This window comes from Chitinophaga sp. MM2321, from assembly GCF_964033635.1.
Lineage (GTDB): Bacteria > Bacteroidota > Bacteroidia > Chitinophagales > Chitinophagaceae > Chitinophaga.
The window spans coordinates 749,728-807,398 of sequence record NZ_OZ035533.1 but is presented as its reverse complement, the minus strand read 5'-3'; the positions used below and the strand labels follow the sequence as shown (position 1 = coordinate 807,398).

Annotated in this window: 46 protein-coding genes and 2 tRNA genes (1 of these 48 running past the window's edge); 19 read left to right on the top strand and 29 right to left on the bottom strand. The window is 44.8% G+C overall.

What is annotated here, in order from left to right; genetic code table 11:
• Window positions 1-141 precede the first annotated feature (141 nt).
• The 7 genes from ABQ275_RS02945 to ABQ275_RS02915 form a co-directional block, all read right to left on the bottom strand.
• On the bottom strand, window positions 142-1,815 hold the full coding sequence (locus ABQ275_RS02945; RefSeq protein ID WP_349316776.1) for a L,D-transpeptidase family protein: 1,674 nt from the start codon (window positions 1,813-1,815) through the stop codon (window positions 142-144).
• Window positions 1,816-2,056: 241 nt separating this feature from the next.
• The gene (locus ABQ275_RS02940; protein WP_349316775.1) at window positions 2,057-2,629 is read right to left on the bottom strand and encodes an AraC family transcriptional regulator; all 573 of its coding nucleotides are present in this window, start codon (window positions 2,627-2,629) and stop codon (window positions 2,057-2,059) included.
• A 5-nt stretch (window positions 2,630-2,634) separates the two neighbouring features.
• Window positions 2,635-3,504 carry a hypothetical protein gene (locus tag ABQ275_RS02935; protein ID WP_349316774.1) on the bottom strand — a complete coding sequence of 290 codons (870 nt, stop codon included), beginning with the start codon at window positions 3,502-3,504 and terminating at the stop codon, window positions 2,635-2,637.
• Between the two features lie 11 nt (window positions 3,505-3,515).
• A complete protein-coding gene (locus ABQ275_RS02930) occupies window positions 3,516-4,061 on the bottom strand; it encodes a heavy-metal-associated domain-containing protein (RefSeq protein ID WP_349316773.1) in 546 nt (181 codons plus the stop codon).
• Window positions 4,062-4,144: 83 nt separating this feature from the next.
• Window positions 4,145-4,534 (bottom strand): HYC_CC_PP family protein, encoded by a 390-nt coding sequence (locus ABQ275_RS02925; protein WP_349316772.1) that lies wholly within the window; start codon window positions 4,532-4,534, stop codon window positions 4,145-4,147.
• Window positions 4,535-4,558: 24 nt separating this feature from the next.
• Window positions 4,559-6,538, bottom strand: a complete 1,980-nt coding sequence (locus ABQ275_RS02920; protein ID WP_349316771.1) for a putative porin — start codon at window positions 6,536-6,538, stop codon at window positions 4,559-4,561.
• Window positions 6,539-6,557: 19 nt separating this feature from the next.
• Window positions 6,558-7,379 carry a purine-nucleoside phosphorylase gene (locus tag ABQ275_RS02915; protein WP_349316770.1) on the bottom strand — a complete coding sequence of 274 codons (822 nt, stop codon included), beginning with the start codon at window positions 7,377-7,379 and terminating at the stop codon, window positions 6,558-6,560.
• Between the two features lie 128 nt (window positions 7,380-7,507).
• Here ABQ275_RS02915 and sucC point away from each other — a divergent pair, with 128 nt between their 5' ends.
• Window positions 7,508-8,722: an ADP-forming succinate--CoA ligase subunit beta gene (gene sucC / locus ABQ275_RS02910; RefSeq protein ID WP_349316769.1), complete on the top strand. Its 1,215-nt coding sequence runs from the start codon at window positions 7,508-7,510 to the stop codon at window positions 8,720-8,722.
• A 105-nt stretch (window positions 8,723-8,827) separates the two neighbouring features.
• Here the strand turns inward: sucC and ABQ275_RS02905 are convergent, their stop codons facing one another.
• Both ABQ275_RS02905 and ABQ275_RS02900 read right to left on the bottom strand, forming a co-directional pair.
• Entirely contained in the window at window positions 8,828-11,116 is a 2,289-nt protein-coding gene (locus tag ABQ275_RS02905) for a transglycosylase domain-containing protein (RefSeq protein WP_349316768.1), read from the bottom strand.
• Between the two features lie 365 nt (window positions 11,117-11,481).
• Complete coding sequence (locus ABQ275_RS02900) at window positions 11,482-14,478, bottom strand: hypothetical protein (RefSeq protein ID WP_349316767.1); 2,997 nt, start codon at window positions 14,476-14,478, stop codon at window positions 11,482-11,484.
• Between the two features lie 338 nt (window positions 14,479-14,816).
• Here ABQ275_RS02900 and ABQ275_RS02895 point away from each other — a divergent pair, with 338 nt between their 5' ends.
• The 4 genes from ABQ275_RS02895 to ABQ275_RS02880 all read left to right on the top strand — a co-directional run bounded on the left by ABQ275_RS02895 (window position 14,817) and on the right by ABQ275_RS02880 (window position 16,984).
• The gene (locus ABQ275_RS02895; protein ID WP_349316766.1) at window positions 14,817-15,221 is read left to right on the top strand and encodes a hypothetical protein; all 405 of its coding nucleotides are present in this window, start codon (window positions 14,817-14,819) and stop codon (window positions 15,219-15,221) included.
• Window positions 15,222-15,363: 142 nt separating this feature from the next.
• Window positions 15,364-15,792, top strand: a complete 429-nt coding sequence (locus tag ABQ275_RS02890) for a polymer-forming cytoskeletal protein (protein WP_349316765.1) — start codon at window positions 15,364-15,366, stop codon at window positions 15,790-15,792.
• A gap of 242 nt (window positions 15,793-16,034) precedes the next feature.
• Window positions 16,035-16,364: a hypothetical protein gene (locus tag ABQ275_RS02885; RefSeq protein ID WP_349316764.1), complete on the top strand. Its 330-nt coding sequence runs from the start codon at window positions 16,035-16,037 to the stop codon at window positions 16,362-16,364.
• Window positions 16,364-16,984, top strand: a complete 621-nt coding sequence (locus tag ABQ275_RS02880; RefSeq protein ID WP_349316763.1) for a SprT-like domain-containing protein — start codon at window positions 16,364-16,366, stop codon at window positions 16,982-16,984. The genes ABQ275_RS02885 and ABQ275_RS02880 overlap by 1 nt, the downstream gene beginning before the upstream one ends.
• Before the next feature lie 10 nt (window positions 16,985-16,994).
• On the opposite strand, the gene ABQ275_RS02875 is transcribed toward ABQ275_RS02880, so the two are convergent.
• From ABQ275_RS02875 to ABQ275_RS02865, 3 genes are all read right to left on the bottom strand, one after another.
• A complete protein-coding gene (locus ABQ275_RS02875; protein WP_349316762.1) occupies window positions 16,995-17,924 on the bottom strand; it encodes a M20/M25/M40 family metallo-hydrolase in 930 nt (309 codons plus the stop codon).
• A gap of 76 nt (window positions 17,925-18,000) precedes the next feature.
• Window positions 18,001-19,842, bottom strand: coding sequence for a membrane protein insertase YidC (gene yidC / locus ABQ275_RS02870; RefSeq protein WP_349316761.1), 1,842 nt, complete (start codon window positions 19,840-19,842; stop codon window positions 18,001-18,003).
• 279 nt (window positions 19,843-20,121) lie between these two features.
• Entirely contained in the window at window positions 20,122-21,783 is a 1,662-nt protein-coding gene (locus tag ABQ275_RS02865; RefSeq protein ID WP_349316760.1) for a CTP synthase, read from the bottom strand.
• Between the two features lie 333 nt (window positions 21,784-22,116).
• On the opposite strand from ABQ275_RS02865, the gene ABQ275_RS02860 reads away from it, so the two are divergent.
• Window positions 22,117-22,641: an acyl-CoA thioesterase gene (locus ABQ275_RS02860; protein ID WP_349316759.1), complete on the top strand. Its 525-nt coding sequence runs from the start codon at window positions 22,117-22,119 to the stop codon at window positions 22,639-22,641.
• An 11-nt stretch (window positions 22,642-22,652) separates the two neighbouring features.
• On the opposite strand, the gene ABQ275_RS02855 is transcribed toward ABQ275_RS02860, so the two are convergent.
• Window positions 22,653-23,300, bottom strand: a complete 648-nt coding sequence (locus ABQ275_RS02855) for an HD domain-containing protein (protein WP_349316758.1) — start codon at window positions 23,298-23,300, stop codon at window positions 22,653-22,655.
• A gap of 53 nt (window positions 23,301-23,353) precedes the next feature.
• On the opposite strand from ABQ275_RS02855, the gene ABQ275_RS02850 reads away from it, so the two are divergent.
• A complete protein-coding gene (locus ABQ275_RS02850; protein ID WP_349316757.1) occupies window positions 23,354-23,695 on the top strand; it encodes a DUF488 domain-containing protein in 342 nt (113 codons plus the stop codon).
• Window position 23,696: 1 nt separating this feature from the next.
• On the opposite strand, the gene ABQ275_RS02845 is transcribed toward ABQ275_RS02850, so the two are convergent.
• Genes ABQ275_RS02845 through ABQ275_RS02835 form a run of 3 tightly spaced genes read right to left on the bottom strand, consistent with a single transcriptional unit; the run spans window position 23,697 to window position 27,207 of the window.
• Complete coding sequence (locus tag ABQ275_RS02845) at window positions 23,697-24,290, bottom strand: bifunctional precorrin-2 dehydrogenase/sirohydrochlorin ferrochelatase (RefSeq protein WP_349316756.1); 594 nt, start codon at window positions 24,288-24,290, stop codon at window positions 23,697-23,699.
• On the bottom strand, window positions 24,290-25,066 hold the full coding sequence (gene cobA, locus ABQ275_RS02840; RefSeq protein ID WP_349316755.1) for a uroporphyrinogen-III C-methyltransferase: 777 nt from the start codon (window positions 25,064-25,066) through the stop codon (window positions 24,290-24,292). Before cobA ends, ABQ275_RS02845 begins: the two co-directional genes overlap by 1 nt.
• Before the next feature lie 29 nt (window positions 25,067-25,095).
• Entirely contained in the window at window positions 25,096-27,207 is a 2,112-nt protein-coding gene (locus ABQ275_RS02835) for a nitrite reductase (protein WP_349316754.1), read from the bottom strand.
• A 566-nt stretch (window positions 27,208-27,773) separates the two neighbouring features.
• Here ABQ275_RS02835 and hxpB point away from each other — a divergent pair.
• From hxpB to ABQ275_RS02815, 4 genes are all read left to right on the top strand, one after another.
• Window positions 27,774-28,433, top strand: a complete 660-nt coding sequence (hxpB, locus tag ABQ275_RS02830; RefSeq protein WP_349316753.1) for a hexitol phosphatase HxpB — start codon at window positions 27,774-27,776, stop codon at window positions 28,431-28,433.
• Window positions 28,434-28,524: 91 nt separating this feature from the next.
• On the top strand, window positions 28,525-28,824 hold the full coding sequence (locus tag ABQ275_RS02825) for a helix-turn-helix transcriptional regulator (RefSeq protein ID WP_349316752.1): 300 nt from the start codon (window positions 28,525-28,527) through the stop codon (window positions 28,822-28,824).
• A gap of 1 nt (window position 28,825) precedes the next feature.
• Window positions 28,826-29,254: a hypothetical protein gene (locus ABQ275_RS02820; protein WP_349316751.1), complete on the top strand. Its 429-nt coding sequence runs from the start codon at window positions 28,826-28,828 to the stop codon at window positions 29,252-29,254.
• Window positions 29,251-29,904: a HipA domain-containing protein gene (locus ABQ275_RS02815; RefSeq protein WP_349318815.1), complete on the top strand. Its 654-nt coding sequence runs from the start codon at window positions 29,251-29,253 to the stop codon at window positions 29,902-29,904. The genes ABQ275_RS02820 and ABQ275_RS02815 overlap by 4 nt, the downstream gene beginning before the upstream one ends.
• A gap of 56 nt (window positions 29,905-29,960) precedes the next feature.
• Here the strand turns inward: ABQ275_RS02815 and rpsA are convergent, their stop codons facing one another.
• The gene (gene rpsA, locus ABQ275_RS02810; protein ID WP_349316750.1) at window positions 29,961-31,865 is read right to left on the bottom strand and encodes a 30S ribosomal protein S1; all 1,905 of its coding nucleotides are present in this window, start codon (window positions 31,863-31,865) and stop codon (window positions 29,961-29,963) included.
• A gap of 175 nt (window positions 31,866-32,040) precedes the next feature.
• Between rpsA and ABQ275_RS02805 the strand changes: the two genes are divergently transcribed.
• From ABQ275_RS02805 to ABQ275_RS02795, 3 genes are all read left to right on the top strand, one after another.
• Window positions 32,041-35,688 (top strand): TraB/GumN family protein, encoded by a 3,648-nt coding sequence (locus ABQ275_RS02805; RefSeq protein ID WP_349316749.1) that lies wholly within the window; start codon window positions 32,041-32,043, stop codon window positions 35,686-35,688.
• Between the two features lie 121 nt (window positions 35,689-35,809).
• Window positions 35,810-36,691, top strand: a complete 882-nt coding sequence (locus tag ABQ275_RS02800) for a rhomboid family intramembrane serine protease (protein ID WP_349316748.1) — start codon at window positions 35,810-35,812, stop codon at window positions 36,689-36,691.
• A 34-nt stretch (window positions 36,692-36,725) separates the two neighbouring features.
• Entirely contained in the window at window positions 36,726-37,955 is a 1,230-nt protein-coding gene (locus ABQ275_RS02795) for a 4-hydroxy-3-methylbut-2-enyl diphosphate reductase (RefSeq protein ID WP_349316747.1), read from the top strand.
• Between the two features lie 304 nt (window positions 37,956-38,259).
• Here the strand turns inward: ABQ275_RS02795 and ABQ275_RS02790 are convergent, their stop codons facing one another.
• The 7 genes from ABQ275_RS02790 to ABQ275_RS02760 all read right to left on the bottom strand — a co-directional run bounded on the left by ABQ275_RS02790 (window position 38,260) and on the right by ABQ275_RS02760 (window position 50,524).
• Window positions 38,260-39,024: a LytTR family DNA-binding domain-containing protein gene (locus ABQ275_RS02790; RefSeq protein WP_349316746.1), complete on the bottom strand. Its 765-nt coding sequence runs from the start codon at window positions 39,022-39,024 to the stop codon at window positions 38,260-38,262.
• Window positions 39,025-39,102: 78 nt separating this feature from the next.
• Complete coding sequence (locus ABQ275_RS02785) at window positions 39,103-41,025, bottom strand: tetratricopeptide repeat protein (RefSeq protein WP_349316745.1); 1,923 nt, start codon at window positions 41,023-41,025, stop codon at window positions 39,103-39,105.
• A gap of 635 nt (window positions 41,026-41,660) precedes the next feature.
• A complete protein-coding gene (gene cmk / locus ABQ275_RS02780; protein WP_349316744.1) occupies window positions 41,661-42,350 on the bottom strand; it encodes a (d)CMP kinase in 690 nt (229 codons plus the stop codon).
• Window positions 42,351-42,436: 86 nt separating this feature from the next.
• Entirely contained in the window at window positions 42,437-44,023 is a 1,587-nt protein-coding gene (locus ABQ275_RS02775) for a T9SS type A sorting domain-containing protein (protein ID WP_349316743.1), read from the bottom strand.
• A 17-nt stretch (window positions 44,024-44,040) separates the two neighbouring features.
• Window positions 44,041-45,612: a hypothetical protein gene (locus tag ABQ275_RS02770; protein WP_349316742.1), complete on the bottom strand. Its 1,572-nt coding sequence runs from the start codon at window positions 45,610-45,612 to the stop codon at window positions 44,041-44,043.
• A gap of 75 nt (window positions 45,613-45,687) precedes the next feature.
• A complete protein-coding gene (locus ABQ275_RS02765) occupies window positions 45,688-47,508 on the bottom strand; it encodes a hypothetical protein (RefSeq protein WP_349316741.1) in 1,821 nt (606 codons plus the stop codon).
• A 481-nt stretch (window positions 47,509-47,989) separates the two neighbouring features.
• Window positions 47,990-50,524 carry an ATP-dependent Clp protease ATP-binding subunit gene (locus ABQ275_RS02760; RefSeq protein WP_349316740.1) on the bottom strand — a complete coding sequence of 845 codons (2,535 nt, stop codon included), beginning with the start codon at window positions 50,522-50,524 and terminating at the stop codon, window positions 47,990-47,992.
• Window positions 50,525-50,833: 309 nt separating this feature from the next.
• Here ABQ275_RS02760 and ABQ275_RS02755 point away from each other — a divergent pair, with 309 nt between their 5' ends.
• Together ABQ275_RS02755 and ABQ275_RS02750 are read left to right on the top strand one after the other, a co-directional pair.
• The gene (locus ABQ275_RS02755) at window positions 50,834-51,208 is read left to right on the top strand and encodes an STAS domain-containing protein (protein ID WP_349316739.1); all 375 of its coding nucleotides are present in this window, start codon (window positions 50,834-50,836) and stop codon (window positions 51,206-51,208) included.
• 96 nt (window positions 51,209-51,304) lie between these two features.
• Window positions 51,305-52,213 carry a ribonuclease Z gene (locus ABQ275_RS02750; protein WP_349316738.1) on the top strand — a complete coding sequence of 303 codons (909 nt, stop codon included), beginning with the start codon at window positions 51,305-51,307 and terminating at the stop codon, window positions 52,211-52,213.
• Window positions 52,214-52,334: 121 nt separating this feature from the next.
• Here ABQ275_RS02750 and dapA read toward each other — a convergent pair whose 3' ends face one another.
• Window positions 52,335-53,210: a 4-hydroxy-tetrahydrodipicolinate synthase gene (gene dapA / locus ABQ275_RS02745; protein WP_349316737.1), complete on the bottom strand. Its 876-nt coding sequence runs from the start codon at window positions 53,208-53,210 to the stop codon at window positions 52,335-52,337.
• A 78-nt stretch (window positions 53,211-53,288) separates the two neighbouring features.
• The gene (locus tag ABQ275_RS02740) at window positions 53,289-54,242 is read right to left on the bottom strand and encodes an acetyl-CoA carboxylase carboxyltransferase subunit alpha (RefSeq protein ID WP_349316736.1); all 954 of its coding nucleotides are present in this window, start codon (window positions 54,240-54,242) and stop codon (window positions 53,289-53,291) included.
• 168 nt (window positions 54,243-54,410) lie between these two features.
• On the opposite strand from ABQ275_RS02740, the gene ABQ275_RS02735 reads away from it, so the two are divergent.
• Window positions 54,411-54,484 (top strand) — tRNA-Asp (locus ABQ275_RS02735).
• 55 nt (window positions 54,485-54,539) lie between these two features.
• Here ABQ275_RS02735 and ABQ275_RS02730 read toward each other — a convergent pair.
• Together ABQ275_RS02730 and ABQ275_RS02725 are read right to left on the bottom strand one after the other, a co-directional pair.
• Window positions 54,540-54,869, bottom strand: a complete 330-nt coding sequence (locus ABQ275_RS02730; RefSeq protein WP_349316735.1) for a hypothetical protein — start codon at window positions 54,867-54,869, stop codon at window positions 54,540-54,542.
• 94 nt (window positions 54,870-54,963) lie between these two features.
• Window positions 54,964-55,185, bottom strand: a complete 222-nt coding sequence (locus ABQ275_RS02725) for a hypothetical protein (RefSeq protein WP_349316734.1) — start codon at window positions 55,183-55,185, stop codon at window positions 54,964-54,966.
• Window positions 55,186-55,688: 503 nt separating this feature from the next.
• On the opposite strand from ABQ275_RS02725, the gene ABQ275_RS02720 reads away from it, so the two are divergent.
• Window positions 55,689-55,762: transfer RNA gene (locus ABQ275_RS02720), tRNA-Asp, on the top strand.
• 130 nt (window positions 55,763-55,892) lie between these two features.
• On the top strand, window positions 55,893-56,519 hold the full coding sequence (locus tag ABQ275_RS02715; protein WP_349316733.1) for an RNA polymerase sigma-70 factor: 627 nt from the start codon (window positions 55,893-55,895) through the stop codon (window positions 56,517-56,519).
• Between the two features lie 19 nt (window positions 56,520-56,538).
• Here ABQ275_RS02715 and ABQ275_RS02710 read toward each other — a convergent pair whose 3' ends face one another.
• On the bottom strand, window positions 56,539-57,671 hold the 3' portion of the coding sequence (locus ABQ275_RS02710) for an arylsulfatase (protein WP_349316732.1). The gene runs 409 nt beyond the window's last position; the window shows 1,133 of its 1,542 coding nt (coding positions 410-1,542); the start codon falls outside the window, past its right edge — the gene reads right to left on this strand; its stop codon occupies window positions 56,539-56,541.

The following is a 57,671-nucleotide window of genomic DNA, read 5'->3' as shown; positions in this document are numbered from 1 at the left end:
AATATTTTGGGATTTTTTGATTTTCGTATTTAGGAATTTATAAATGCAGCGTAAATATCATTTTTTGATTTTATTTCAACTGTTGATCTCCGCTGCATTTATAAATTCCTAAATACGAAAATCAAAAAATCCCAAAATATTTTACAGTTTCATATGGCTCCTCACCACTTTATCTTCTCCATAAATATCATCATAAAAAACAAGCGTACCGTCTTTCCCTTCTGCGGTGAAATACCTCAGATAAATAGGAATATGTTTCGGTAAGTCTACCTGCCGCTTCTCTTCCCGGCCAATCCAGGCGCGGATACTATCACCACGGTGGTTGCTGGTATCATTGGTACGTACCAGGTATTGCGCCAAACTATCCCACTGCTGCACCCGCACACAACCATGACTCATAGCACGCATGGAATTCTTAAACAGCCCGCGGTTATTGGTGTCATGCAGGTATACACTGTATTTATTGCGGAAATTGAATTTCATAATGCCCAATGAATTGTCGATACCATCCATCTGCCGCAATACGTAGGGGAAGTGTGATTTTGACAATTTATTCCAGTCTATAGCATAGGGATCTACTGCGTTACCGCCGGCATCTATCACTTCCAGATTTTTGGATGCCAGGTAGTCCACATTTTTTCTGATGGCCGGTAGCATCTCTTTAAATACGATGCTGTAAGGTACGCGCCAGTATGGGAACAACATGAAGTTGGTCATATAGGAGTTCAGAAGCGGTGTACGTGTACGCGGTGTGCCCACAATTACGCGCGATTCCAGTTTTACTTCGCCGCTATCCATCACCCGCAGTGTGTAAGATGGTATGTTGACCATGATATACCGGGCTGGCAGACTATCCGGTAGTTTCCGCCACCTGTCCAGGTTTACAGCAGCCTGCATAATCCAGTCGTGGGCCGACCGGTTGAGTGCCATCACGGTCCTTTTGCCGGCAACGCCATCCTGGTAGATATTAAATTCTTTCTGAAATGCTTTGATTGCGGGTTTTAGTATAGTCGTATCCGTAGCACGGCCGGTGGTATCCAGGTGTCCGCTCTGTACCAGGCGGTTGAGCAGCTGTTGTTTGAATACTACAGTGTCCGTATAATTCAGCGGTAAAGTATCCCAATGAGCGCCGGCGTATTTTGCTTTGAAGGTTTGTATACCTTCTTTCAGTGCCAGGTAACCGGCATGATCGGGCTCCAGCGCATGAAGAACGGTGGTGATATCCTTTCCTTCCAAAGCCTGCTGTAATTTTACCGTCAGTATCGTATCTGTAAAAAGAGAATCTGTTTTGAGGGTGATGCTATCTCTTGGAGCGGCGCCGAAGTGCAGATCAGAAGCCATTTTCATAAAGGCATCGGTCATCATTACATCTACCCTCGCCCATAAGGCGGCATCTTTTTTTGCGGTAACGTCGCTGTCAAGTTGTTGCCAGGCGGCGGTTAAAGCTGTTTCGTGGTAGTGTGCCGGAAGCAGTCCCACATCTTCCGCATGCTGGATCAGCTCCAGCATGGAATCGGCGGCGGGTTTTGCCACACCATCGTGCGACCACTGGCCTGCACCATTACGCTGTTGGTAAAAGTCACGGATGGCTTGGGGCCTGAAGGCTGGAAGACTATCTTCCATTAATCCCTCATTGTCCTTAATGGCATTCAGGCGTTCTGAAATACTCTCTTTCACCACTTCGTCCAATTGCCTGATGTTTGCTACAATTTCTTTTTGTTTGGGGGTTGTGTGCTTTTTTTTATTCCCACAGGCTAACAACATACACACTACGGATCCGCATAACAAACTGGTAATAAAAATCTTATTCTTCATCTGTAGTAAATCACTAGCGGTAAAGATATATAATTTTCACACAACGGAATATTTCCTGCAAAGCGGGGCAAAACCTACCTGCAACAATCCTTTTTTGTAAATAAAGATTGCAGAAAGCTCAAAATACTTAACATTACTTTTTTCATCTTCCGGTATTTTAAAGAAGAGGCTACACGTAATGGCAGCCTCTCTTCAAACTAAAACTAAAACAACTATCTTTTATCTCCTGCGGAGGCAATTGTTATAACTTATCCAGGGGAATACGCTTGGGCGTCTTCAATTGTTTGAACTGACTGGGAGTAAGACCGGTCACTTTTTTGAATTGTCCCGACAAATGTGCTACACTGCTGTATCCCATTTTATAACCAATTTCGCTCAAACTAAGTTCATTATAATCCAGTAATTCTTTTACCCTTTCAATTTTCTGCTGAATAATATACTGCTCAATGGTAGATCCTTCCAGCTCTGAAAAAAGGTTGCTGAGATAATGATAATCCTTTTGCAGCTTACCGGCGAGTAATGTAGAGAAGTTTTCCTTCAGTTCATCCAGCTCGGAATAATGCACGGTTTCCACAACAATATTCTTGATCGCGGCTACCAGTTGTTGCTTTTTATCATCTATCATCAGAAATCCTTCTGCTTCCAAAGCTATAGCGACGGTCTGCAGTTGTTCATCAGTAAGCTTTCCCGCTACGGTTACATTTCCCAGCTGAATATCTTTCACTGTCAGTTGTGCCGCTTCCAGCACTGATCTGACTACCTTAATGCAGCGCGGACAAACCATATTTTTAATAAACAGTCCTGTTGTTTGCATCCGGTTTACTTTTTAATATTGAAAATATTATGTTCAAATCTTATTAAAAAAGAGTTGAACGTATTCCGGGGCATCTCTCCCGCCACTTGTGTGCGGTAGGAAAGGTCCAGTCTGGTAGTACTGTTAAATATAAACTGTACTGCTGGTGCAATGTCCAGGTATGAACCACGCCCCATGGCATCTGTATTGGTTTTACCCAATAATTCCAGGTACAGGTTTAAATTGGTCTGGTTATAGTTTTTATACTTCACCGGTAGCACCAGGTAACCGGCGGACAAACTATAATTTACGGAATTTTTCGAGAACCCGTCGGGGATATTATCTTTCAGGTTATTCATATAACGGTTATATCCCAACGTAGTAGACAATGCCAGTTTATGCAACAACTGTGTAGCAATAACTCCTCCAGACACCCCGGAGGTAGCCCCTTCCAGCTCCAGTTCCCTGTTATTATACGGCTTTCTCGTGGGATGGGCGCCTGCTTCCATTACCGGGTAATAAGGGTTATCTATTACCGAGCCTTTTACATAGGCCGCCATCCTGAAATGTGCGTGCTGCTTATCCTGTGAGAGAAAGCGGTACTTGGCGTACACGCTTCCTCCTTCCGTACGGATAGAAGGCTGCATCATATTGGAAGCATAGCCGATAGCATGCAGCATCAGGTTTTTGTTGACACCCCACATGATTTCCGGCTCAAAACGCATCCCCATATCGCCGGTATGCTCCATTTTTAAGAACTTGTTCGTCAGTCTTATTCCCAGCGAATTAGCCGGCATATTGCTGGCCGGTTCCGTATTTACGTATAACTCCTGTGCAGTGGCAAAACGGCCCATAGCCAGCCATGCCACTGCTATCATTAAAATTTGTTTCATCATCCTGACAAGTATTAAATGGTAACGTGATAAACCCTTTTAGAAGCTGGCGTTGTGCCGGGTTTGCAGCAATCTTCCATTACGCCTGTTTTGTAGCAGGACATACTTGTTTCGGTAGTGAATTTTTTGAACTGTTTGGATGAAACAAAATTCTTGTCAATAACGGTGATGTCTTTATCACCATTTAACACCTGGTTTTTTACATCCATAAAATGTAAAGTGCTGCCACCAAAAGCAACATGGGCATCATTCTGCACTTTTACATCATGGAAGTTAGCCGTCATTACCAGTTTTCCTACAGAGAAGCCGGCATCTTCCACTTTCCCTTTGATGGCGTCGATACTGATGGCTGCATCCGGTTTAAAGAAGAGAACAAAAGTGGTGTTATCGAGATCGGTATCTATCTTATCAACAAAAGGTAAAGTTTGCAATGCTTCAAAAGTAGCTTTTGAACACATGGCGCAGGTAAGACCTGTAGCTTGTAAAGCCGCTTTTTTATATTGCGCCTGGGCGCCGAAAGTTAAGCTCAATGCGAGGAGCATAATGGATACTATCTTCATGATCTGATGAATTATTAAATAAAAAAATACAGCAATACTATTTTCTGTTCCGCGCATGCGGAATCAATAACAGGAAAGCTGCATCAGATCAGGAAAGTGCAATTTTTGAGGAAAATGGGGGTAGTTGTGGATTCCGGCGGGTCATGTGGATAACCCCCCACCAGTATTTTTTGGGCAGATAATGCGGGCACCGGTAATATTCTTACCGGCAGTTGCAGATCTGCCGAAACTGTAAGGTCTTTTTGCAGGGCTTTGGCAGCCTGGTGCGACTCCGTTACTTTACAAAACTTAACTTCGTTCTTACAACAATCCATGCTTTTTGCCGGCTTACCGCACTTATTGCACTTGTCAACATTTGCTGACTGCAACTTTACGGACGCCATTTTGCCCATGCAATAATGCACGTTGATAGTAAACCCGCTGGTCAGCGCAGTGTACAACAAAGCAAAAAATATGGCAAAAAAACGTTTCATGATAAATGCAAAAATACGGAATATTTAATTAATGAACCACCATCTGATCCCTAACCTGAATTGAAAGTCGTTATACGGATATAAAGGCCCCGCATAGTTGTTGGTAGCAAAGAAAGTATTCAGGTTTTCCACTCTTACATAAGCAGAGAAGGATTTGATCCGAAAATGGGCAAATGCTGCGATATCAGGCGCATTATACTTCACTTTGGTAGTATTCTGATAGATAAATTGTCCGATCAGCGGTGAATAGTCATCCGCATAATAGCTGGTATTATAGCGCAGTTCGACCCCTGTCATCAGGTTCAGATTTTTATACAGTGTTTTTTCAAAAGCAAAGCGGTTACGTGTCCAGAATGCCGGTACATTGAGCGGTGCATTGCCGTGTATCTGCTGGAAAGCCACGTCCACATACCATGCAAACGGTGCAATGGTAATCTTTTTGCTGAATACTACCTGCAACAGGTTGAACAGGGAGGTGGCCTGATCGCTGTGGTAGTAGTCCCTGAAATAAGTGTAATTGGTGAACAGGTAATAGTTCACTGCCAGGTTGTATTGCAGCTTTTTGTTTTCGGCGGCAAACTGTAACTGGGTGATATTTTCCTTTGCCAGGCTGCTGTTGTACCAGGTATCCCGGCTACTATTGAAATATTTATATACGTAAGAAGGCTCCCGGTTTACATTCGTGACGGATAATTTCACATCTCCCAGCAAATCGTTGAGGTGACGTCGCAGCATCCCGGCCACACTGTAGTCGCCGATGTTTTGCCCTATCACATAAAACTCTCCTTTGGCGGAGAAATCCCATAATTTGTTACGGGTTTTATTGCGGTATTCCCCGTGCAGGGCCAGGTTTGAAAAGTTGATGTCTGCATCCAGGAAAGTACCGGTAATACTTTCAAAACGGGCGCCCAGGTTAATAAAGTGCCCCAGGTTGCCGCGCACCGGGAACTGGATCAGGGAGAGGTCATTCGACATCTTTTTCCAGATATGTTTGGCAGTAATGGTGTCGCCCGGAATAAATGCCAGGTTGTAATGCTTTGTATAAAAAGTGGTATCCGGGCCCGTATCAATAAACTGGTAGTTGTTGTTTTCGTAGTTAAATGTGTATTGTACCCGGAATAGCGGATCAAATTTGTAATATATCGTTGTATCGTTTACTTGTATGGAATCTCCTCTTCCCCAATCATACTGCTGCTGCACCAGGAAGCCGGTTTCCTGGTATTGTGATTTCACCGGAATGGATGATCCGAAGAAACCATAAGCCGGTACATCATAGTTGCCCAGGTTTACATCTATGGTCCGGCGTTGTTTGTAAGTGGGGTCTGTGAGATAGGAATCGTTTTTGATCCCACCGTTTTCGCCACCATTGAGCTTATTGTAATAGAAGCTCATGTAGGTATTGGCACGCTTGTTTTTACTCTGATAGCGGGCTGTGAGACGGTAGGTATCGTGATTGGTATTTTGTGTACGGTAATAGCCGGGTGCATTTACTTTACGATAATCGAAGGCAAAGTTGAAACGGTCGGTGCGGTTTTGTGTATGCGTTACCCCGATCACCTGTTCCTGTTTACTACCCACCAGGTAGCTCATTTCCGTGTAAGGGCGGTTGGTGCTATAGAAACGTGCGCCGGCGTGTGTATTGGCATAAATATCATAGGCATGAAAGCCCGCATCAAAGCCGGGGCGCATCAATGGTGTAAAGATGATATTGCGGGCCGCGGAGCCGCTGTTGCCGAGCGTAACATAGTTGGCCGGCACCTGCATGAAATTGAGCTGGAAATCCGCCACAGATGAATCTATGGAGAAGTCTGTCGGCTCACCCAGATAACGATAGGTGAGCGTGAGTGTGTCCGGCTCTTCCGCATGATTGGCGGTGTCGTGCTGCATTTTACTGCTGCCGCCACCACCGCCGCCCATATTGTTCAGGCGCCCGGTATTGAACTGGGCTGCTAATCGATTCCCGCAAAAGAACAGCAGGGCTATGATAATAATAATATGCCTCATCCGAAAATGACAAAAACGTTTATAGTTGCCGGATTAATTCACTAAAAATAAGTGTCAGCTTTGGTTCGGCCGCTTTGGCCGCTTCCAGCACTTCTTCATGCGTAATCACATTCTCTTCTTCCCTGATGCCGATATCGGTGATCACACTCATGGCAAACACTTTCAATCCTGCATGTGCAGCTACAATTACTTCAGGAACGGTACTCATACCTACTGCATCGCCGCCAATGAGGTGCATGTATTTATATTCTGCCCTGGTTTCAAAGGTAGGTCCCTGTACGCCTACATATACGCCCGTGTGTAAAGATATATTGTTGGTTGCGGCAATTTTAAAGGCTGCATCCAGGAGTGTTTTGGAATAGGGTTCGCTCATATCCGGAAAACGGGGCCCCAGTGAATCTTCATTCCGGCCGCGCAACGGATGTTCCGGTTGCAGATTGATATGATCCTTTATAACCATAAGATCACCTACCTGGAAGGAAGCGTTCATACCACCGGCTGCATTGGAAATAAATAAAGTATGGATACCCAGTTCTTTCATCACCCGCACCGGAAAAGTTACCTGTTGCATGGAAAAGCCTTCATAAAAGTGAAAACGCCCTGCCATGGCTACTACCGGCTTACCCTGCATATTACCCAGGATCAGTTTACCGGAATGTCCTTCCACGGTAGATTCCGGGAAATGTGGTATATCACTGTAAGAAATTTCTATCTTTTCTGTTATTTCCGCTGCCAGGTTACCTAGTCCGCTTCCCAGTATAATGCCTGCTACCGGGCTCCCCTGCCAATGTTTGCGGATGTAGTCCCCTGCTACCCTGATCTGATCCGTTAATTCACTCATCTGTTTATGCATTAATTAAAAGTCGGATTTAAAAAACAAACCCGCGCAAAGTTATTTTTTAATTCACAAATGATTGCAGTTTTATATTTAAAACATAATGACCTAATTTAGCGGCAAATTTTATTGCGATGAACTTACACGAGTACCAGGCTAAAGAACTGTTGAAAAAATATAATGTACCGGTACAGGAAGGCATTCCCGTAGATACGCCAGAAGCGGCGGCCGAGGCTTACAAACAACTGAAGGTGCAATATGGTAATGAGTTTGCCGTTGTAAAGGCGCAAATTCATGCCGGAGGACGCGGCAAAGGTAAAATCCGTGGTACAGAGCAGAAAGGTGTGGCAGTAGGCAAAAATGCGGAAGATGTTAAAACCATAGCAGGCAATATCCTGGGGGGCACCCTGATTACCATTCAAACCGGCCCCGCTGGTAAACTGGTAAATAAAGTATTGGTAGCACAGGACGTTTACTATCCCGGCGCTAACCCGGTAAAAGAATTCTACCTGTCTATTCTGCTGGACCGTACCGAAGGTGAGAACGTAATTATGTACTCTACCGAAGGTGGTATGGACATCGAAGAAGTAGCACACAGCACACCGGAAAAAATATTCAAAGAGTGGGTAAAACCAAATATGACCCTGCAACCGTTCCAGGCGCGTAACATCGCCTTCAACTTCGGTTTGCGCGGTGAAGCGTTTAAAAACATGGTAAAATTTGTTACCAGTCTTTATAACGCATACGTAGGACTGGATTGCAGCATGCTGGAAATTAATCCGCTGTTCAAAACCAGTGATGAAAAAATCATCGCCGTAGATGCTAAAGTAAACCTGGATGACAACGCCCTGATGCGCCATCCCGACCTGGAAGCACTGCGTGATATTTCAGAAGAAGATCCTACAGAAGTAGAAGCCAGCAAATACAACCTGAACTTCGTAAAACTGGATGGTAACGTAGGCTGTATGGTAAACGGCGCCGGTCTGGCCATGGCTACTATGGACATGATCAAACTGAGCGGCGGTGAGCCTGCCAACTTCCTGGACGTAGGCGGTACTGCCAACGCACAAACTGTGGAAGCAGGTTTCCGTATCATCCTGAAAGACCCTAAAGTACAGGCTATCCTGATCAATATCTTCGGTGGTATCGTTCGTTGCGACAGGGTTGCACAAGGTGTAATCGATGCATACAAATCTATCGGTAACATCACTGTTCCGATCATTGTACGCTTACAGGGTACCAATGCTGCAGAAGCAAAAGAACTGATCGAAGCAAGCGGCCTGAAAGTACAGTCTGCCACCCTTCTCAGCGAAGCTGCTGACCTGGTAAACAAAGCCATAAAAGCTTAATAATTACACAAACATATTCGTCCAAAAAGAAAGGTCCCGGTATAATACCGGGACCTTTCTTTTTATATCATTATCCCTGGGTTTTAACCCAGGGCTACTATCAAGCTATTCATCCCTTTTAGGAGGATACACCGCCTTAGGTGCAGGCTTATTATCATCTTTAGGCTTGTTGGTAGCCGGTTTATTTTCTTCCTTTGGCTTTTGAGCAGGTTCTGCTGCCGGTTTATCTGCTCCCGGTGTGGCATAATCACTTTCTGAACCAGTACCAAAATCTTCTGCCGAACCATTACCGATATCTTCTGCTTCAGCACCTGGTTTTACATTGGTATCGAAGTTGGAATACGTTTCATCGCTCATATTGGCAGGTACTTCAAACTTATCAGTGCTGTTAATTTTAAGGGTTTTATCAGCATACACTTTCTGCATGAAATAAGCCCATATAGGCAAGCCTGTATTAGCACCCTGACCAATACCGGTAGTAGCAAAGTGAATAAAGTTATTTTCGCAACCTACCCAGGCGCCTGCCAGCAATTTAGGCGTATAACCCATAAACCAGCCATCGGTGTTATCGTTGGTGGTACCTGTTTTACCTGCCATTTCGCCCTGCAGGTTATAACGGGAACGCATACGCGCACCTGTACCGCCGGGTAACAATACGCCTTCCATCATCTTCACCATGGTATAGGATTCTTTTTCACTGATCACTTCACGTTTTACCGGTGCAAATGTTTCCAGGATATTACCGTTACGGTCTTCTATACGGGTAATATAAATAGGTTTGGTATTGATGCCCCTGGCTGGGAACATCGTATAGGCCCGCAACATTTCATACAAAGAAATTTCCGGCGTACCCAAAGCAATAGAAGGATAAGGTGGAATCTCACTTTCAAAGCCGATCTTGTTTTGTGCAAAGTCGGCGAATGCTTTAGCCCCGATCTGTTTGATCAGGTAGGCAGACACCAGGTTGAGTGATCTTGCCAGCGCACCGGCCATCGTGATGTTACCGCCTACGCTACCTTCCGAGTTACGGGAAAGGGTCCATTTACCAATGGTTACCGGTTCATTCGGCAGCATGGTATTGGGCGACATCCCATTCATGATAGCAAAACAATACAGGAAAGGTTTGAAGGTAGAACCTACCTGACGGCGGGTTTTAGCTACGTGGTCATTTTTAAAATAACGGAAATCAGGACCACCTACCCATGCTTTTACTTCACCGCTTTCAGGGTCCATCGCCATAAAACCAGCCTGCAATACTGCACGCATATATTTAATGGAATCCAGTGGGGTCATGGTGGTATCTATCTCATTCAAATCCGGTTCTGTAGAACTCCTCCAGGCAAACACCTTCATTTTCACCGGTGTATTGAATGCCTTTGCAATCACTGAGTCAGAAGCTTCATCTTCCTTCATGGCCTTGTAGCGTTCAGATTCTTTTGTGTATTTATCCAGGTATTGCGGCCATTTCTTCCATACGCTGCCGGTCTTCACATCTGATTGTGCAGACAGGAATTTCTGCAATACCTGCAGGTGTTTGGCTACCGCTTCTTCTGCATACACCTGCATACGCGGGTTAATGGTAGTATATATTTTCAGACCATCACGGTAAAGGTTATACGGCGTGCCATCTGCTTTATTATGATTTTTACACCATGATTTCAGCTCATCCCGCAATACTTCCCGGAAATAAGGCGCCAGTCCTTTGTTGTGGTCTATTTTATTATAGTGTAATACAATTGGTTTGCTTTTGGCAGCAGTGGCTTCCGCCGGTTTAATAAACCCGGATTCCACCATATTATCTATTACGGTATTCCGGCGGCTGAGCGCCAGCTGCGGATTACGACGGGGATTATACATGGTATTACCTTTCAGCATTCCCACCAGTATAGCCGCTTCTTCTATTGACAGATGTCCGGCATCCTTACTAAAAAAAGTACGGGCGCCATTTTCAATACCATATACGTTATCTCCGAAAGCAACCGTATTCAGATACAGGGTCAGGATTTCTTCTTTGGTAAAATTTCTTTCCAGTTTTATGGCAATGATCCATTCCTGTAATTTCTGAAACCCCCTGCCGATAGGGTTGGTAGAACGTTGTTTCCCCAGGTTATCTGTTTGCAGGTTGAGGGCCAGCTGTTGTGTAATAGTACTTGAACCACGTTTTTTACCAATCAGCAGGTAAAAAGGAATCGCCATCGTGCCTTTCGCATCGATACCGGAGTTATCATAGAACCGGGTTTCTTCTGTAGCTATCAGGGCATTGATTACATTTTTGGAGATCTCATTATAATCACTGCTCGAACGATCTACCTGGTAATATTTACCTAAAATAGTCCCGTCATCAGCAATTACCTCGGAAGCCAGTGCTGCACGTGGGTTCTCGAGTTCCTCCATAGAAGGCATGTTACCAATTATCCGGAAATTAATAAGTAAAACAAAAAGTATTAATAGAGATAAAATACCAAAAGCCGCACCCCACAATATTTTCACCGATTTTTTCATGCGCTATATGATTTGTTTATGGCCTGACCGCCTGAGTTTTAAGTTATGGACAGTTGCTTACTATCGTTGGCTAAACGAATTTTTTTTTCAATAAAGTGTCAAATAGCAATAAACAGGCCTGTTTACTAACAATTTGACCCACAAATCTATTAAATATTTAGAGATTTCCTGATTTTGAGATGTAGCCGTTTAGTTTCAGGGAGTTATCTCCAGTGACGACTAAATGGCTACATCTCAAAATCGGGAATCGCTAAATACTATTGGGTAACATAATTATCTGTAAAGAACTTCCGGTAACCGGTCAGGTCTTTGGTACTGTTCAACAAAATAAAATTATCTCTCGAAATAATAAAAAAGGAATATTCTGTAGGACGGATCCGGGGGATAATGTTCACCGCAGCTTCGTCCCTGATCTCGTCAAAATAATCCAGCGCCTTGTCTTCATTCGGGAACATCCGGAAAATAAGCATCACATCACCGGGTGTCAGCACAAAACTTCCCACCTCTATTTTATCCGTAGCATGTTTGGCAGCATTATACCGGGTAAATTCTTTCAGCCCTTCGTCCATCAGTTCTTTGGATACCCGCTGAAATGACAGCACCACAAAATGCGGGTTATCGGCTTTCAGCTGATACGGTGTAACAGGCTTCTGCGGTACCAGGGGCGCAGGGGGCGCACCAGCCAGCTTAGCCAGGATCTGTGCGGAATCTGCCGGGGATTTAGCCCCATTCAGTTTATCAGTCAGTACAGGCTGCGGATTTTGCCATGGATACCGCATGGACACATTTTCGTCCAGCAGTACGCCTTTATCATCCACTTTCCGTACTTCCAGTTTACCGAGGTAATCTACCAGCTCCGCGCGGTGATCCAGTGCATCCAGCAGCGCCTTGGCCTGGGAGCGGATGGCGTCATCCGCCGCATATTTATTCATCACCGCCATCACTGCTTTGCGGGAAAGCTGCGCTGTATCGCCGGCGTACAGGGTGTCCGTTTTTACGATGATCATTGCTTCCAGCAAGTCGAACTTAGGTTGCAGGAAGTTGAAGCCGTAGGTGGTATCCGCCATACGTTTGCGGGCAAGCGCACCGGCATAGTCGCCATTGCGGAAAGCGGTGTAAGCCGAATCATAGGCGGCACTCACCGCTTTTTTCTTGGGCCCTTCCAGGTCTTTCAGACCGCCGGAACGGATAATGTCTGCAAAATTCGTATTGCCGTACTGGTTAAGGACCATGTTTTTATACCGGCCTGCTGCTGCAGTATGATTCAGTTTACCATGCCATACATACAGTGAATAAAGAACTTCCGGTTTACGGGGATGATCCGGGTAGATGATCAGCAGCGAGTCATAAGTTTCTATAGCCAGCGGGAAGTTTTCCAGTTTATCGTGATACAGTTTGCCAAGATCAAACCAGGCATCCTGGGTCATTTTTACAGAAGCAGCCAGTTTTTCCGGTGTCAGGGGTAGCCCCAACGCCAGGCTTTCACCGGTAATACTATCCGGAGGAAGATTTTCGGGAGATGAAGCACCGGGTGCATCCGTCAGCTGGATCGGGGCATTGCTGTTGGCAGCGTTTACCACCCCATTCTGGCTACGCCGCCAGTTATCAGCAGGTTGCCTGTTGCCCCATCTGCGTTTAAATTCAGAGTAGCCGGCAGATTTGCTGCCCTGGTTATAAAAGTACCAGTCGCCTTTCTCTTCTTTAGGGCTGTATGCGCCGCCATTATTGGATTCAAAGGTTGGACTGTCAAATGAGTTGGCCGCCTGCATGGCATCGGCTGTTTTCTTTTCAGCAGCTGCGGTTTTTATCACAGCGGCTGTTTTGGCCAGAAAAATGTTTCGCTCGGATTCGGGCATGGCAGCAATGCGTTGCAGACTGTCCTCTTTCCGGATGATTGCCAGCTTTCCCGCTACCTCCGCCAATACATCTTTGCGGATAGTTACGGTGGCGGCATCCACAAATTCAGGAGTCATTATACCCGCTGTGCTGTCATAATATTTTTTGGCATCCAGGTATTGACGCTGGTCATAATAAATATCGGCGATGCCTTTATAGGTAAGTGTACGCTGGATCAGGTTATTGCTGGGTACCTGCAATGATTTCTGCATGTAACCAAGCGCCGCTTCCGGGTCTTTAGGATATTCCAGGGTGCCCATGGTATACAGGATGGCATCGCGGAAATTGATAAACCTTTCCTTTTTCAGCATATGGTGCAGTCCTGCCTGGCTTTGTGCCAGTCCCCCTTCTGTTTCCGCATTCATTTTGGCTATCTGCAACCTGGCCTGGAAGTCCATCATCGGATCGGGCTTCAGGCTGATCACTCCCCGGAACTGTTCCATTGCAGAATCTTTCTGGTGCTGCTGTACATACAGCTGCCCCAGGATGTAGGACATCCTGGCCTTGGATACCTTATCACGGCTCTTTTTGATGGCCTCTTTCAGGGGTTCAATCGTTTCAGGGTAGCGTCCCTGTATATAGCTGCTGTAGGCGCGTACTTCTGCCAGTCCGCCATCCAGTCGGTGCGGAAAATTAGGATCTGTGTTCAGTACATTCAGCAGCGCCCTTACTTCATCGTATTCTTTTTGTTCCAGCAATGTTTTTGCCCGCCACAGGAAGGCGTCATTGCGTGCGTAGGTATGTTTGAAGCGTCCGAAGATGCCTTTTGTTTTTTCTGCGGAGGCAATAGAGATCTGATCCTTTTCACTGGAACCTACAACGGTTTTATACTCCGATTTCTTTTTCGGGGCAAAAGTGATATTGATGTATTGAAATGTTTTATTGGCGTTATCCAGGTCACCTTCATATAAATAGGCGCGGCCCATGAGCAGGAAACAGTCGTCTATCCACTTACCCCGCGGATCGTGCAACTGAATGGCCATGTTGGTTTTTTCTATCACGGAATCCAGCTCTCCTTTGTTGAAGCCCTCCCCATGCATACTTACCGGGTAAAAAGGCAGCAGTATGTTATAATTATCTTGTCCGTCGCGGCCGGCAGTTCTCACTACATTGTTCATTTTAGCGCGGGCGTGAAAATAGTAATTATAGTGCGTGGCCATATTCTGGAAAAACTTCCGTTTAAAATTCCAGCGTTTCTTTTCCAGCATTACTTCAGAAGGGGGACGACGATCCTGTACCCTTGGCTCTTTGGGCTTAAAGAGGGGTTTGCTCTGAGGATTGCTCTGAGATTTACGTGTGGTATTGTTCTGTGATTGCCGTTGTTGCGATGAATCGTTCCGGGGCCTATTTTGCGCCATAACCGCCGGAAATCCCATGCAAAACAATAAAAAAAATAAAACCGGATATTTCTGTAGCGATGTATAGCAATTCATGGATGCCAGGGTGTATAGGCTAAATATATATAACTTATTGTTTGAAAAAATATTTTAAAGATAGGATAAAATAGTTGATTGCTTTCTGCCATTATTAACGGCAAACCGACTTTTTTATGTCCGCAGCAGCGATTAAAGTACTGGTTTTCAAATAAAAATCCACCTGCTGGCAGGCAAACGGCAAAACACTATTCCTGATTATACAATAATGATTAACTTTAGCCGCCTGAAAACGAATAAATCTCTATAAGTATTACCACATAATGGCAAATAAGGGGAAGAAAAACAATAGAAGAAACCTGGAAAAACTGAGTCATAAATACCGCCTGGTAATTATGAATGACGACACATACGAAGAAGTTACGTCCTTTAAACTTTCCAGGATGAGTGTGTATATAGCGTTGAGTACCTTGTTTGTACTGCTGGTAGCTATTACCGTGGCTACAGTGGTATTTACACCATTGCGCTATTATATTCCAGGATATGGTGATCTGAAACAACGTAAAGAATTTATCCAGCTTAAAATGCGCGCAGACTCACTGGAAACAGCCATCATTGCCCGGGATCAGTACCTGGATAACATGAAGAAGGTGATCAACGGTGATTTTACCGGTAAACTGGATACTACGATGTTAAAAGTGCCTAAAGTAGATAACAGTACTTATTAAAAATTTAAGATTTACGGTTTGATAATTTGAGAATTTACGGGTAGTTTACGCTCAGACCATAAAATTCCTACATTCCTAAATTGAAAAATATTTATATATTTTATTTATCTTACATTGCTAAACTTGAAAAACCTGAAAACCTATGTTTAACAATCAGAAATCAAAAGGTGACAATAAGACCTTGTTACCTACGTCTACAATTAATATTATAGGCAGCGGAACTTCTATCCAGGGTGATATTGTATGTGAAGGCGATATCAGGATCGATGGACAGGTAAATGGGCTGGTATCAACAAAAGCCAAGATAGTAGTGGGTCCTGAAGGAGATATCATTGGCGACCTGGTTTGTCAGAGTGCAGATATTCTGGGTAAGGTAACCGGTATCATTAAGGTAGAAGAATTATTATTCCTGAAATCCAATGCGCTGGTACAGGGAGATGTGTATACCACACAATTTGAAATGGAGCCAACCGCTAAATTCAACGGCCGTTGCTTCATGGATAACCAACCGGCGCCAGACAACAAGAAAAATGGAAAATCCGTCCTCCAGGAAGCCCAGCAGGAAGCATAATCCCGTATTACGTTATGCCGGGTTGGCGTTTCAAATGATGGCCACATTGGGATTGGCAGTGTTTGCAGGGTATAAATTAGACCAGCGGATCGGCTGGCGGTTCCCTGTATTCCTGATCATTTTTTCTTTACTGGCATTAGCCCTACTTTTGTGGCAAATTATAAAAGATACCCGACGGCATGAGTGATAGATTTTTAATCAGATTATTTTCAGTTTTTGGAATTTTAAATGGCCTTATAGTAGTGTTCAAGCCCAGGTTACTGGATATCGGCGTACATATTTATGTGCTGATGGCCGGCAACCTGGTACTGGCATTAATAACACTGGTCTCCTACATGATGAGCCGCAAAGGGCTCGCCTCTTCCAACCAACACGCATTTGTACGCGCCGTATATGGCTCTACACTCAGCAAACTGGTACTCTGTGTACTCGGTATTGTTACCTATGTGCTGATTTACAAGCCCCATGTGAGCAAGCTCACGATTTTCATGCTATTGTTCCTGTACCTGGTATATACCGTATTTGAAACACTGAGCCTATACCGGCTCACAAGGCTAAAAAATAAATCGTAGTGAAGAAACAGGCGCCATTAAATGCTTTAGCGTCATATTTACCCACAGGTACCTTTGAGCAGGTAATGGATTTTATAACCACACATAAAGTTCACCTCACCGTTGCCAGAGAACGGAAAAGCATCCTGGGTGACTACCGCCCCCCTGATGGGCGCGGTAAAGGCCATCGTATCAGCGTAAATGGCTCCCTGAATAAATACGCCTTCCTCCTCACCCTCCTTCATGAAATTGCACACCTGATCACCTTTAACAAGTACGCCGACCGTGTGCTTTCTCATGGTAAAGAATGGAAATACGAATATGGCCTCATCCTCCGCGACTTTGTAGGCAAAAACCTGCTGCCACCGGATGTGGAACTCGCCGTACGGCAAAGTATGACGAATCCCGGCGCCAGCTCCTGCGCAGATGATCAGCTGATGCGGGTACTCCGGAACTATGATAATACCCCCGATACCCATTTTTTTATAGAACAGTTACCGCCAGACCAGTTGTTTAAAACAAAAGACGGCCGCGTATTCCGGAAAGGTGAAAAAATAAGAAAACGCTACCGTTGTGAAGAGGTAGCGTCCCGCCGTATTTATCTTTTCAGTCCCATTTATGAAGTGGAACTGGCCAGTTAAGGTTACTGATCTATTGTTCTCCTACATAATGCAATTGCTCAAAGCTCATCGCTTTATTAATCAGCTGAATACCCAATAACAAAATGCTGGCTTCTGATGCAGCCTGTAATTTAGGCGCATCGTCTGTTGGCTTATGATAGTCGTCATGCCCACCGGTATGAAAAAACATCACAGGCACCCGGTGCATATAAAAATTGTGGTGATCAGACGCGCCTTTGCCGGAAGCATCTGTAAAATACCGGATCCCCGGCTGTTGCACATCTTTGAAGATGGCCGGCCACTCTGCTGCACTGCCAAAACCACCGATACCAATACCCCTTTCAGGATTATAGCGGCCTATCATGTCCATATTCAGCATAAAATGCACTTTATCCAATGGCTGCAACGGGTGAGCCGTGTAATATTTCGATCCCTGTAGCCCCAGCTCCTCACCGCCGAAAGCGATAAAGAGAAAATTAAAGGGTTCTTTCTGCTTATTCTTCACATAATGACGGGCCAGCTCCAGCAAACCGGCTACACCAGACGCATTATCATCTGCACCGTTATGAATCTCCCCGATGGGATATTTGCCATCGAATAAACCGGCCGTACCCAAGTGATCATAGTGGGCGCCAATAACAATCGTATGTGCGGCCCCGTTATCCAGGAATCCAAGTACATTCCTGCTGGGAACATTTTTATGCGCGTTCTTATCAAAAGTAAAATCCTGGAAGTAACTGCTGCCATTAACCGGCTGTAGTCCCAGTTTTTTAAATTGCTTAGCCACAAAGCGGCTGGCTTTCATACCGCCCTTTTCTGCTGTACCCCTGCCTTTCAGCTTCTCCGAGGCGAGATAGTTTACAATTTGCTGTATCCTGCCGGCATTGGGCAGGGTGTCCTGTGCATGGGCAGTGGACAACCCTCCTGCCAGCATCAACAATAACAAGCTTCTCTTCATCATATAACAACCGGGTTATGCAAAAGCCCCCAGCATTACTGCTGAGGGCTCCCACTATTTAATCTTTCTTATCTGTTCATTACTTTTTCTTTTGCTGCACTTGCCGCTTCTGCACTTCTTCCAGCTTCTCCTGCCATTTGGATTTGCTGACAGGTTTCTTCTTATTCTCCTGGATCTGTGCGTGAATCTTATCATGATTGATGATAAATGTCTGAATCACCCACTGCAGCGCGATACTGATCACGTTGGACAGGAAGTAGTAGAACGTGAGGGCAGCTGCCAGCCTGTTAAAGATTCCCAGTAACATCACGGGCATCATGTAAGGCATATACTTCATAACCGGGTTGCTCTGATCGGTCATTCCACGGTTGTAGAACGCCAGGATCAAGCTGGTAACAGTCATCAGGATGGTGAACAAGCTGATGTGACTACCATAGAACGGTATCGTAAATGGCAGGTTCAGGATAGAATCATAGGTTGATAAATCCTTTGCCCACAGGAAGCTTTCCTGACGCAGTTCAATAGAGGATGGGAAGAAGCTGTACATCGCTACCAGGATCGGTAACTGCAATAAAGCAGGTAAACAGCCTCCCAGCGGGTTCACGCCGGCACTTTTGAACAGTTTCATCTGCTCCACGCCAAAAGCCTGCTGGTCGTCGCCATGTTTGGCTTTCAGTGCATCTATTTCAGGCTTCAGTACCTTCATCTTGGCCTGAGACACATAGCTCTGGTAAGTGAAAGGTGCTATCAGCAAGCGGATGAAGAGGGTCAGCAAAATGATGATCACGCCATAGCTGCCGATAAATCCACTCAGGAAGTTAAACACGGGGATAATGATCCAGGTGTTTACATACTTCACAAAAGCGAAAATGCCTGTACCCAGTGGAATAATCTTTTCCAGGCCCAGGTCAAATGACTTCAGCGTTTTATAGTGGTTAGGACCATAATAAATTTCTATGGGGAAGGTAAAATCATTGGCCCGGTTGTAAGGTATTTGCAGCGTGGCGAAGGTTTGTCCTACGATATTACCGCTTTCAGGAACTTTCGCATTTACTTCAGCACTGTTGAAATTATCCTTTTTAGCGATCAGCGTAGTATTGAAGAACTGCTGTTTTACGCTCACCCATTTCAGCTTGTTTTCCAGTTTTTCGTGGGCAGTACGCTGTAAGGTGAAGTAATCATGCTTTTCATTGCTATACATGTAGTGCACCTGGTTGTTGAGGCGCTCATTTTCCATGTCGTGCTCCTGTTTATCTTCCTGGCTGTTCCATTGTAGGTTCAGGTAGTTCTGATTACCCGGCATCAGACCCTGGAGGCCCACGGCATGAATGGTGTAATCAACGATATAAGTACCTGGTTTTACATTATATACAAACTCAAGATAAGCAGCAGGATCGCTTGTATTCAGGCGGTAGCTGACAGACTGTGTGCCATCAGCCAGCTTCTGTACAGGGCTGGGGGTAAAGAACAGGTCAGCACTGTTCAGCACTTTGCTGGAACTGGCAGGAACTTCCAGCGACAGGCGGTTGAAAGAACCTTGCAGCAACATCAACGGGGCGCCATCGGAAGTTTTGAATTTTTTCAACTGCACACTGGCCGGTTGTCCACCTTTATTGGAGAAAGTGATTTTCACATCATCATTTTCCACGATAGTAGTCTGCACGCTGCCAACGGCGGCTGCGGCAAAAGCACCGAATTCGCCTGTAAGCTGTGCATGTTGAGCGGAATCAGTTTGTACAGCATTACCTGTAGCCAGTTTCGCCGTATCTGTGAATACCGTTTTAGGCTTATTAAGATTAGCGATGGAATCTTGCCGGGCTTTCTCCTTAGTGATATTTACCTGTTGTTTCTGGTTAAAGAAAATATATCCTACCAGTAATACGCCTAACAGTAAAAACCCAATAACCGAATTTCTATCCATGAAATGCAATTAAAATTTAGGCAGCAAAGGTAAGCATGATTTATGATTTGATCCGTCTTTTTACGTGAGACCAAGATTAAAGGAGTTTAAAAGGATTGATAGGATGGGCATAGGAGATAAAAAGATATATTTCAGGGAGATAAAAAAAGCCGCCCGGAAATCTCCGGACGGCTTTTGAATGAGTTTTATATTTAATTTAACGAAGAGCAGGTACCCGCAAGAAGATCGTATTACTTATTTATCTATCTATCTTATCTCCTACACCCATCCTATCAATCCTTAAATCTTATAATCCTGGTCCACTTTTTCCTCTGCAATCTTCGCTTTACTATTCTTGTTTTCAGCATATAGCTTGGCTGCCTGCACAAACGATACAAAGATCGGGGCCGGGCTTTCCACGGTGCTTTTCAGTTCAGGGTGGAATTGTGAGCCTACAAAGAAAGGATGGTCAGCCAGTTCAACGATTTCTACCAGGCCACTTTCCGGGTTTTTACCGGAAGGTATCAATCCGGCTTGTTCAAACTGTTCCAGGAAGGCGTTATTGAACTCATAACGGTGACGGTGTCTTTCGCTGATGGTGGTAGTACCATATATTTCCGCAGCTTTGGAGCCGGGTAGCAATTCGCAGGAGTAAGCGCCCAAACGCATCGTACCGCCTTTTGCAGTCACCTTTTTCTGCTCTTCCATCAGGTTGATAACCGGATGAGCTGTATCAGGGTTCATTTCCACGGAGTGTGCATCTTTCCAGCCCAGTACATTACGGGCGAATTCCACCACACTCATCTGCATACCCAAACAAATACCAAAGAAAGGCAGCTTATTTTCACGTGCATACTGAATAGCCGTGATCTTTCCTTCAATACCGCGGTGACCGAACCCTGGCGCTACGAGTAGCCCATCGAGGTTTTTCAGTTTTTCACAGGCATTTTCAGGTGTAAGATGCTCGGAATGAATATTTTGTACAATTACTTTGCATTCATTCAGCGAACCCGCATGAATAAATGATTCGAGGATGGATTTGTAAGCATCCTGCAATTCCACGTATTTACCGATCAAACCGATCGTTACTTTGGATTTGGGATATTTCAGTTTATCCAGGAATTCGCGCCATTTAATCAGTTCAGGTTCTTTCTCTACCGGAAGGTTCAGTCTTTTTAAAACAGAAATATCCAGTTTTTCCCGCATCATTTCCAGCGGTACTTCATAGATGGTAGGAACGTCATTGGCCTCGATAACCGCATCTACCTGTACATTACAGAAGAGGGCGATTTTCTTTTTGAGATCACGGTACAACGGTTCTTCTGTGCGGCATACAATGATGTCCGGATGAACACCATATTCGCTCAGTAAACGTACAGAGTGTTGTGTAGGCTTGGTTTTCAGCTCTTTTGCCGCACGCAGGTACGGAATGAGCGTAAGATGCACTACAAGACAATCTTCTTCACCAAGTTCCCACTGTAACTGACGAACCGCTTCAATGTAAGGGAGTGATTCAATATCGCCCACCGTACCACCTAATTCAGTAATGACGATATCATATTTACCATCTTTGCCCAACAAAAGGATCCGGCGTTTGATTTCATCCGTAATGTGCGGAATCACCTGTACGGTTTTACCCAGGTAGGCGCCTTCTCTTTCTTTGTTGATAACAGTCTGATAAATACGGCCGGTAGTAACGTTATTGGCCTGGGAAGTGGGCGTATTCAAAAAACGCTCATAATGTCCCAGATCAAGATCGGTTTCGGCACCATCTTCTGTTACGTAACATTCCCCGTGCTCATAAGGGTTTAACGTTCCCGGATCCACATTTATGTATGGATCGAACTTCTGAATAGTCACTCTAAAGCCGCGCGCCTGCAATAGCTTAGCAAGCGAGGCAGCTATAATTCCTTTACCCAAAGAGGAAGTAACACCTCCCGTAACGAAGATATATTTTGCCATAAAAACTAAAATTCTGCTTAAAATACTTGACCTATAATGGGGGAAGTGCCAGATTGCAAATGGTGTAATACCTGTCAAGTAAACTACTTCCGGAGGTCATGCAAAGTTACACAAATTTGCTTCGCACCCAAGTTTTTTACTTTGGGGCCTTATTTGTTTGCTAATTTTTGGAGGATTCTATTCAGCTCTCATCATTGATCTACAGGGCGTTTTAAAGAATTTTCAAGCGTTGGAAATTATTTATTAAAAACATTTATCCTGATTTCAAACCCCACAGATGCTTTAGATCAATAGAGATATAAACAGTAAATTTGCGTCCGAAATACATAAATAATGACTTTAACGCCTAAGAGAGCACAGGATTCGATCATACAGATGACAGAACTGGTTTTGCCAAATGATACCAATACCTTCGGAAACCTCATGGGTGGCCGTTTGATGTATTGGATGGACATTGCAGCCGCCCTCGCCTGTATGAAACATTGCAGTGCCCCCGTGGTGACTGCCTCCGTTGACAACATCTCTTTTGAAAACCCAATCAAACTGGGTAATGTCGTTCATATAGAATCCAAGATAAGCCGCGCTTTCAATACTTCCATGGAAGTGCATTTACGGGTATGGGGAGAAGATCCCGTTCAACAATACCGCTACAAATCCAATGAAGCTTTCATGACCTTTGTAGCCCTCGACCCCAATGGGAACTCACGGCCGGTTCCCGGTGTTATCACTGATACAGAAGAAGAAAAAAGATTATATGAAGGAGCCCTCCGCCGCCGCCAGCTCCGCCTCATCCTGAGCGGTAAAATGAAACCCCAGGACGCCGATGAGTTGAAGGCGCTGTTCTTTGAAAAGATCTGATGAATATTTATTCATCCCCATTCTTTAAAGAACTTCTCCAGGAAAGTCTCCATAAACCCATGTCGTTCTATTGCCAATTCCTTACCGGTGGTGGTATTCATACGATCTTTCAGCAGCAATAGCTTTTCATAAAAATGATTAATGGTGGGAGCTGTACTTTTCTTGTAGGTTTCCCGGCTCATATTCAGGTCTGGTGTAATACCCGGATCATACAATGCCCTGTTTTTAAAGCCGCCGTAATTAAAAGCACGGGCAATACCAATGGCGCCGAGTGCATCCAGGCGATCGGCATCCTGTACTACGCCCAGTTCTGTTGAGTAGAACGTTTGTTCATTATTGCCTCCTTTGAAAGAAATATGACGGATTATGTTGACCACATGCGTTATGGTAGCTTCCGGCAATCCCAAAGACAGCATAAAAGCCGTGGCTTTGGCCGGACCTATATTTTCATCTCCATCGTGGAATTTTGAATCCGCAATATCATGCAGCAATGCACCCAGTTCTACCACTAACGGATCTACGGTTTCTTTTGCCGCAATATGCCGGGCCTGCTGCCATACCCGGTAGATGTGCCACCAGTCGTGGCCTCCTTCTGCTTCGGTCAGCTCCTCTTTTACAAAAGCAACGGCTGCATCAATAATTTTCTGTTGTTCCTGCATAGCTATAAAGATAAGATGGAAACTTTTTTATACCCGCAACCGTTATATATAATATGATACAGATTAAACGCATATACGAAGATTATGCGGCAAATGACGGCTACCGGATACTGGTAGACCGGCTATGGCCAAGAGGTGTGAAGAAAGAAGATGCCCATATAGACGAATGGATCAAAGATATTGCCCCCAGCGATGCACTGCGGAAATGGTTCAATCATGAACCCGAAAAATATCCGGCATTCAAAACAAAATATAAAGCAGAATTACGTGATAGAGAAGAATTGCTGGCTGCCATCAGGGAAAGAGGACAACATCATCGGGTAACATTATTATACGGGGCTAAAGATCAGGAGCATAACCAGGCACAGGTACTGCTGGAGATTTTAAAGCAATAGCTCAGATTTTTTCACTGTCTGTTTTTACCAACACGTCTGTGATACTATTGAGTTGTTTTACTTTGTTACTGAAATCACCTTTCAGTTTATCGCGGATGATATATAGTTTGTTTAATACTTCATCCAGGGTATCGGGGATAGCTTCCTGTAATACCTGTTTCAAACGTTTGGCAACAGTAGGCGATTTACCATTTGTAGAGATGGCAATTTTCAGGTTTCCTTTCTGTACAATAGAGCCGAGATAAAAATCACAAAGATCAGGCGTATCAGCCACATTGATCAATACCTTGCTCACTTTGGCCTTTTCCCAGATACGATAGTTCAGTTCCTTGTCGTTGGTAGCAGCTATCACCAGGTCTTTTCCCAGCAGGTCGCCACAGGAAAACGGCTTTTGAATCAGTGTCACGTTTGGATATTGATGCGCAATTTCCTCCAGTGCAGGTAAAAAGTCCAGGGATACGATGGTTACATTTCCATCCGGACAATTCTGCAATAAGGCGTTTGCTTTCTCCAATCCAATATTACCGCCGCCCACAACAAGTACCTGTAGGCGGTGTAACTTGAAAAATACGGGAAACAACTGATTCTCTTCCATTATACAGCTATTTGAAGTTCTTCTGAAACTTTTACCTGTAGAGCATTGAATTCTTCATGAAAGCGTACCACCTCGCCAATAACAATAATAGCAGGATTGTGCAGTTGTTTGGTGGCTGCTATTTCCACCAGGTCACCTACATTTCCCAGTCCCATTTGTTGGGATGGAAGTGAACCGTTTTGAATAATGGCGGCAGGTATTTTTCCTTTGCCCTGTGCTTCATAAATACCGGCTATTTCTGCCAGTTTGCTCATGCCCATCAGTATTACCACCGTTGTATTGGCCTGGATGGCATGATCCAGGTCGCGGGATAAGTTGCCGTGTTGTGTGTTGCCGGTGATCACCCAGAAACCTTCGCTCACATTACGGGCGGTAACAGGGATCTTATTTACACCGGGTATGGAAATAGCACTGGAGATACCGGGGATTACTTCTGCTGTGATACCGAACTGTTGTGCGAAAGCTATTTCTTCCTGACCACGTCCGAATACAAAAGGATCCCCACCTTTCAATCTTACCACACTACCATAAGTTAAGGCATACTTCACGATCATCCTGTTTATCTCATCTTGTGAGTAAACGTGCATACCTGCACGTTTACCTACAAAACGACGAAGACAGTTAGCCGGTGCATGTTCCAGCAATTCATTGTTGGAAAGCGCATCGTAAAGAATAACCCGTGCGTGCTGAATAGCTTTCAGCCCTTTTACGGTGATCAGTTCCGGATCACCAGGGCCTGCGCCGACAAGGGTAAGTTTAGGTTGTATATTTTGCATTTGATATTAGTCTTTAGATAGATAAAAAATTACGCCTGTACCAGTTCGCTGGTTTTCTGACGATAAGCCTGTGCTACTTTATAGAAGTTGGTAGCCTCTTCAAAATACCGGCGTGCAAAATCTTCCGTAGGCTCGTTCTCGTTAATCGTCAGTACCAGTGCTTTGAAACTTTCAGGGAAACTGAATTTGCCGGTATCCACAAAGTGTTTGTCAAAATCATTCAGCATACCTATTTGTGTATTACAGTTGATACTTTCGCCGAGCAATAATGCCTTAGCACCCTGCACAAACGAGGAGTAAATGTTGTAGATACTGTCGGCATACGCACCCGCTTCGATACCATTTTTCGCCAATTGCAGTTTTTCATCTGCTTCCAGCAGTAATACCGCTACCAGGTCAATCACTACGCCGGCGCATTCGCCCACGCCGATAGCAGTAGCATATTGTTCAGCCTGGCCCCAGTCTATAAACTCGTCATCCCGTAAGGTGGTGAGATCTGTCAGGGGTTTCAGCAATGTGTAAAAATATTTTTCACCCTGACGGTCAAAGTAGTCGTTAAACAGCTCGCTCTGCACACCGTTGGATTCGTAATCGCTCAACAGCAGGCGTAATACGTCCGGACCACGGCGGCTCGGTACTTTTATCACCTTACCGGCTATACGTCCTTCGCCGTTACCGAGGATGCCACCACCCAGCAATACTTGCAGGGCAGGTAATACGCGGCCACCGCTTTTCATGGAAGAACCATGGAAGCCGATGCTGGCGATACCATGCTGTCCGCAGGAGTTCATACAACCGCTGATCTTGATTTTGATGTCGCGGTTATAAATCAGATCAGGAAATTCTTCCCTGATAACATCTTCCATTACAGCAGCCACACCGGTGCTGTTGGAAATACCGAGGTTACAGGTATCTGTACCGGGGCAGGAAGTGATGTCAGCCACACTGTCAAAACCAGGATCAGCAAAACCCAATTCATCCAGTACGCTGAATACATAAGGCAGGTTTTCCGGCAGAATATATTTCAGGAGCAGGCCCTGGTTGGCAGTTACTCTCACATCATCTGCTATTACCGGCCGCAGGGCGTCAATCATCTTGCGGGCGATACCTGTAGGCAGGTTGCCCAGCAGTACTTTAACGTATGCAGCAATGTAGCCGGTTTGTTTTTGTTCAAAAGTATTGGTCTTCTTCCAGGCCTCATACTTTTGCTGATCTTTGAGGGTATAGGCAGGTACTTCACCAACAACAGGCGGTACGGTTTGCGGCCAGGCGGCAGCATCTATTTCCACCTGTTTTACTTTGATGGCTGGATATTCTTCCTGCATCAGGCGTTCAAATTCTTCCAGACCAATTTTCTGAAGAAGATATTTCAACCGCGCTTTATTTCTGTTGGTTCTTTCGCCATAGCGATCAAACACACGTATTACATTTTCAATATAAGGCAGGAGCTTGTCTGCTTCCAGGAAGTCGAGGGTAGGTTTCGCCAGCATGGGTTGTGCGCCCAAACCGCCGCCTATTACCACTTTGAAGCCACGTACTTCTTTACCGTCTACTATCTTCACTTTTGGCACCAGTCCAACGTCGTGAATGAAAGCCCAGGCGGTATCATAATCGCTGGAAGAGAAAGCTATTTTAAATTTGCGGCCCATTTCCTGGGAAATAGGGTTGCGGAGAAAATAGCGGAAAGCTGCATCCGCGTAGGGTGTTACATCAAATGGTTCGTGCGGGTCAATACCGGCGCGGTCAGATGCAGTAACGTTACGAACGGTGTTACCGCAGGCTTCGCGGATGGTCACCTGATCTTCTTCCAGTTTGTGCCACAGTTCAGGTGTTCTGTCCAGGCTCACAAAGTGGATCTGTATATCCTGACGGGTAGTAAAATGCAGGTTGCTGGTAGCGTATTCATCGGAAACATCGCAGATACGACCCCACTGTTGCAGGGTCATTTTACCATAAGGTAATTTTATGCGGATCATCTGCACACCTGGCTGGCGCTGGCCATAAATGCCTCTGGCCAAACGAAGGCTGCGGAATTTCTCATCCGGAATTTTTCCTTCGCGGAACAGGTGAATCTTCTTCTCCAGGTCTATGATATCACGTTCTACTATTGGATTTTCAAGTTCTGTTCTGAAGCTTTGCATAAAAAATATTTTCTGTTGGTGGTAAAAAACTTTTTAAAATTCTGGTTGGGTGTATAAAAATCAAACGCCCCCGGCTATTTGCGGAGGCATCGTATAACTATTATGATGATAATAAGCAATCATCGGTATTTCATACTTACACGCGTTCCGCAGCTGCTATAAAACAACAACTACCCATTCTGCCACAATTTCTGCCCTGATTATTACCCATATTTCCTATAATTTTAGTAGAGTAATACAAAGATAGAAATGCAGGGCGTCTTTCCAAAACTTTTTTTGATAAAAATGCAGGAATATTTTGAGAGATAAACAAAGGGAAAATGGACACTGATAAATAGTATTTATATACAACACATTATTTATCATTTATTTATAACAGACAAGTCCGTTAAAGACGAGAGATCCGCCATAACCAGAACTTATGCGGTATAACTATTTATTATGGCTTCCACTCCTTATTAAGAATGTCTTTTCTCCGCATTATGGAAAACCCGGCTGACGGGCATTATCACCACAGGATAGTTTACCCAACGCATTCCTTATCTTTGCGGCGCTAAAGACAAATCATGATTAACACGGTAATATTTGATATGGATGGCCTCCTGATAGACTCCGAACCACTTTGGGGTATTGCTTTGCGGGAGGTATTTACAACGGTAGGCGTTACATTATCTCCTGAGTTGACACACCTTACAACAGGGTTGCGCACCAAAGAAGTGGTGAGCTACTGGCACAACTATTTTAAATGGAACAGCAAAAGCCCGGAAGTGGTAACAGAAGAGATCATTGATAATGTTACCCATAAAATAATAGCGGAAGGCAAGGCCATGGAAGGTTTGCAGTATATCCTGCAATTTTTTAAAGCACAGGGGTTTAAGATGGGACTAGCTTCCTCTTCTTCCCTGCGGCTCATAGAAGCTGTGCTGGCTCACCTGGAAATCAGGGATTATTTTGAAGCCGTATATTCTGCCGAATTTGAGGACTATGGTAAGCCGCATCCCGCCGTATACCTGGCCTGTGCCAAAGCACTGCACAGCGATCCGCTGGACTGTTTAGCCTTTGAAGACTCTGTTACCGGTATGATAGCCGCCAAGGCTGCCAGGATGAAAACGGTGGTGGTGCCTGAGCTGCATAACCGCCACGATGCCCGCTACGCACTGGCAGACATGAAGCTGGATTCCCTCCTGGAATTCAACGCAGCCAAACTTTCCCTGCTGTGTAAATAGTTAAATTGTCCATTTTACGAAGAAGCTCTTTTTACAAAAAAGGATGATATTCCGGTCATTTTTACGTATATTTGACTGAAATATCGGTCAATTGAAAAGTAAAAAGAGCATACTATTACCCTCTGCAGAAAAAACACTCCTGGAATTGGGGGAAAATATAAAACTGGCGCGCAAACGCCGGAAGCTATCTGAAAACCAGGTAGCGGAAAGGGCTGGTATTGCCCGTTCCACCCTGCAATTGATCGAAAAGGGGGCTGCAGGTGTAGCCCTAAGTTCTTATCTACAGGTACTTTTTGTGTTGGGATTGGATAAAGACCTGCTAAAGGTAGCCGCAGACGATCCGTTGGGAAGAAAATTACAGGATGCCGGACTGTTAAATAAAAAGAAATAAGATGGCAAAAACAGGCGCGTATACAAAGCAAATACTGGTTTATGCTGACTGGATGGAGCTGGAAGGCGCTGCCTTGATGGGGACCCTTCGTATTGAACAGGTGCGGGGAAAAGAGATCTTTTCTTTTTCTTATGATAAAGCATGGCTGGAAACAGGCCGGGCTTTGTTACTTGATCCTGACCTGGGATTTTATGCGGGACCACAATACAATAAAGAAGAGAAGCCCAATTTCGGTCTGTTTACAGATTCTGCACCTGACCGGTGGGAACGTGTATTAATGGAACGCCGGGAAGCAATGCTCGCGCGGCAGGAAGGCCGAAAGCCCCGGTCGCTGATGGAAAGTGATTACCTGCTGGGCGTTTTTGACCGCTATCGGATGGGGGCTATCAGGTTTAAGTTAGACGGGAACGGCTCGTTCCTCTCTGGATAGCCAAATTCCCAAGCCGCAAAGATGAATGGGACATCGGTGGATGGGAAGCTGTTGTCAATACACTGGCAACCCAGTCCGGACTGAATGTGGCAACAGGAGTAGCTCGTCGCTTTACCCAGGACTACCACAGTTACCTGACGAAACGTTTTGATCGTAGTGGAGACAAACGCATTCATTTTGCATCAGCCCTGACGCTACTCGGTCAGGTTGATGGTGCGGATGCTGCGGCTAATGTATCTTATCTGCACCTCGCAGAATTCATCATGCAATACGGTGCCCAGCCTGATAAGGATATGGAAGAACTATGGCGTAGGAACGTTTTTAACATTTGCGTAAGTAATAGTGACGACCACCTGAGAAATCACGGCTTTCTGCTCACACCAAAAGGATGGAGCTTATCACCAGCCTATGATATTAATCCCATTCCGGATTCCACGGGACTGCACCTGAATATTTCCGAATACAGCAATGCACTCGATCTTGATCTGGCCCGGGAAGTAGCAGAACAATTCCGGGTGCAGGAAAAGAAAAGAGAGTTAATTATCGATAAGATCACGAGAACAGTAAGTCATTGGCATGAAATAGCCGGAAAAACCGGCATCCCTCGCAGTGAACAGCAACGGATGGAAAATGCTTTCTCTATCAAATAAAAAAATCCCGTTCTGTTTTTACACAGAACGGGATTATTATTTAATGAAACCGGATCTTATTGCGCGCTTTTTTCTTCGCCGCCTTCAGACTGTTTCAGTTTTTCTCTCAGTTCAGCTAAAGCACCCAGGTCACCTAAAGTAGCTTTTTCTACTTTACCCTGAATGTTTTTCACTGCTTTACGGGTTTTGTCCGCTTCGTCTCTCTTCTCTTTAACAACAGCCTGTTTTTCTTCAGCCTGTGCTTTTTCCCAAACTCTTGTATGAGAAACCAGGATACGTTTTTCGCTGCGATCGAATTCGATGATCATGAATTCTTTCACGTCTTCAACGTTGATTGGTTTTTCATCTTCAGTTCTCAGGTGACGTGCAGGTGAGTAAGCTTCCAGACCGTACTGCAGTTGAACAGTAGCACCTTTTTCATCTTTCTTCACTACAGTTCCTTCATGAACGGAGTTAATCGGGAAGATAGTTTCGAAAGTGTTCCAAGGATCTTCTTCAATCTGTTTGTGGCCGAGGCTCAGTTTGCGGTTTTCCTTATCAATACCCAGGATAACTACATCTATTTCGTTACCTACTTTAGTGTATTCGCTAGGGTGATTGAAACGTTTGATCCAGCTCAGGTCAGAGATATGGATCATACCACCGATGCCAGTTTCCAGTTCAACGAAAACGCCGTAAGGAGTGATGTTTTTCACGATACCTTTATGACGGCTTTCAACCGGGAATTTAGTTTCGATAGTAGACCATGGATCTTCTGTCAGTTGCTTGATAGACAGGCTCATTTTACGCTCGTCTTTGCTCAGGGTAACTACTACGGCTTCGTATTCTTCGCCTAATTTGAAGAATTCTTTAGCGTTGATAGGAGTTGAAGCCCAGGAGATTTCAGATACGTGAACCAGTCCTTCTACACCTGGCATGATTTCCAGGAATGCACCGTAATCTTCAATGTTCACTACTTTACCTTTTACTTTAGCACCTTCAGTGATGGTAGCTGGTAAAGTATCCCAAGGATGAGGAGTCAGTTGTTTGTAGCCCAGGCTTATGCGACGTTTTTCGTCATCAAAGTCAAGCACAACAACGTTGATTTTCTGATCCATCTGCAGTACTTCGCTCGGATGGGAGATACGGCCCCAGCTGATATCGGTGATATACAGCAAGCCGTCCAGACCACCCAGGTCGATGAACGCACCGAAGTCGGTGATATTCTTGATAGTACCTTCCAATACCTGGCCTTTTTCCAGTTTGGAGATAATATCTACTCTTTGTTGTTCGATATCGCTTTCGATCAGTGCCTTGTGAGAAACAACGGCGTTGCGGATGGTTTCGTTTACTTTCACCACCTTGAACTCCATCGTTTTGCCTACAAACTGGTCGTAGTCGGTAACCGGTTTCACGTCGATCTGAGAACCTGGCAGGAATGTTTCCATACCATACACATCTACGATCAAGCCGCCTTTGGTTTTGCTGGTAACAGTACCAGTAACCACTTCGCCTGTTTTGTAAACTTCCACGATCTTTTCCCATGCACGTTTCTGGCGAGCTTGTTTACGGCTCAGGTGCAGGTTACCATCCCGGTCTTCTTTTTCTACTACCAGTACTTCAACTTCATCACCGATTTTCAGACCCTGTAAATCGCGGAATTCGTTGAGAGAAATCAAACCATCAGATTTGAAACCGATGTTGATTACTACGTCAGTGTTGGTAACACCCACCACTGTACCGGTCAGTAAGCCATTCTCTTCAATTACCTTGAAAGTGCTGTCGTACGTGATATCGTACTTCTCTTTCTCTTCCTTGGTATAAGAAGATACATTACGTTTGTCTACGCTCCAGTCGAAATCGTCATGAGCAGTAGCCACTTCAACAGGTACATTTTTTGTCGCTGTTTCTACCACGGCAGCTGCTGCCTGTGGAGCCTGTTGTTCAGCGTTTTGTTCGTTAGGAATGTTGTTTTCACTCATAAAAAATTGTATTTAATCCGGAATACCCGGACTCCCTGTTTTATGGGACGGCAAAGATACGAAATAAATACGCTTTTGCCATCCCTTTTTTTGAAGAAAAACAGCCTTCACTGTGGTATTTAACGTACTTTTTAGATAATTTCGCATCATATTATTTTTTTTCATTTACCCAGGTATGCTTTATCCCTATATTCATCCCCTATGCAGCCGCAAAAGTATTTGCTTCAGCCTGCTATACGTTTTGTTGCTTTGCCTGCTCTTCAACCCTGCTGCCCATGCCCAGGACTCCGCTTCCAACAGAAGCAAGTACCAGCTATTGTGGCGCATCGACGGTCCCGGCATTCCACATTCCTCTTACCTCTACGGTACCATGCATCTCCGCGACCCACGCGTATTTGATTTCAGTGATTCCGTACTCACAGCATTTCATCAGTCGAAGACCTTCGCCACCGAACTGGACCTCGACTCCCTCATGAGCTATCTTTTTAATCCACAGGGCCCTGTGCTAGACACGACCAACTATATGCGCAAAATGCTGGACTATGGCCAGTATGCTTATACGGACAGTCTCGTAAAAGCCAAATCGGGCCTGCATATCAGCCAGTTACAAACAAAAAGGCTCTGGTATATTGAAAAATTACTGATAGACCAGGAAGAAGAACTGGCCAAAGCCGGCAACAATAAAGACGCCCGGGAACACATCTTCCTGGATGCCTGGTTCCACCAGAAAGCGGCCAGTCTTAATAAAAAACTCGCCGGACTGGAAGGGCTGGAAAATCAGACCGGCCTCTTTGCCGGTATCGTACCCGACCTGGAAAAAGAGATGTTCCTGGAAGAAATCGGCTACTATGAGCAATTAAATGGCTCTCTGACGGAATGGAACAAATCCCGCTCGGCATTACGGGGCTATTACCTGGACTCCCTTGTGAACATTTATTACAGCGGCAACCTGGAAACCATGAACAAATGGATTGCGAGCCAGGAACAGGAAAAGAAAGCCCTGCAACTGATGAACAAGCGTAACCGCGACATGACCGGCAATCTCATCAAACTTAACAAACAAGGCGCCGTATTTGCCGCAGTGGGAGCAGCACATCTCCCCGGAACAAACGGCATACTGGCCCTTCTCAGGAATAAAGGCTATACCGTAACCATGGTACCCGCTACTTTTACCGGCGTAGCCAACACCTATAAACAACAATATGCCAACCTGAAAGGATATGCCCTGAACCGCGTTGGGGAGGGATATAGTGTAACCCTGCCCGGTATGCCCATCGCCTACCCGCTTCCTGGTTCCAATACCTTCATGTACCTGAGCGCAGACGAGGCTACCAACGAAATGGCATTCGCCTATGCCATCAGTGTTGCCCAAATGGCAACCGATCCGGGCAAATTAAAAGAGATGGTGATCAATGGTATGGCGCAGAAATTCGGCACCCAACCCCGCGATGTGCATACCATCAACTACCGCGACAATGAAGGTGTTGAAGGCAGCATTACCGCACAACAGGTAGACTACCGCGTACGTGTTTTCCTCCGCAACAATAAAGTATACCTGTTCATGCATAACATAGGATCCGATCAGGATACAACCGCCATGCAGGAATACTTTAATTCTGTACGGATGATGGACGTATCCACCACCACAATGGTGTATGATACCCTCAGCAATCAGTTGGCCGGCTTCCGGGTGTTGTTCCCATCTCCCTACCAGCTGTTTAATGTGGATAATAAATCTACTCAATCTACTTCCGGCCGTTTTGCGGAAAGCTATTCCGGTCTTGACCGGGGAGAGCAGGTCAGTTATTCACTGGATGTAATGAAAACCTCACCGGGGTATTATAATGTGAGCGACCAGGTGATGATTAATCAAACCAAGGCTAATTTATTCAGCAGCGACAGCCTGATGCAACAAACCGATTCTACCTCGTTTACATACGAAGGACATCGGGCGATGGATATTAAAGTGCGCTACAGTACCGGCTATAACGGCTGGCTGAGAATGATTTTCAGGGGCAACCTCAGTTACTTATTACTTTGTCAGTACCTGCCGGCCTCCGGGGATAAAGCAGCAAGGTACATGAACAGTTTCCACCTGGCACCGGTGTCATCAACCGCGCCGGGCGTGGGTTTCACGTCTGAAGACAGCACCTTTACCGTATCAGGACCCACCACGTACACGGTTACACAAAGCCTGTTGAAAGCAGACCAGGGCGATTATAAAACAGGCATGTACCGCGCGGGCGACAGCAGTCTCCAGGCCACTTACCTGGTCATGGAACAAACCTATAATCCTTATTATACAAATACGCCGGATAGCATCTTCAAGCAATTACGGCCCCCCTTCACCGATAGCACCAAGCGGGTGATTGCTTACCACCAGTATATGCAGAACGGGATGTATGTATACGATGTAAAATGGCAACACCTGCATGCAGGTCTTTATACCACTACCCGCGGCGTACTGGCCGGAAGACGGCTATACTACTTTACCAGCATCATGGCAGATGAGCTGGAAACCAAAGGCTATGCGGAAAAATTTATATCATCCATCAGGTTTAATACAAAATTGCAGGACACCAGTGACATAAGCATCGCCAGAACCGGTGAACTGCTGCACAATCTGCACGCAACCGATACAACTGCTTTCTATACTGCCGCCGAAGCATTGTCCAACTTCGAAGTTGATTCCACCAACCAGCAACAGGTATTGCAGACTTTACTGGAACCATTTCCGCTGGATACCAGTACCATCAACTCTACCGTGAAAATGGAATTACTCCGTTTACTGCGCCGGTTTTCTGACACCGGGCTGGTACAAACAGCTACACAGCTCTATCAGCACAGTAAAAACAGGGAAGAAAAAAATGATCTCCTTTGGTTTATTTCCAACCTGGATGAACAAGGGCTGCAAACATTCCTGACCCTGGTGAAAGACGTGCGTCGCCAGGATGTTGGCGACCAGCGGACATTTGGATACAGTGTGAAGCGCAAGCCCTTTTACGCTAAGTATCTGCCGGAAATGATTAGCATGGCGGCTGCTTCAGACGATTTTCTGACTTATTTCGCCTGGCACAGCAGTTGGGACTCCATCTGGAAAGCCCCGGATTATAGCCAGTACGGCATGGCAAAATTAAAGCCCGGCTTACAGCGGTTGTTTGACGAAGCCTGGAAAGAAAAAGAGAAAGCGGCATTTGAATCAAGGGCCTACTATTCCGGTATCAACCACCTGCGTACATTTGGTAACCTGCTGGCGCTGCCCACCATGGCCGGTGGCAACGTTTCCCGCTTTCGGGCTATGTTAAAGGACAGTTCTTCCGAAATCAGGAATATTGGTGGACAAGGGTTGATAAATGCTAAAGGAAAACCGACAACGGAACAACTCCGCCGGCTTATAAATGATCCGGTTTATGGCCAGGGATTCATATCAAGCCTTCATGATAATCAACAGCTGGCGGTTATCAAACACCTGCTTTCTGCTGAAATCGTTTCCAGGGCAGCCGTTTTCAGCTACCTGAATGAAGATGATATGTATGTAGATAACCTACAGTTGGTGAAAAAAATTAAGATCCCGGTTAATAAACAAGCGAAGCATTTCTTTGTTTTTAAATATAAGTATCAGGATGCGGGCGAAGAAGAATGGCAATATATTGTGAGCGGACCGCAGCCGGTTGTTCCCGGCGCGTTTGAATTATCGCCTTCCTTTATAGAAGACCTGAAAGCAGAACAGGTAGATACCACAGATGCAGCACTGGCAGCTACCATCAGCGATATTTATACCGAATCGCTGCAAACAACTGCTGAAAACGAGGACGAAGAATAAGGCTGTTAATAAATCATCCCTGAAGATGAAATTTATCCGCAGCAACTGTGTATAAATTTCATCTTTTTTATTTCCCATTTTCGTGATCCAAAAATCCCGGATTTTATTTTAATTTGTGTATATGAACGGGACCTCTTTTCAATCGGATATTCGTTTTTGGCTCAGACAAGGCAATACGGTTAACCATTTGCTACTCTGGAATATCATTGTTTTTCTTGGAATAAATATTTTACGCCTCGTCATCACATTTTCACCGGGCAATGTTGCCTATGCCTGGACTTTTGACCAGCTGGCGTTGCACTCCCAGTTAAGTACCTTCATACTGAAGCCCTGGGGTCTGATCACTTATATGTTTACCCATGTGGGTATCTTTCATATCTTCTTTAATATGCTAAACCTGTATTGGTTTGGTAACCTGTTCCGCGGCTTTTTAGGTAATCAGCGCATCCTTCCTTTATACCTGCTGGGAGGTATCACCGGGGGCCTGTTGTATTTACTCTGCTATAATCTTTTCCTGGGATATGTGGATGCCACCATGATCGGCGCTTCTGCTTCTGTTATGTGTATCCTGGTGGCTACTGCCACTTTAATGCCCAATTATGAAATAGGGCTGTTGTTCCTGGGTAGTGTTAAATTAAAATGGCTGGCCCTTGCCCTGATCGTATTAGGACTTATATCTATTCCCGATGGTAACCTGGGCGGTATTATTTCCCATATGGGCGGGGCCCTGCTGGGATTTTTCTATATCCGTATCCTGCAAAACGGAACTGATCTCTGTAAACCCCTGATCTGGGTATTTGACGCCGAAACCAGGAGAGAACAACGGAAAAAGCAGGTACATAAGTTCAAACCCAAAAAATCACCCTTAAAAGCGGTGAAGAAAACAGACGATAACAGCCAGTTAAAGCTGGATCAGCTGCTGGATAAAATCAATGAGAAGGGATATCAGAGCCTCAGTGCGGAAGAAAAAGCCTGGTTAGACAAAGTGAGCAAAGAAAACTGATTAACTTCGCCCTTCAATCATTTGTTTTTTACACATGAAGACATTCAATGTTCCGGTTATATATCGCAGTCCGTTGATCAGCGCCATCAAAAACCAGCGCAAACAGCAGGATCGCATGAAGAAGGATTTTACGCCCACCACCCTCGATTTTGGTCCGCTGAAGATCTTACTGGCACGCCATTTCGGCTTTTGCTATGGCGTGGAAAATGCTATCGAAATCGCCTTCAGAACAGTGGATGAAAACCCGGATAAACGTATTTTCCTGCTCAGTGAAATGATCCACAACCCGCATGTAAACAACGACCTGTTGGACCGTGGGGTGCAATTTATTATGGATACAGCCGGTAATCAGCTTGTTCCCTGGGAGTCGTTGCAGGAAAATGATATTGTTATTATTCCCGCTTTCGGCACTACCCTCGAAACAGAAAATAAGCTGGCTTCCCTGGGTATTGAACCACTGAAATACAATACTACCTGTCCCTTTGTAGAACGTGTATGGAATAAAGCCGAACAAATAGGTAAGAAGAACTATACGGTTATTGTGCATGGTAAACCCAACCATGAAGAAACCAGGGCTACTTTCTCGCATAGTCAATCCGGTACGCCCACTATCGTTGTGAAAAACATACAGGAAGCGGAAAAGCTGGCGGAATTTATCACCAGTAGAAAAACGCAGGAAGAATTTAATGCCTGCTTCAAAGGCCAGTTTTCACCGGGTTTTAATATAGCTACAGATCTGCAACGGGTAGGTGTGGTAAATCAGACAACGATGCTCGCCACAGAAACACAGGCTATTGCAGATTATATCCGCCAGGTAATGATCACTCATTTTGCATTGAATGAAGCCACGGCCGGAGAGCGGTTTGCAGATACCCGCGACACCCTTTGCTATGCTACCAACGATAACCAGAGTGCTGTAACCGGTATGTTACTGGAACCTGCCGACCTGGCTATTGTAGTAGGCGGTTACAATAGTTCCAACACTTCCCACCTGGTAGAACTATGTGAGGAGAAACTGGCTACTTACTTTATTTCGGCTGCTGAACATATGAAATCCGCTACTGAAATAGATCATTGGGATTTCCATCATAAACAGGAAGTACACAGTGACCAGTTTTTACCGGAAAAAGAGCAGGTGACCATCCTGCTGACCAGCGGGGCTTCCTGTCCGGATGCATTGGTAGAAGGCGTGATCCGTCGTTTATTATCTTTTTATAACCTGGAACACAAAGCAGACGAATTAATAACAGATGAATTTAAATAATTTGCAATTGATGCTATATAAATTGTTTAACGCAAAAAAGACACCTTCCGGTGTCTTTTTTCTTTGGGGCTAATCACGCTAGTAATGCAGAGAATAAAATCTTTATATGGGGTTAATTTTGAAATCGTAATTCAAATGTAGTTCTTCTGAAAAAGTGATACAACTGGCATTTATTATCCGGTAGCTAATAGGTTATAACTGGCATGAAATCGAATAAAATCGGAAATCTCATTGCCTGATCCTGAACAAGATAGCTTAAAGCAGCTTTCATCTACCAGTAAAAAACACCACATAAAAAGGAGCTCTAAAACTGCATGGCTTTCTTCAGGAAATCTGCTTTACGTCTGCGGGAAACCTCCACCTGGGTACCATCGCTCATCAGTGCAAACCCGCCTTCTCCCTGGATATAGGACTGCATTTGCTGTAAGTTGATGAGGTGTGAATTATGTACCCTGAAAAAATCAACTTCAGTCAATAGTTCTTCAAACTCTTTCAGCGGGCGGGATACCATGAGATTCTTTTTATCTGTAAAGAAGATCCGGGTATAATTGCCGGTAGACTCGCAACGCACAATATTCTGCACCGGCATAAATACCAGTCCGTTGATGGTAGGCAGCGCAATTTTTTTGTGCGTTTGCTGTAAAGTTTTCATGTTTTGCAGAAATACGTCCATCGGAGAAACGACGCCCTCTTTGTGGCGGTTTTGCATGTTTTCCCTGCATTTCTCCAATGCATCCTGCAACTCCTTTACACTGAAGGGTTTGAGGAGATAATCAAGTGCGTTGAACTTGATGGCTTTTAAAGCATATTGTTCGTAAGCCGTTGTAAAAATGACGTTAAAGGAAACTTTATCGTACAGTTTCAATAATTCAAACCCGTTCTGATGAGGCATTTCCACATCAAGAAACACAAGGTCGGGGTGGAGTTCATCCACCAGCTCTTTTGCCTCCTTTACGCCTTTAGCCGCACCTATCACCTCTACACCGGGGCATTTTTTTAATAACATCGTTTGCAGGGCATCAATGCAATGTTGTTCATCATCTACGATGATAGCTTTGATTTCGCTCATGCTTTGTAGGCTTTGTAGGTTTAGTGGGTATTGCTGACAACAGCCGGCAACAGTTGAACGGTTAACCGTTACAGACCGCTAAAATATAAATTCAGCTGGTAATATTATAATGACTTTCGTTCCTGTTGCCTGACCGGCAGCATCTTCCAGATCCATTACTGTTACTTTAGCTTCTTTATTCTTGTTCATTTTCCGGATCAGGTCTATCCGTCCTTCTGTGACTTTCATGCCCACAGAATTATGCATCACCCCTTTCCGTTCTTTTATTTCCATGGCCTTCTTACGGCCGATACCATTGTCGGTGATAGTACAGATAAGGCTCCGGCCATTCAGCACGATTTCTATGTCCAGGATGCCCTTATCAGCATGTTTATGCACCAACCCATGCCAGATCGCATTTTCCACATAGGGCTGGAGGATCATAGGCGGAATCAATACTTCCTCATCATTAATTCCCGGGTCGAGACGGATGAAGTAATCAAAAATACCGTTACAACGAAGTGATTCAAGGTCCAGGTAAAGCCGTAAAGATTCCAGTTCCTTATTGAGTGTCACAAAAGTATGCTGGGTATTATCCAGTATGAGCCGCATCAGCCGGGAAAACTTTGTAAGATAGTCAGAAGCTTCTTCCTGGTTATTACTCCAGATATACCGGTGAATGGAGCTGAGGGAGTTAAAAATGAAGTGCGGGTTCATCTGTGACCGCAGTGAGCGCAGCTCCAGCTGTAAGGAGTGCCTGTTTGTTTTCAGGTTACGGTGCCGGATATAGAAGAGGCCCCCTATTATCGCCATCAGCAGGAAAACAACCAGAGAAAAAATGAATACCACATTACGTTTGGTACGCAGCTCCCCTACCATTTTATCATGTTCCAGGCTTTTGATCTGGTTATCTTTCCTGTCTACTTCATAAATGGCCTGCATCTGTGTCAGCGCCATGCTTGACTTCTCATCCAGGATACTGTCTTTATACAACAAAGACTTGTCAGTAGCCTCCATTGATTTCCTGAAATCGCCGCTTGTCTTCAGGTCTGCTGCCAGCGCCTTATAAGCATCCATGAGCATGGATTTGAAGTTCCAGTAGGTGCTCAGGTCAATAGATTGCTGCATATAATTCCTGGCTTCTTCATGTTTGCCCTGCGCGCCCAGCAGCTTGCCGATGTTCAGGTAACTTTCCGCCACGTGTACCTTGTCATCTACCTTGTCATTCACGACCAGCGCCTTTTTCAGGTAATCCATAGCGGTTACATAGTCCTTTTTTTCCTTGTAGGCAGCGCCAAGGGCATTGTAACATATAGCCATGCCCGTAGGGTTGTCTATTTTCTGATTAACGGCAAGTGACCGTTTGTAGTACTGGATGGCCAGGTCCAGTTTATTTTGGCCCTGATAAGCATAGCCCAGGTTGCCCAGGTTGATAGCTACGCCGAGGTCATTGTTATTATTTTCTTCCAGCTGGAGTGCCCGGTCAAAGTGCCGGATGGCGTCTGCATATTTTTCAGCGGTGAGTTGTATGTTACCGATGCTGTTGGTAGCCACACAAATATTACGGACATCATGAATTGCTTCCGCCAGTTGCAGGGCGTGCAGGTGGTAATCAAATGCAAGTTGCAGTTTATCGAGGCGGCGGCAGTCCACACCAGCATTGTTGAGTGAAAAGCTTATCAGGTTGGTGTCATTGGCTTCTTCTGCAAACTTGATGGCTTTCTCGTGGTAATCTTCCGCGAGGATATACTGAGATTTATTTCGTTTGCTGGTACCCAGCTCATTATATGCCAATGACTGGCCACGTGGATATTTCAGGCGTTGAGATAATGTGAGGGCATCCTGCCAGAAGGCGTTCTCTGTTTTATGCGCGTCAAAATAACGGGAATGGGCTCTTCCCTTTTTTATCAACAGCGATACTTTAGCTGTGTCATTAGGAAGATGACGGATCGAGTCCCGCGTGCGGTTAATCTGCAGTGAATCCTGCGCCACCGCGGCCAGGCAGGCCCCGATAAGAAGCAAGCATAAAAAACATACCCCTTTTATAGACATTGGCTGAATAAGTGTGACCACACAATTTAAACAAGAATTACCAATTAAGAATTAAGAATTGCAGTTTACGGGGAATGTTTTTGCGCCGGTAGTATGATAACTGGTTGGGGGCCAATAGCGAAAGGGCGAAAGAATTCGCCCCTTCTTCCTATTAACCGAATACACCTACTGAAAACATGGGACTACTGTCCCATATTTGCCTTTATGCCTAACGACAGCGGAAAAACTGCCTTCGGCCAGATTTTATATAAAATGATATTCCTTATAATCGGTTAATAGCAAAGGGTCCTTGTGGATATAGTTAGGATAAGACTTTCATAAGACAGCGATATCTTATACGCATAAAGCGTTCACATTTCCTTTATTGTCTTATTCAAAAACAGGCAGCCGCCACACAAGTCATACGCACAACAAATTCCCTAAGCAGTGCTTTTCAGGATGGATAAGGTTAGAGATGGAAAACCCAGTCCGAACAGACTTTAGTTTTGCAAGCAAATTATTAGCAGGAAATTCTCAGGATGTGGAAAATTATCAGGTTGGTTCTCCTGCGGGTAGGCAGGACAAGACAAATGTATAAAAGACTTTTAATAAAAGAAAATATTATTTCATGAGGTATGCGCCATAATAGCATCTTCCACCCATTGCATCACCAATTCCAGCTGCTCTTCCATACCTAACTGGCTGTTATCCAGAATAATAGCATCATCAGCTTTACGGAGCGGACTAATTTCGCGGTTGGCATCAATATAATCTCTTAGCTCAAGATTTTGTTTTACTTCCTCTATGCTGATGTTTTTGTTCTTTACAAAGAGTTCTTTGAAACGACGTTCCACGCGGATAGTGATGTCGGCAGTCATAAAGATCTTGAGTTCTGCATGTGGAAATACAACGGTACCGATATCGCGGCCATCCATTACAATGCCTTTGCGGGCGCCCATTTTCTTTTGCTGTGCCACTGCAAATTCGCGTACTTCCTTCACAGCCGCCACTTCGCTCACTTTTTCTGCGATCACCATTTCACGGATCATGTGTTCAACATTTTCTCCGTTGAGCAACATTTCACAGGCATCGCTCAGGGCGTTATACACAAAATCAAGGTGAACATTTGTTAAGGCGGTCTGAACAGCTTCCGAAGAAGTCCAGTCAACACGGTTCTGAATAAAATAAAGCGTTACCGCCCGATACATCGCACCGCTATCAATGTACACATAGTCCAGTTGCTTAGCCAGTTGCTTAGCCAATGTACTTTTGCCACATGAAGAGTAGCCATCTATCGTGATGATTATTTTTTTCAAACCAGGTGCTTTTGTATCATTCACAGAAATGACGCTACAAAATTGACGCAATTATGTGAAAAAAGCAAATCAATAGATTTTGCGGTTTATTGCGTCACCACCACCTTGCAAGTATAAGCAACACTCATCGTATCCTTGTTATAGATGACAACAAAGTAAGTGCCTGAAGGCAGACTGCTGATATCAATATCTGTATCCTGCCGTACTTCGTACTGCCGGATTGCCTGACTCCAGGTATCGCGTAACTGCATCAGCAGGTTGCCACGGATACCGCGGATCCGTACTTTAAATTTGCCCTGGTTTGGATTCGGGAATACATCAATCTGCACAAATGGCGGCACTGCCCTGACTTCGGAATATACGACCTTACCGTTTTTGCCCACGGCTTTGATGCGGTAATAAGTCCAGTCATCATAATCATTGAGGTCCTGCCAGCTATAGCTCAATGGTGTGTTACTGTTGCCATTGACAGCCTTCGTTGGCACTGTATTTACTTTTATAAAAGCGCCTTCTCTTTCGTACCGCCGTTCTACTTCAAACAGCGCGTTATTTACTTCACGGCTGGTAGTCCAGTCCAGCTGCACCAATACCGGTGCTATCCTGAATGCCTCAAAACTCAGGAATGTGACTGGTTTGGCGGCATAGGACAGGGATGTTTTGGTAAAATATTCATTCGTACCGAGGCTGGTAAAATTTCTCAGGTGCATGGTAGCAGTCCCGCTCATGGGCGTGGTAGATAATGTGCCTGTACGCTGGGCAGTGGCGATATAGGGTACTGTGTCCCACGCATTGCCGACGAAACGGGTAATAAAACTACTGTCCCTGGAAGCGGCATAAGCGGGCAGTTCGCTGACATCCATGTGCTGAAGGATGACCGCTACCTCGCCACCGGTGGCATCCAGGCGGCCGATATGCCATGTTTTATTAACGAAGCTGTCGGGGTATGCAGTACCACTGGCTGCAAAAGTATATACACTATCGTAGGCGCGTACACTAAAATTATCTGTAGCGCCTGTGAGCAGGATCGCAGCCGGAGAATAGCTATCAGCCGTAGCGCCCACCGGAAATACGACTTTATTTGCAGCTTCGTTTATGCCTGCCCGGTAGAGGGCACCACCGGCAAAACCGGTGCCGTTCACTACAAATTTTTTATCATTATACCCGGTGATAGTGCCCGGCGTTTTATCTCCCACCTGTAAATTCCATCCGTTGAGATAAATGTGTCCGTTTGTAAACTGCAGGTTATTCCTGATCTTCAAATCGCTGAGATCATCCAACAGCAAACCGGCGCTGTTGTCCAGTTCCATATTGGGGAAGCTGGAGCCCTGTTTTGCGATAATGCTATAATTCCCGAAAACCGTTTGCCGGCCAATATTTCCGTAGAGGGGATTAGTGGCTGAAAAGAGGAATTTACCACCGGTGCCGGAGAAACCATCTGCGCTTTCATCCGGTAGCGTTGATCCATTACCGTTAGTCCATTTTTTACTGAGAAAATAAAGTGTTGCGCTGGGATTGGAACCAAGAATACCATTATTTGTCATATCCGAGAAGACGCCAACGCTGGCATTCCCGGACATCCACACGGTGGACTCAGCAGGGATATAGACGCCTTGCTGCGCAGATAACCGGAATGTCCAGCACAGTAAAAATGATATGACAGATAAATATCTCATGCGGCGGACTATGATTTCTATAGAACAAAAGCGGTAACGATCCAGGAACTATCTGTTGCTGAATAAATTAAAGTAATACTCCCAGGGCCGCTGGTTACCGTGTTTGCTCCCAAAGTGTTAAACCTGTTTCCCACAGTTGAAGTAGCTCCTCCGTTGGAGAAAGTGATATTGTACGTAGAGGTGTTATATAGTGTTATGATTTGTCCGTCGATAGGCGATCCGCCGTTTGTAATCCCTGTTATGGTGAGGTTCCTGGTTGGTACAAGTTTTACCAGTGTGGCCATACCAATATTGAGATTATTCGTGGTAGCGTTGGTAACACTCACCGAAACAGCCTTGCCTGCTATGGTTGTAAAAGCACCACTTGCTCTTGTGGCAGGTCCTATATCTACATCGTCTAACTGGGAGGCTTGTTTTACATCACCGTTAGCATCTATCACCAGCGGATTGCCGGTTCCGTTTGTGCCCAGGCGTTGTAAACGGATCGCGTCGTTTTTCACATCTATATGGAATATCTTGTCTGGCATACCTGTCAGACCAATGCCTACTTTACCGGCCTGCAACCTCATGATTTCAGTAGTAGCAGGGATGCTATAATTATAATATTTAAAGATGATAGGTTCATCACCATCATCTCCAATGATAAAATCCATACCACCATCATTATTAGTACCGGTAGCACCAAATTCAAAATAGTCTGTACCGGCGGCACTCCCCTTCATTCTGAAGTTACCATTGGGATCAATAAAAAACATCGGTTTATAAAAACTCGCACCGGGTGCTTCAAACTGCAAAGCAGATTGCAGGTAAGTGACCTTTTGATTATCATCTCCATAATCGGCATAAGTATCGGTTAAACCTAATGTAAGCCGGCGGCCGAATTCCAGGTAGGGTTGTGCGTTGGACTGGATCACCATCTTCACATCATCATTGGTACCCAGTACTGATCCTGTAGCGCCGCTGTTACCGCTCATGAGCCAGTTGTTGGAAGCAGCATTCTTTGTTACCAAAACTTTTCCCTGCGCGTCTACCGATAAAACATTTGCAACCGGATTGGCCAGCGGAGCGGTTCCCAGGCCAGTAAGCGTAAGCCCTGAGGTAGATGCGCTGGTACCGCCTATATCCATAGTTCCATCCAGTTTTCCGGTACCGCCTAACCAGAAATTGCCTGGTTGTGATACCAGTTGCTGGCTCTGTACAAACGGCGTATATACGAGACCGTTACCCGCCGTATTAACGGATAATGCAGTACCGGGTGCACCCAGTGTCCCCAGGCCGGTACCTCCTGTTTCAACAGGTTGTATGCCTTCGCGGATCATTTTGGCCCAGTAGTTATTGGCACGTACCCGCAATGTATTATCCGAATCCAGGAAGATGATCATGCCATCAGCCGGAGACGTAATCAATGTAGTATCAGTAATACGTGGGAGTAATAGTGCCTGTTTCTTACTTTCCAGTTCCAGTAATGCCGAAGCATTTACTTTGGTAGGACTGGTGCCCAGCTTTAACTGTTGCGCCATTGCCCTACTACTAAATATACAAAGCAGTGTGCCTGCACACAATATTTTTGACAGCCCTTGCAGCTTCATACAACAACATTTAAGTAAGTACCCAAAGGAATGAAACGGCTAATATCTCATAGCCGTTTCCCTTGCTTTGCAATCTTATTTCTTGATGATATACCAGGTCTTGTCACCATCTGATTGCACGGTGAGGAAGGTCCAGTCATTATTGATATCGATGCTGGGACCATCTTCGATATTCTCACCGGTAAATGCTTCGATGGTTACCGGGTTGTCAATTTCCGCATCATGACCGGAACCTGCAACACCTGTAACAGCGGGTACTTTCTTGATTGTATAAATGCGGCCTGCAATATTTTTGGCGCTTGGGAGTGTAACAGTAGCAGCGGCCGCGCTTTTAACGACAACTGTATAATCATCTGCGCTAATGGCTGTTCCGCCGGTGACCACACGCAGTTTCATGGATACAGAACCGCTTACGGTCAGGGTGGAAGTGGCGCCTGCCAGTGTATCACCTACCATCAGGGATTTACCGGAATAAACAGAGTCCGCAAATTTCTTAACGCCTGCAAATTTCTGTTCTTCGTTGGTGACAAGACCACGTAAAGCGGTGGCGGCAGCGTCGGGAATATTCAGTTTTAGTGTATTCGGTGTCTGTGTATTATCTGCAATAAATTGCACATCATTACCAGCAGCTTTGGTATAGGACATATCAATATCACTACCCGGTAAACCATTGATCGTGTGAATTGCAGATTGAAATGCGGTGGCAGGAAGTTGTTTCTTATAGATCATACCGGTAGCATCATCACGCAGCAGCACGAAGTCCTGGCTGACGGCATCCGGTATCAGTTTCAATGTTAAATTCTTATCCAGGGTAACATTATCTTTTGTATGCAATGTGCCGTTGATACTGGTATTACCAGCCACGGAAGCATCGCCCGATACCGACAACGCTGTTGAAATAGTAGCGTTTCCGGTAACGTTCAGATTTTTTTGGAAGATAACATCTGCGCTGGCATACATAATGTCTTTAAAAGTTTTTTCTCCGGCGAAAGTCTGTGCCTGTGTAGTTACGATACCTGCGTGTGTGGCATCTGCTGCAATCAGCTCCAGTTTATATTTACCGGTAATATTATCAAAAGTAATCCTCGCACCTTTGTCCACTTCGCCGCTGGCAGCACCCAATACCATTGTGGCTACGGTCATCCCATCTGCGCTGCTGAGTGACTGGAGTTTTGTCCAGTCTGCCAGGGTCATGAAACCATATTGCTGTGTTGCGCCGCCATTCATAACAGGTGCATTGATCTGTACTTTAGTGGCGCCGTCTGTAGTAACGTTCAGGTTATTATTGGCTGTACTGGCGCTGGTTTCAACCTGTAGTGCACCGGATAAACCGTTGAGTGTTTGTACGGCGTTGGCAAAGATATCTTTGCTCAATGTTCTTTTCATGATAGTACCATCGGCGCCCAGCACCAATACTTCCAGTTCTGCAGTACCCGCGGTGACATTGGTGTAGCCCGTTTTAAGGTGACCATCGGCCGTGATCTGCAATCTTTCCGTACCATCAGTTTTAAAGATGAGCGGGGCATTATCGGAAGTACCGATAAACTGGCCGGCAGCTCCTGCATTACCATTCAGCCGCCAGTTATTGGCAGCGTCTGTGGTGCTGGCCAGTTGTACCCAGTTACCATCTTTGCGTACGTACAGACCCCTGGTAGCATCTGCTGTGTTCAGGAAAACGATCATACCATCCGGGGGGGTGGCACTATTGATGTCGGTAAAATTATCCAGGCGCGTCAACAGGAGACCTTGTTTCTTGCCTTCCAGTTCAAGTATAGCAGACTTTTCTATTTTCGTCGGATTCGTACCCACTTTGAGCTGTGCTTTGGCCTGGGTAAAGATGAGTGTAATGCCACCCATTAACATAACGCGGGTAGCGATGTGTAAACATTTGTTCATAGGAATAAGGGATAAATCGTTATTATTTAATCAGTAACTTTTGTAGCATTTTAATGAGAAAGCCATGAGGAAAAACTAAGCCCTGATAGGTCTATATATACATACGTAATATAGATAGACTATCTATTTATCGTTTCATAAACAATCAATAACAAAGAGTAAATTTTTATATAAATCAAAAATAGAATGTTTTTAGTTCACTTGGAATGACATGATAATACCATATTAATATATGGTATCTGTTGACAGGCTGGTGTAATGTGTAAGTTTCCCTGTTTTCTTGCATGAAAATTAAACCCTGAAACACATTTATAATCTGAAACCAGTCAATCGGCCTCCATAGTTTTAGGGTTGGGGATAAAATTATCTAGCATAGATGCGGGTTCTCACATTTTCGTTACAGGGGGATGCCGGGGGAAAAGAAAAAGCCCGTCAGGGATGATACCTTGACGGGCTTGTTTATGTAGATCTCAGCGTTTATTTACGCTTCTGATTTTTCTGATTTACTCTTGGAAGAGTTGTTCTTTAAAGTGAATACCAGTTTCTGGTTTTCCTTGTCCAGGTCAGCAATGAGTACATCTCCATCATGAATATTCATATTGAGGATTTCTTCAGCCAAAGGATCTTCCAGGTATTTCTGGATGGCCCTGTGGAGTGGTCTGGCACCGAATTGCTGGTCGTAACCTTTGTCTGCCAGGAAGCCTTTTGCTTCTTCGGTCAGTTCCAGGCTGAAGCCCAGGTTATTCAGGCGTTTCAACACACTCTGCATGGTGATATCAATGATGACATAGATGTGTTCTTTACTCAGGGAGTTGAAGATCACGACATCATCGATCCTGTTCAGGAATTCAGGAGAGAAGGTACGTTTCAGTGCTTTTTCGATCACTGATTTGGTATTCTCTTCTTCATTCACTGTTCTTGCAGTGGTGGTGAACCCTACACCGGCACCGAAGTCTTTCAACTGGCGGGCTCCGATGTTGGAGGTCATGATGATGAGGGTATTTTTGAAATCCACTTTACGGCCAAGGCCATCGGTGAGGATACCATCATCCAGTACCTGCAGGAGGAGGTTATAAATATCCGGGTGTGCTTTTTCGATTTCATCGAGCAGGATAACAGAGTATGGTTTGCGGCGAACTTTTTCCGTCAGCTGACCACCTTCTTCATAACCTACATATCCCGGAGGCGCACCAATGAGGCGGCTTACAGAGAATTTCTCCATGTACTCACTCATATCGATGCGGATAAGTGCTTCGTCAGAGTCGAACATGTAGCGGGCCAGTGATTTGGCAAGCTCTGTTTTACCTACCCCGGTAGGGCCGAGGAATATAAAAGTACCGATTGGTTTTTTTGGATCTTTCAGCCCCACACGGTTACGCTGTATGGCTTTGGTGACTTTGCTGATGGCTTCGTCCTGTCCAACCACGGCCCCTTTGAGGTCTTCACCCATGCGGCGCAGTTTCTCTGTTTCAGCCTGTACCATCCTTTTTACAGGGATACCGGTCATCATGCTGACAACTTCCGCGATGGCTTCTTCATCAATCGGGTAGCGTTTGTGCTTTACTTCTTCTTCCCACATTGCTTTTGCGCGTTCCAGGTCTTCACCCAGTTTCTTTTCAGTATCGCGCAAAGCGGCGGCTTCTTCGAAGCGTTGGCTTTTTACTACTTTATTTTTTTCCTGCTTGATATCTTCAATCTGTTTCTCCAGATCGAGGATATTCTGGGGCACATTGATGTTTTTGAGGTGGACACGGGCTCCCACTTCATCGAGTACATCTATCGCCTTGTCGGGCAGCAGACGGTCCGTCATGTAGCGGTCGCTGAGTTTCACGCAGGCATCAATGGCTGCATCTGTATAGCTTACGTTATGGTATTCTTCATAACGGGGCTTGATGTTATTGAGGATCATAATGGTTTCATCCACGCTGGGTGGTTCTACCATTACTTTCTGGAAACGACGGTCAAGTGCGCCATCTTTCTCGATGTACATACGGTATTCATCGAGTGTAGAAGCGCCGATGCACTGGAGTTCTCCCCTGGCGAGTGCAGGTTTGAAAATGTTGGAGGCATCCAGGGAACCGGAAGCACCGCCGGCGCCAACGATTGTATGAATTTCATCGATGAACAGGATAACATCCCGGTTCTTTTCGAGTTCATTCATGATGGCCTTCATTCTTTCTTCAAACTGGCCACGGTATTTGGTACCAGCCACCAGTGCAGCGAGATCGAGGCTTACCACGCGCTTGTCGAACAGTACGCGGGAAACTTTCCGCTGCACGATGCGCAGCGCCAACCCCTCCACGATGGCGGTTTTACCCACACCGGGTTCACCAATAAGAATCGGATTGTTCTTTTTGCGGCGGGAAAGGATCTGGGAAACCCGTTCGATTTCCTGCTCGCGGCCAACAATCGGATCTAAGCTGCCACTTTCGGCCAGCTTTGTAATATCTCTACCAAAGTTATCCAGTACGGGCGTTTTGGATTTGGTATTTGTCTGTTTGGCTTTGGCTGCATAACTCTTTCTCTCGTCTTCAAATTCCTCTTCGCCCGGATCATCAAATTCTGATTTAGGGTCAGCAGATTTTACAAAGCCCAGTTCGTTTTTAAAAGTATCGTAGTCCACGTCAAATTGTTGTAAGATTTGTGTACAAACGTTTTCCTTATTCTTTAATATAGAAAGCATGAGGTGTTCGGTTTCCACCGTAGCACTCTTGAGCGCCTTGGCTTCCAGCACCGTAACACGTATCACTTTTTCTGCCTGTCTGGTTAGTGGGAGACTGTTAATATTTGCGATATTTTTTCCTGTCTTATCTTTCACAGCCAGTTCTACTTCTTTACGTAATTCGTATAAGTCTACGTTCAAAGCTTGCAGAATCTTTACGGCCGTGCCCTCTCCTTCGCGGATAATACCTAACAGCAGGTGTTCAGTACCTATGAAATCATTCCCCAGGCGTAAAGCTTCCTCCCTGCTGAACGAAATGATCTCCTTAACTTGCGGTGAAAAATTCTGGTCCATTGTTAGATTATTAAATGATCAAAAACCCTTACGGGGGCTTGCTTATACAATAATAACGAATAATTCTGATTTCCTTTATTACGCTATTAACCTGAATGAAGTTATTCCTTTTTTAAACTTAAACAACTTACACTTTAATAGTATTAATAGTATAAGAATTATTTTTGTGGTGAAGCGGGTATAATCGTTTAAAAATATCTACGAAGAAAAAGCACTATTTGTTTGCTCTCCGCTGTTTATTTTTATAGGCGGGTTTCCCTCCCTTTCAAAATTGATTTCTTACTAAATGTATAAAACAACGTCCAACGCATGAAATTCAAAATTGATACCAAAGAAAAAATAGTGGTTTTTTGTCCGGAAGAAAGCGTTTTGGATGCTAATTTGTCAGACCAGTTTGTTACCACCCTCACTACCCTACCGGAGCTGGAGACACGCAATCTCATACTGGACATGGCGTTGGTCGGGGAAATGGATACAGCGGGCATTCAAGCCATTTTAACAGTGTATGCGCATATGTATGACAATCACCTCTCCTGCGCCATTACCGGCCTTAACAACACCTTAACACTACAATTCAAGGCAACAGACAATGATATGCTGAATATAGCCCCCACTATGGCTGAAGCGGTTGACCTCGTTATGATGGAGGAACTGGAAAGGGAATTATTGGATGGCATGGAATAAAAAATCCGGCTATTAGCCCTCACCAGCTAATAACAGGCAGCTGTTTTACGGCCTTGACAGCAAAAAAATAAAGGCCGGAAGCTAAAAGCTATAGGTATGTTTTCGGTAACAATATTAGGCAACAATTCTGCTATCCCTACATTGGACAGGCACCCCACGGCTCAGGTAGTTACCTGCAACGATCAGTTGCTACTGATAGACTGCGGAGAAGGAACACAGCTGCAGATAACAAAATATAAGATCAGGCGCAGCAAGATCCGGTATATTTTTATCAGCCACATGCATGGTGATCATTATTTCGGATTAATTGGGCTGGTGAATACGCTCAACCTCATGGGCAGAACAGAGCCGCTGAGCATTTATGCGCCGCCAGAGCTGGAGCAGATTATCCAGCTACAGCTGGATTGCTCCGGGACCATTCTCAAATTCGAGTTGTCTTTTATTCCACTACTACCTGATTACCAGGGATTGATATTGGAAGATAAAGATCTCCGCGTTACCTGTTTCCCCACCCAGCACAGGATTTCCTGTTTCGGCTTCTCCTTTGAGCTACAGAAACGGAAAAGAAAACTGATCCCCGATCAGGCCAGGGCTTATGAAATACCGGCGGCTTATTTCTCCAGGTTGCAGGAAGGCGCTGATTATCAACGGAAAGATGGGACGCAGGTAAAAAACGATTGGGTAACGTTACCTCCCGGACCGGGAAAACGATATGTATATTGTGCAGATACCATTTATGATGTAAACCTGCTCCCATGGCTGGAAGGTGCAGATCTGATGTACCATGAAACTACTTATTTGCATGACCTGCATGAACGGGCGGCGGAGCGTTATCACAGCACATCTGTTCAGGCCGCTTCCCTTGCGGCCACCGCCGGGGTAAAAAAGCTGTTGATCGGGCACTTTTCCTCCAAATACACGGAATTGCAACCATTCCTGGAAGAGTCCAGACCTGTTTTTGCCAATACGGATATTGCAGAGGAAGGGGTAACTTTTCTAGTGTAATACTATTCAGGAATTTTTTGATTTACGAATTTAGGGATTTGAAATGCAGCGGAGACCTATGTGGTCATCTTCACTGCATTTCAAATCCCTAAATTCGTAAATCAAAAAATTCCTAATAAGGTTAGTATTTTTTCAGGTAGGCCCCTATTTTCTTGTGCAGCTCCGCTGTAACGGGAACTACCGGTAGCCTGAAATAGTTTTCGATAATACCTGCGTGGTGCAAAAATGCTTTGATACCGGCAGGATTATTTTCCGAGAACATCAGTTCAAAGCCTTCCAGCAAGTTATTGTTGAAAACACGGGCAGCAGCATAATCGTTGATCAGTGCTGCGTGTACCATGGAAGAGAAATCGGCAGCAAAATAGTTGGCCGCAACAGAGATCACCCCTTCCATTCCGCAGGCGATCTGGGCCAGTGCGAGGCCATCGTCACCACTTACCACGAGGAAGTCCTTTGGTTTATCGCGGAGGATCTGCATGCACTGCATCATATCACCGGAAGCTTCCTTCATACCTGCGATATTTTCCACTTCATGCGCCAGGCGCAGGGTGGTTTCCGCAGTCATATTACGGCCGGTGCGGCCGGGAACATTATACAGAATAACAGGCTTCGGAGAAGCAGCAGCAATGGTTTTATAGTGCTGAAAGATACCTTCCTGAGTAGGCTTGCTGTAATAGGGAGCCACGCTGAGAATAGCGGTGGCTTCATCCAGCGGGCATTTTTCCAGCCGGTTTACCACATCCCGGGTACAATAGTCACCGATGCCGATTACCACCGGCACCCGTTTCGATACCTTTTCGAAAGTAAATTTCATCAAATCCAGCTTTTCATCCGCAGAAAGAGTGGGAGTTTCGCCGGTTGTGCCTAAGGACACAACATAGTTTACGCCGCCTTCAATCACGAAATTGATCAGCTTTTCCAAAGCATTCCAATCTATGCTTTCATCTGCTTTAAAGGGTGTTACCAAAGCCACCCCCGTGCCTTTTAGTTGTTCCATATTGTGTTTACGGGAAAATGAAATTCGAATTCCGAAGGTCGAAATTCGAATTTTTTATCGTGATCTCTAAATTTTTTTTTAATGTTCTTCGTAAAAGCCCATACGGGAGAACTTATCGATCCGTTGTTCAATACGTGCATCCGGATCAATTTTCCTTAATTCCACCAGGGTTTCCTTGATGCGGATCTTCAGGAGATTAGCCATTTCATCGGGGTTTACATGTGCGCCACCGAGGGGTTCACGTACAATTCCGTCTACCAGGCCAAACTGGCTCATATATTCGGAGGTGAGTTTTAGCTCTTCTGCGGCCTTTTCCTTGAAATTCCAGCTACGCCAAAGGATGGTAGAACAGTTTTCGGGAGAAATGACCGTATACCAGCTATTTTCAAGCATTAATACCCTGTCGCCGATACCTATACCCAACGCACCGCCGGAGGCGCCTTCCCCTATTATAATGCAAATAACGGGCACTCTCAGCTTCACCATCTCAAAGAGATTGCGGGCAATGGCTTCTGCCTGCCCTCTTTCTTCCGCTTCCAGGCCGGGATAAGCACCGGGGGTATCTATGAGAGTAACGATAGGCTTATTAAATCTTTCGGCCAGTTTCATGAGGCGGAGGGCCTTACGATAGCCTTCAGGATTGGCCATCCCAAAGTTTCTGAGCTGGCGCATTTTGGTATTGATACCTTTCTGCTGTCCTATAAACATGACCGTTTCGCCATCCAGATCAGCGAAACCGCCTACCATGGCTTTGTCATCTTTTACATTCCGGTCGCCATGCAGTTCCGTAAAGTTGGTACACATCCTTTCTATATACGACATCGTATAGGGCCTATCGGGATGACGGCTCAGCTGTACCCGTTGCCACGGGGAGAGGTGCTCGTAGATGTTCTGACGGGTAAGGGCAATTTTTTGCTCGTACTCCCCTACAGTGGCAGATACATCTACACCGGACTTTTCACCGTTTTCCTTCAGCTTGGCCAGCTGTTCATATAAATCCGCTATAGGTTTTTCGAAATCCAGGAATTGCATAATTTGATTAAATTGGTTAAAGATCGGATGTAAAGATAGTGCTGAAATTTTTTTTTAAAAAGATTTGCTTAATTGAAAACTTTGTTGCTATCTTTGCAATCCCAAAACGGAACAACACAACCGATTGGAATACAAAAAGATAGCAAGTTCTTATTAATATTTTTGGATGGATCAGTAGTTCAGTTGGTTAGAACGCCGCCCTGTCACGGCGGAGGTCGCGAGTTCGAGTCTCGTCTGGTCCGCAAGCTTTAAAGTTTAAGCCGCATAAATCGTAAGATTGGTGCGGCTTTCTTGTTTTTAAGGGTATTTCCCCATACTTCCCCCTTTATTTTTCAGGATCTGCAACAATTTATAATTTACATACAGTTTCTCTTTCCCAACTTGTTCACTTTTCAGAAAACCTTCATTTTCCAATGCTTTTAAATAGCTTCCAACGGTTTTAAGGCTCCCAAGGCCCGCCATTCCCAGCTGTGAGCGTTTGGTATATGGTAATTTAAAAAGTGCTTCTACCAGGTCTTTGGAGTATAATTTGGGTAGTTTTTCCTGAATCTCTGCGCTCATCTGTTCTATCAGCTTTTCGATTTCAATGATCTGATTACGACCTTTTAATGCTGTTTGTTCTACCATATCTAACATATATAAGATCCATTCCGACCAGTTGCCTTCTTCCGTTACCTTTCTTAAATTTATATAATAAGCACTTTTATGTCTGATAATATAATCACTTAAATACAATGCTGGTGTAAATAACCTTTTCTGTTACCGGATTTTTCAATTGCATCCCAGGTACATTGCGGGTTCCTGATTTATTCTCTTTTATAATTTGCATAATAGCAATAAAAAGATTGGTGGTCAGTATTGGTTTCCTTTCAATCTCCTTTATTCCATACCAAAGCGCATTTCTATAATGAATAACTTCCTTAGTAGCTGAGGAGCTGCTCATCTTTTCAATGATAGAAGCCCTGAATAACTCATCTTGCGTAGTAATGATATTCTCAATATGGTTATTGCCTCTTTAAGTTCTGATAAAGCCCGGCTCGCAGCTATGTTTTTTTTAAGAATAGTGATATCCTCTATTACACCTTTGGGTGGTAATAAAGGCAAATCATTATAAGGAATCTCCGGATTGTAAGCCATCCCCTTTTTTAACATGAGTAATTGACGTTCTCAAAAGAAGAACGAGGGTTAATATAGCGAATTTTCGCCCTCGTTTTTACTTCATGGGTAAATTTCGCCCTCGTTGACATATTATTTCAGGTAACAGGAATAAAATATGCCGGTATACAAAAGAGCGAAAAATATTATTTAAAAGTGAACGATCAGCCTGGCTATAAAAAAAAAATTTTAATTTAATCGGGGAAATATTTGGTTGATTGAAATAATTATTTCTATATTTGCAACCCGAAACGGGGATAACAGTACGGCTGAAAAGCCCGCCCGTAGCGAGGATCAGTAGTTCAGTTGGTTAGAACGCCGCCCTGTCACGGCGGAGGTCGCGAGTTCGAGTCTCGTCTGGTCCGCAAGCTTAAAGTTAAAGCCGCATAAATCGAATGATTTATGCGGCTTTTCTGTTTTCCCGTAATAGTGGAAAATGAATGAAAAACATACCGTGATCCCTTGTTTAATCAATTCATTTTACTTAGATTTGAAATGCACTTAACATTAACAGATTCCACGTTGATTCCTGATACTTTGTATAACGAAGCAGTGTTGATACATCTTATATCACAAGGTGATGAGAATGCTTTTGCAAAATTATTTGAGCATTACCGGGATAAAATCTACAGCATTGCTTTAAAGCTTACACGTTCCAATACTTTAGCCGAAGAAATAGTGGAAGATGTGTTCTTGAAAATCTGGCTAAAGCGATCATCACTGGGTGAGATACAGAATTTCAGGGCTTATCTTTTCACCATTACACGGAATGATGTTTATAAAATATTAAAACAGATTTCCAAAAATTATAAGATCGCCTTACTTACTGATAATAATCCATCCCTGGCTCACAATGATACGGAAGACTATATAATGGAGAAAGAATATAGCTCATTATTGCAACGGGCTATTGACAGGTTACCCAAACAGCAAAAACAAGTATATCAATTAATGAAGGAACAGGGGTTAAAAAGGGAGGAAGCTGCTGATTTCCTTCATCTCCAACCAGAAACCGTCAAGTTTCATCTTGCACAGGCTATGAAAAATATCCGCTCCTTTTGTACCCTTTATTTAGACATGATGACAGGTATTATATTCTTCCTTTTTAGCTCAAACATTTAGCTTATAATCAAAAAAAATCTTAATTCTTATATCCGGGCCGCGTTCCACGCATTTCTATATCTTTCAGCATCTTCTTCATTTTTTCTGCCACCTCCGGATATTTATCTATTACATTCTTGACCTCTCCTTTATCACTTTCCAATTCAAATAATTGATCTGTTGTTGTCAGTCCCGTTTCAACATCCTTATCTTTAAGCCATGCAGGTGTTCCTTTTGTTTGTGGTGCTATAAATTTCCAGTTGTTATTGCGCAATGCTAAAGTAAAAGATTCTTCCAACATTGTTTGCCGCCCGACCAGCGATTGACCCAACAAAGCAGGCAGCATGTTATAGCTATCCGGCGCTTCCTGTTCATTTAATGGCTGCCCGGTCAATGCCGCAAACGACGCATAAAAATCAACCTGGTTGACTAACGAATTGCTGATGCCTGGTTTTATTTTTGCGGGCCAGGACACGATAGTAGGTACGCGGGTCCCTCCTTCATAGGCGCTGTATTTACCTCCTTTAAACGGCCCCGCAGGTTTATGATCCCCTACCAGCTTCGCCGATTCATCCTCATACCCATCATCTAAAACAGGGCCATTATCGCTGGTAAAAATAACCAGGGTGTTGTGGGTTAACCCAAGCTTATCCAGCATCTTCATCACTTCACCTGTTGTCCAGTCCATCTGGGCGATGGCATCTCCCCGACGCCCCATGGTAGTTGCTCCTTTAAACCTGGGATGAGGTTCACGTGGTACATGTATATCCGTATAAGATAAAAAAAGGAAAAAAGGGTTGTCTTTGTTTTCATGTAGAAATGCTTTCGTCTGGTTTACCAGCACCGTTGCGATTTCCTCATCTTTCCACCACGCAGATTTACCACCTGACGTATACCCTATCCTACTAATACCGTTAATGATGGTGTTGCTATGCTGGGTATCTGCCCTTACTTTCAGTAAGCCCGGAGACTCCAAGCCTGTGGGTTCACTTCCAATTTTATGGTCATAATTTACTTCAATAGGATCTGCAGGATCCAGATTAAAAACCCGGCGGTTTTCTACAAACACGCAAGGAACCCGATCCAATGTTGCCGGCACCAGAAAGGAATAATCGAAGCCGATTTCAAGCGGCCCCGGACTAATATCACCGTTCCAGTCTATAGTCCCATCTC

Bases quoted from the DNA above. Each gene is read 5' to 3' on its own strand.
- ABQ275_RS02945 (WP_349316776.1), bottom strand. From the start codon at position 1,815: ATGAAGAATAAGATTTTTATTACCAGTTTGTTATGCGGATCCGTAGTG.
- ABQ275_RS02940 (WP_349316775.1), bottom strand. From the start codon at position 2,629: ATGCAAACAACAGGACTGTTTATTAAAAATATGGTTTGTCCGCGCTGC.
- ABQ275_RS02935 (WP_349316774.1), bottom strand. From the start codon at position 3,504: ATGATGAAACAAATTTTAATGATAGCAGTGGCATGGCTGGCTATGGGC.
- ABQ275_RS02930 (WP_349316773.1), bottom strand. From the start codon at position 4,061: ATGAAGATAGTATCCATTATGCTCCTCGCATTGAGCTTAACTTTCGGC.
- ABQ275_RS02925 (WP_349316772.1), bottom strand. From the start codon at position 4,534: ATGAAACGTTTTTTTGCCATATTTTTTGCTTTGTTGTACACTGCGCTG.
- ABQ275_RS02920 (WP_349316771.1), bottom strand. From the start codon at position 6,538: ATGAGGCATATTATTATTATCATAGCCCTGCTGTTCTTTTGCGGGAAT.
- ABQ275_RS02915 (WP_349316770.1), bottom strand. From the start codon at position 7,379: ATGAGTGAATTAACGGATCAGATCAGGGTAGCAGGGGACTACATCCGC.
- sucC (WP_349316769.1), top strand. From the start codon at position 7,508: ATGAACTTACACGAGTACCAGGCTAAAGAACTGTTGAAAAAATATAAT.
- ABQ275_RS02905 (WP_349316768.1), bottom strand. From the start codon at position 11,116: ATGGAGGAACTCGAGAACCCACGTGCAGCACTGGCTTCCGAGGTAATT.
- ABQ275_RS02900 (WP_349316767.1), bottom strand. From the start codon at position 14,478: ATGGCGCAAAATAGGCCCCGGAACGATTCATCGCAACAACGGCAATCA.
- ABQ275_RS02895 (WP_349316766.1), top strand. From the start codon at position 14,817: ATGGCAAATAAGGGGAAGAAAAACAATAGAAGAAACCTGGAAAAACTG.
- ABQ275_RS02890 (WP_349316765.1), top strand. From the start codon at position 15,364: ATGTTTAACAATCAGAAATCAAAAGGTGACAATAAGACCTTGTTACCT.
- ABQ275_RS02875 (WP_349316762.1), bottom strand. From the start codon at position 17,924: ATGATGAAGAGAAGCTTGTTATTGTTGATGCTGGCAGGAGGGTTGTCC.
- yidC (WP_349316761.1), bottom strand. From the start codon at position 19,842: ATGGATAGAAATTCGGTTATTGGGTTTTTACTGTTAGGCGTATTACTG.
- ABQ275_RS02865 (WP_349316760.1), bottom strand. From the start codon at position 21,783: ATGGCAAAATATATCTTCGTTACGGGAGGTGTTACTTCCTCTTTGGGT.
- ABQ275_RS02860 (WP_349316759.1), top strand. From the start codon at position 22,117: ATGACTTTAACGCCTAAGAGAGCACAGGATTCGATCATACAGATGACA.
- ABQ275_RS02855 (WP_349316758.1), bottom strand. From the start codon at position 23,300: ATGCAGGAACAACAGAAAATTATTGATGCAGCCGTTGCTTTTGTAAAA.
- ABQ275_RS02850 (WP_349316757.1), top strand. From the start codon at position 23,354: ATGATACAGATTAAACGCATATACGAAGATTATGCGGCAAATGACGGC.
- ABQ275_RS02845 (WP_349316756.1), bottom strand. From the start codon at position 24,290: ATGGAAGAGAATCAGTTGTTTCCCGTATTTTTCAAGTTACACCGCCTA.
- cobA (WP_349316755.1), bottom strand. From the start codon at position 25,066: ATGCAAAATATACAACCTAAACTTACCCTTGTCGGCGCAGGCCCTGGT.
- ABQ275_RS02835 (WP_349316754.1), bottom strand. From the start codon at position 27,207: ATGCAAAGCTTCAGAACAGAACTTGAAAATCCAATAGTAGAACGTGAT.
- hxpB (WP_349316753.1), top strand. From the start codon at position 27,774: ATGATTAACACGGTAATATTTGATATGGATGGCCTCCTGATAGACTCC.
- ABQ275_RS02820 (WP_349316751.1), top strand. From the start codon at position 28,826: ATGGCAAAAACAGGCGCGTATACAAAGCAAATACTGGTTTATGCTGAC.
- rpsA (WP_349316750.1), bottom strand. From the start codon at position 31,865: ATGAGTGAAAACAACATTCCTAACGAACAAAACGCTGAACAACAGGCT.
- ABQ275_RS02805 (WP_349316749.1), top strand. From the start codon at position 32,041: ATGCTTTATCCCTATATTCATCCCCTATGCAGCCGCAAAAGTATTTGC.
- ABQ275_RS02800 (WP_349316748.1), top strand. From the start codon at position 35,810: ATGAACGGGACCTCTTTTCAATCGGATATTCGTTTTTGGCTCAGACAA.
- ABQ275_RS02795 (WP_349316747.1), top strand. From the start codon at position 36,726: ATGAAGACATTCAATGTTCCGGTTATATATCGCAGTCCGTTGATCAGC.
- ABQ275_RS02790 (WP_349316746.1), bottom strand. From the start codon at position 39,024: ATGAGCGAAATCAAAGCTATCATCGTAGATGATGAACAACATTGCATT.
- ABQ275_RS02775 (WP_349316743.1), bottom strand. From the start codon at position 44,023: ATGAGATATTTATCTGTCATATCATTTTTACTGTGCTGGACATTCCGG.
- ABQ275_RS02770 (WP_349316742.1), bottom strand. From the start codon at position 45,612: ATGAAGCTGCAAGGGCTGTCAAAAATATTGTGTGCAGGCACACTGCTT.
- ABQ275_RS02765 (WP_349316741.1), bottom strand. From the start codon at position 47,508: ATGAACAAATGTTTACACATCGCTACCCGCGTTATGTTAATGGGTGGC.
- ABQ275_RS02760 (WP_349316740.1), bottom strand. From the start codon at position 50,524: ATGGACCAGAATTTTTCACCGCAAGTTAAGGAGATCATTTCGTTCAGC.
- ABQ275_RS02755 (WP_349316739.1), top strand. From the start codon at position 50,834: ATGAAATTCAAAATTGATACCAAAGAAAAAATAGTGGTTTTTTGTCCG.
- ABQ275_RS02750 (WP_349316738.1), top strand. From the start codon at position 51,305: ATGTTTTCGGTAACAATATTAGGCAACAATTCTGCTATCCCTACATTG.
- dapA (WP_349316737.1), bottom strand. From the start codon at position 53,210: ATGGAACAACTAAAAGGCACGGGGGTGGCTTTGGTAACACCCTTTAAA.
- ABQ275_RS02740 (WP_349316736.1), bottom strand. From the start codon at position 54,242: ATGCAATTCCTGGATTTCGAAAAACCTATAGCGGATTTATATGAACAG.
- ABQ275_RS02730 (WP_349316735.1), bottom strand. From the start codon at position 54,869: ATGGTAGAACAAACAGCATTAAAAGGTCGTAATCAGATCATTGAAATC.
- ABQ275_RS02725 (WP_349316734.1), bottom strand. From the start codon at position 55,185: ATGAGCAGCTCCTCAGCTACTAAGGAAGTTATTCATTATAGAAATGCG.
- ABQ275_RS02715 (WP_349316733.1), top strand. From the start codon at position 55,893: ATGCACTTAACATTAACAGATTCCACGTTGATTCCTGATACTTTGTAT.